Annotated in this window: 47 protein-coding genes and 1 pseudogene (2 of these 48 cut by a window edge); 20 read left to right on the forward strand and 28 right to left on the reverse strand. The window is 64.1% G+C overall.

All coding sequences use genetic code 11. The features are described from left to right. Window positions 1–306: the 3' end of a DPP IV N-terminal domain-containing protein gene (locus IPP90_10805; GenBank protein ID MBL0171201.1), read on the forward strand. 2460 nt of this gene lie to the left of the window's left edge; the window shows 306 of its 2766 coding nt (coding positions 2461–2766); the start codon falls outside the window, past its left edge; it ends in the stop codon at window positions 304–306. On the opposite strand, the gene IPP90_10810 is transcribed toward IPP90_10805, so the two are convergent. Beyond that, entirely contained in the window at window positions 287–3451 is a 3165-nt protein-coding gene (locus tag IPP90_10810) for an efflux RND transporter permease subunit (protein MBL0171202.1), read from the reverse strand. The two genes, IPP90_10805 and IPP90_10810, sit on opposite strands and share 20 nt — an antisense overlap. A 150-nt stretch (window positions 3452–3601) precedes the next feature. On the opposite strand from IPP90_10810, the gene IPP90_10815 reads away from it, so the two are divergent. Next, entirely contained in the window at window positions 3602–4270 is a 669-nt protein-coding gene (locus IPP90_10815; protein ID MBL0171203.1) for a hypothetical protein, read from the forward strand. Window positions 4271–4301: 31 nt separating this feature from the next. Here IPP90_10815 and IPP90_10820 read toward each other — a convergent pair whose 3' ends face one another. The 3 genes from IPP90_10820 to IPP90_10830 all read right to left on the reverse strand — a co-directional run bounded on the left by IPP90_10820 (window position 4302) and on the right by IPP90_10830 (window position 6191). Next, window positions 4302–4991, reverse strand: coding sequence for a hypothetical protein (locus tag IPP90_10820; protein MBL0171204.1), 690 nt, complete (start codon window positions 4989–4991; stop codon window positions 4302–4304). Window positions 4992–5076: 85 nt separating this feature from the next. Next, window positions 5077–5658, reverse strand: coding sequence for an aldehyde dehydrogenase (locus tag IPP90_10825; protein MBL0171205.1), 582 nt, complete (start codon window positions 5656–5658; stop codon window positions 5077–5079). Continuing rightward, a complete protein-coding gene (locus IPP90_10830; GenBank protein MBL0171206.1) occupies window positions 5658–6191 on the reverse strand; it encodes a phosphonopyruvate decarboxylase in 534 nt (177 codons plus the stop codon). Before IPP90_10830 ends, IPP90_10825 begins: the two co-directional genes overlap by 1 nt. Window positions 6192–6390: 199 nt before the next feature. Between IPP90_10830 and IPP90_10835 the strand changes: the two genes are divergently transcribed. Both IPP90_10835 and IPP90_10840 read left to right on the forward strand, forming a co-directional pair. Beyond that, complete coding sequence (locus IPP90_10835; protein ID MBL0171207.1) at window positions 6391–6843, forward strand: DUF1569 domain-containing protein; 453 nt, start codon at window positions 6391–6393, stop codon at window positions 6841–6843. Between the two features lie 106 nt (window positions 6844–6949). Beyond that, window positions 6950–8266 (forward strand): PrsW family intramembrane metalloprotease, encoded by a 1317-nt coding sequence (locus IPP90_10840; protein ID MBL0171208.1) that lies wholly within the window; start codon window positions 6950–6952, stop codon window positions 8264–8266. On the opposite strand, the gene IPP90_10845 is transcribed toward IPP90_10840, so the two are convergent. After that, window positions 8263–8781, reverse strand: a complete 519-nt coding sequence (locus IPP90_10845) for a hypothetical protein (GenBank protein ID MBL0171209.1) — start codon at window positions 8779–8781, stop codon at window positions 8263–8265. The genes IPP90_10840 and IPP90_10845 overlap by 4 nt on opposite strands. Window positions 8782–8931: 150 nt before the next feature. Between IPP90_10845 and IPP90_10850 the strand changes: the two genes are divergently transcribed. From IPP90_10850 to IPP90_10865, 4 genes are all read left to right on the forward strand, one after another. Continuing rightward, window positions 8932–10854 (forward strand): amidase, encoded by a 1923-nt coding sequence (locus IPP90_10850; GenBank protein MBL0171210.1) that lies wholly within the window; start codon window positions 8932–8934, stop codon window positions 10852–10854. 102 nt (window positions 10855–10956) lie between these two features. Further along, window positions 10957–12003, forward strand: coding sequence for a VOC family protein (locus IPP90_10855; GenBank protein MBL0171211.1), 1047 nt, complete (start codon window positions 10957–10959; stop codon window positions 12001–12003). Further along, on the forward strand, window positions 12000–13406 hold the full coding sequence (locus tag IPP90_10860) for a cytochrome-c peroxidase (GenBank protein ID MBL0171212.1): 1407 nt from the start codon (window positions 12000–12002) through the stop codon (window positions 13404–13406). The genes IPP90_10855 and IPP90_10860 overlap by 4 nt, the downstream gene beginning before the upstream one ends. A gap of 1 nt (window position 13407) precedes the next feature. After that, window positions 13408–13902: an asparaginase gene (locus tag IPP90_10865; GenBank protein MBL0171213.1), complete on the forward strand. Its 495-nt coding sequence runs from the start codon at window positions 13408–13410 to the stop codon at window positions 13900–13902. 9 nt (window positions 13903–13911) lie between these two features. Here IPP90_10865 and IPP90_10870 read toward each other — a convergent pair whose 3' ends face one another. Together IPP90_10870 and IPP90_10875 are read right to left on the reverse strand one after the other, a co-directional pair. Continuing rightward, window positions 13912–16224, reverse strand: coding sequence for a hypothetical protein (locus IPP90_10870; protein MBL0171214.1), 2313 nt, complete (start codon window positions 16222–16224; stop codon window positions 13912–13914). A 317-nt stretch (window positions 16225–16541) separates the two neighbouring features. Continuing rightward, window positions 16542–17624 (reverse strand): MBL fold metallo-hydrolase, encoded by a 1083-nt coding sequence (locus tag IPP90_10875; GenBank protein ID MBL0171215.1) that lies wholly within the window; start codon window positions 17622–17624, stop codon window positions 16542–16544. A 190-nt stretch (window positions 17625–17814) separates the two neighbouring features. On the opposite strand from IPP90_10875, the gene IPP90_10880 reads away from it, so the two are divergent. After that, window positions 17815–18015: a DUF542 domain-containing protein gene (locus tag IPP90_10880; protein MBL0171216.1), complete on the forward strand. Its 201-nt coding sequence runs from the start codon at window positions 17815–17817 to the stop codon at window positions 18013–18015. A gap of 31 nt (window positions 18016–18046) precedes the next feature. Then, window positions 18047–18496 (forward strand): cbb3-type cytochrome c oxidase subunit I, encoded by a 450-nt coding sequence (locus IPP90_10885; protein MBL0171217.1) that lies wholly within the window; start codon window positions 18047–18049, stop codon window positions 18494–18496. Between the two features lie 22 nt (window positions 18497–18518). Here the strand turns inward: IPP90_10885 and IPP90_10890 are convergent, their stop codons facing one another. From IPP90_10890 to IPP90_10920, 7 genes are all read right to left on the reverse strand, one after another. Next, window positions 18519–19100 (reverse strand): hypothetical protein, encoded by a 582-nt coding sequence (locus tag IPP90_10890; protein MBL0171218.1) that lies wholly within the window; start codon window positions 19098–19100, stop codon window positions 18519–18521. A gap of 21 nt (window positions 19101–19121) precedes the next feature. Then, complete coding sequence (locus IPP90_10895) at window positions 19122–19607, reverse strand: hypothetical protein (protein MBL0171219.1); 486 nt, start codon at window positions 19605–19607, stop codon at window positions 19122–19124. Between the two features lie 74 nt (window positions 19608–19681). Continuing rightward, window positions 19682–21277 (reverse strand): M20/M25/M40 family metallo-hydrolase, encoded by a 1596-nt coding sequence (locus IPP90_10900; GenBank protein MBL0171220.1) that lies wholly within the window; start codon window positions 21275–21277, stop codon window positions 19682–19684. A gap of 3 nt (window positions 21278–21280) precedes the next feature. Next, window positions 21281–22726: a M28 family peptidase gene (locus IPP90_10905; protein ID MBL0171221.1), complete on the reverse strand. Its 1446-nt coding sequence runs from the start codon at window positions 22724–22726 to the stop codon at window positions 21281–21283. A gap of 163 nt (window positions 22727–22889) precedes the next feature. After that, complete coding sequence (locus IPP90_10910) at window positions 22890–26168, reverse strand: sialidase (GenBank protein ID MBL0171222.1); 3279 nt, start codon at window positions 26166–26168, stop codon at window positions 22890–22892. Beyond that, a complete protein-coding gene (locus IPP90_10915; protein ID MBL0171223.1) occupies window positions 26165–26647 on the reverse strand; it encodes a cyanophycinase in 483 nt (160 codons plus the stop codon). Before IPP90_10915 ends, IPP90_10910 begins: the two co-directional genes overlap by 4 nt. Next, on the reverse strand, window positions 26614–27060 hold the full coding sequence (locus IPP90_10920) for a hypothetical protein (protein MBL0171224.1): 447 nt from the start codon (window positions 27058–27060) through the stop codon (window positions 26614–26616). The genes IPP90_10915 and IPP90_10920 overlap by 34 nt, the downstream gene beginning before the upstream one ends. A gap of 92 nt (window positions 27061–27152) precedes the next feature. Between IPP90_10920 and IPP90_10925 the strand changes: the two genes are divergently transcribed. Further along, window positions 27153–29945, forward strand: a complete 2793-nt coding sequence (locus tag IPP90_10925; protein ID MBL0171225.1) for a peptidase — start codon at window positions 27153–27155, stop codon at window positions 29943–29945. A 15-nt stretch (window positions 29946–29960) separates the two neighbouring features. On the opposite strand, the gene IPP90_10930 is transcribed toward IPP90_10925, so the two are convergent. From IPP90_10930 to IPP90_10950, 5 genes are all read right to left on the reverse strand, one after another. Continuing rightward, the gene (locus IPP90_10930) at window positions 29961–30959 is read right to left on the reverse strand and encodes a carboxypeptidase regulatory-like domain-containing protein (GenBank protein MBL0171226.1); all 999 of its coding nucleotides are present in this window, start codon (window positions 30957–30959) and stop codon (window positions 29961–29963) included. Beyond that, on the reverse strand, window positions 30944–31966 hold the full coding sequence (locus IPP90_10935; protein ID MBL0171227.1) for a carboxypeptidase regulatory-like domain-containing protein: 1023 nt from the start codon (window positions 31964–31966) through the stop codon (window positions 30944–30946). Before IPP90_10935 ends, IPP90_10930 begins: the two co-directional genes overlap by 16 nt. Window positions 31967–32006: 40 nt before the next feature. Beyond that, a complete protein-coding gene (locus IPP90_10940) occupies window positions 32007–33977 on the reverse strand; it encodes a von Willebrand factor type A domain-containing protein (protein MBL0171228.1) in 1971 nt (656 codons plus the stop codon). A 188-nt stretch (window positions 33978–34165) separates the two neighbouring features. Next, a complete protein-coding gene (locus IPP90_10945) occupies window positions 34166–35689 on the reverse strand; it encodes a carboxypeptidase-like regulatory domain-containing protein (protein MBL0171229.1) in 1524 nt (507 codons plus the stop codon). Then, window positions 35676–36203 (reverse strand): sigma-70 family RNA polymerase sigma factor, encoded by a 528-nt coding sequence (locus tag IPP90_10950; protein MBL0171230.1) that lies wholly within the window; start codon window positions 36201–36203, stop codon window positions 35676–35678. The genes IPP90_10945 and IPP90_10950 overlap by 14 nt, the downstream gene beginning before the upstream one ends. 180 nt (window positions 36204–36383) lie before the next feature. Between IPP90_10950 and IPP90_10955 the strand changes: the two genes are divergently transcribed. From IPP90_10955 to IPP90_10965, 3 genes are read left to right on the forward strand one after another with little or no spacing between them, the layout of a single operon-like run. Continuing rightward, a complete protein-coding gene (locus tag IPP90_10955) occupies window positions 36384–39422 on the forward strand; it encodes an exo-alpha-sialidase (protein ID MBL0171231.1) in 3039 nt (1012 codons plus the stop codon). Beyond that, window positions 39406–40392, forward strand: a complete 987-nt coding sequence (locus IPP90_10960; GenBank protein MBL0171232.1) for a histone deacetylase — start codon at window positions 39406–39408, stop codon at window positions 40390–40392. The genes IPP90_10955 and IPP90_10960 overlap by 17 nt, the downstream gene beginning before the upstream one ends. Before the next feature lie 38 nt (window positions 40393–40430). After that, window positions 40431–40853 carry a hypothetical protein gene (locus IPP90_10965; GenBank protein MBL0171233.1) on the forward strand — a complete coding sequence of 141 codons (423 nt, stop codon included), beginning with the start codon at window positions 40431–40433 and terminating at the stop codon, window positions 40851–40853. Window positions 40854–40912: 59 nt separating this feature from the next. On the opposite strand, the gene IPP90_10970 is transcribed toward IPP90_10965, so the two are convergent. Further along, complete coding sequence (locus tag IPP90_10970; protein MBL0171234.1) at window positions 40913–41209, reverse strand: hypothetical protein; 297 nt, start codon at window positions 41207–41209, stop codon at window positions 40913–40915. A gap of 383 nt (window positions 41210–41592) precedes the next feature. On the opposite strand from IPP90_10970, the gene IPP90_10975 reads away from it, so the two are divergent. Next, window positions 41593–42531 (forward strand): D-2-hydroxyacid dehydrogenase, encoded by a 939-nt coding sequence (locus IPP90_10975; protein MBL0171235.1) that lies wholly within the window; start codon window positions 41593–41595, stop codon window positions 42529–42531. A gap of 59 nt (window positions 42532–42590) precedes the next feature. On the opposite strand, the gene IPP90_10980 is transcribed toward IPP90_10975, so the two are convergent. Genes IPP90_10980 through IPP90_11005 form a run of 6 tightly spaced genes read right to left on the reverse strand, consistent with a single transcriptional unit; the run spans window position 42591 to window position 50577 of the window. Next, window positions 42591–43403: an ABC transporter permease gene (locus tag IPP90_10980; GenBank protein ID MBL0171236.1), complete on the reverse strand. Its 813-nt coding sequence runs from the start codon at window positions 43401–43403 to the stop codon at window positions 42591–42593. Between the two features lies 1 nt (window position 43404). Next, complete coding sequence (locus tag IPP90_10985; protein MBL0171237.1) at window positions 43405–44352, reverse strand: ABC transporter permease; 948 nt, start codon at window positions 44350–44352, stop codon at window positions 43405–43407. Next, window positions 44349–45980 carry a peptide ABC transporter substrate-binding protein gene (locus IPP90_10990; GenBank protein ID MBL0171238.1) on the reverse strand — a complete coding sequence of 544 codons (1632 nt, stop codon included), beginning with the start codon at window positions 45978–45980 and terminating at the stop codon, window positions 44349–44351. Before IPP90_10990 ends, IPP90_10985 begins: the two co-directional genes overlap by 4 nt. Continuing rightward, complete coding sequence (locus IPP90_10995) at window positions 45977–47644, reverse strand: DUF885 family protein (GenBank protein MBL0171239.1); 1668 nt, start codon at window positions 47642–47644, stop codon at window positions 45977–45979. The genes IPP90_10990 and IPP90_10995 overlap by 4 nt, the downstream gene beginning before the upstream one ends. Window positions 47645–47664: 20 nt before the next feature. Further along, on the reverse strand, window positions 47665–48801 hold the full coding sequence (locus IPP90_11000) for a Gfo/Idh/MocA family oxidoreductase (protein ID MBL0171240.1): 1137 nt from the start codon (window positions 48799–48801) through the stop codon (window positions 47665–47667). A gap of 12 nt (window positions 48802–48813) precedes the next feature. Further along, window positions 48814–50577 carry a DUF885 domain-containing protein gene (locus IPP90_11005; GenBank protein ID MBL0171241.1) on the reverse strand — a complete coding sequence of 588 codons (1764 nt, stop codon included), beginning with the start codon at window positions 50575–50577 and terminating at the stop codon, window positions 48814–48816. Between the two features lie 108 nt (window positions 50578–50685). On the opposite strand from IPP90_11005, the gene IPP90_11010 reads away from it, so the two are divergent. After that, a complete protein-coding gene (locus IPP90_11010) occupies window positions 50686–51846 on the forward strand; it encodes a hypothetical protein (protein ID MBL0171242.1) in 1161 nt (386 codons plus the stop codon). 72 nt (window positions 51847–51918) lie between these two features. Here IPP90_11010 and msrA read toward each other — a convergent pair whose 3' ends face one another. Beyond that, entirely contained in the window at window positions 51919–52530 is a 612-nt protein-coding gene (gene msrA / locus IPP90_11015) for a peptide-methionine (S)-S-oxide reductase MsrA (GenBank protein ID MBL0171243.1), read from the reverse strand. A gap of 162 nt (window positions 52531–52692) precedes the next feature. On the opposite strand from msrA, the gene IPP90_11020 reads away from it, so the two are divergent. After that, window positions 52693–53058 carry an MmcQ/YjbR family DNA-binding protein gene (locus IPP90_11020; protein ID MBL0171244.1) on the forward strand — a complete coding sequence of 122 codons (366 nt, stop codon included), beginning with the start codon at window positions 52693–52695 and terminating at the stop codon, window positions 53056–53058. Between the two features lie 20 nt (window positions 53059–53078). Here IPP90_11020 and IPP90_11025 read toward each other — a convergent pair whose 3' ends face one another. Then, window positions 53079–53939 (reverse strand): acyl-CoA thioesterase II, encoded by an 861-nt coding sequence (locus tag IPP90_11025; protein MBL0171245.1) that lies wholly within the window; start codon window positions 53937–53939, stop codon window positions 53079–53081. 116 nt (window positions 53940–54055) lie between these two features. On the opposite strand from IPP90_11025, the pseudogene IPP90_11030 reads away from it, so the two are divergent. The 3 genes and pseudogenes from IPP90_11030 to IPP90_11040 all read left to right on the forward strand — a co-directional run. Next, window positions 54056–56203, forward strand: a pseudogene (locus IPP90_11030) (M28 family peptidase). A gap of 80 nt (window positions 56204–56283) precedes the next feature. Further along, window positions 56284–57399 (forward strand): hypothetical protein, encoded by a 1116-nt coding sequence (locus tag IPP90_11035; GenBank protein MBL0171246.1) that lies wholly within the window; start codon window positions 56284–56286, stop codon window positions 57397–57399. After that, a protein-coding gene (locus IPP90_11040) for an SET domain-containing protein-lysine N-methyltransferase (GenBank protein ID MBL0171247.1) crosses the window boundary here: on the forward strand, window positions 57396–57671 show its start. The gene runs 1173 nt beyond the window's last position; 276 of the gene's 1449 nt are visible here — the first part of the coding sequence; it begins with the start codon at window positions 57396–57398; its stop codon lies beyond the right edge, outside the window. The genes IPP90_11035 and IPP90_11040 overlap by 4 nt, the downstream gene beginning before the upstream one ends.

Genomic DNA, 57671 nt, shown 5'->3' on the forward strand with positions numbered 1-57671 from the left:
CCCGACAGCGTGTTCTGGATTTACGTGCCCACCAACATCGACATCGCCAACAATCTCAAGGGCAAGCTCTTGCTGGAAACGGGCGATGAAGACAACAACGTGAGCCCCAGCAATACCATTCGCCTGGTCAACGCGCTGATTCAAAGCGGCAAGCGATTTGACTATATGATCTACCCCGGTCAGCCGCACGCCTACGGACCGATGGCGCCGTACGCCTACCAGTTGCAGGCCGAGTACTTCGCCGAATTCCTGCTCGGTGACCGCAGCTTCCGGATGAGTGCCGACTTCAAGAAGCACCGTCCATAGCCGGTGCGATCGGCGTTGCCGCGGCTCCCGTCGCGGCAACGCCGATCCCGAATTTCCGAAGCACCGTGCCGCGCCAGTGCTCCATGATTTCGTACACCGTCGGCACCACGACCAGGGTGAGCACCGTCGACGCAATGACGCCACCAATGACCGCCCGCCCCAGCGGCGCGCGAAAGTCGCCGCCCTCGCCAAAGCCGAGCGCCACCGGGATCATGCCGGCAATCAGGGCCAGTGTCGTCATGAGGATGGGCCGCAGTCGGATGCGCCCTGCCTCCACCAGTGCGTCGCGCACGCTCAGCCGTCCGCTGGTGTGCGCCCACTTCGCAAAATCGATGAGCAGGATGGCATTCTTGGCCACGATGCCCATTAGCATCATGACGCCAATGAGACTCATCACGTTCAGCGTGTCGCCGGTGGCCAGCAGCGCACCCACCACGCCAATGAGCGAAAGCGGCAGGGAAATCAGGATGACCAGCGGTTCGAGAAATGACCCGAACTGCACCACCAGAATCAGGTACATCAGCATGACCGCCACGCCCAGCGACGTGATGATCGATCCGAACATCTGATTTTGGCTCTCCACCTGCCCGCCCTCGGTAATGCGATAGCCGGGCGGCAGTGGCACCTGCCCCACGCGTGTCATGACGTCCTGCGCCACGTTGCCCATCGACGCGCCGACGACATTGGCACCCACCGTAACCACGCGGCGGCGTTGAAAATGGTCGATCTGCGCCGGGCCGTTCTCCGCCGTAATCACGGCCACTTGCTCCAGCGGAACGTAGGGCGTAGTGCCCCCTGTCCCCGCAGCCCCGGCCACCATGATAGGGAGACTGGCGACGTCACGCACACGCTCGCGCGCACCGGGAGCCAGTCGCACGCGCACCGCGCGCGAGATACCGGCCGGATCCACCCAGGTGCCGGTCTCGACGCCGGCAAAGGCAAATCGCAACGCCGTCGCCAACTGCGCCACGTTGACACCCATACTGGACGCGAGGCCGCGGTTCACTCGAACACGCAATTCCGGCGTCTCGCCTTTCGTCGACAGCCCGACGTCGACGGCACCTTTCACTTGTCGCACGGAGTCGGCGATTTGCAGGGCGAGGCGACCAAGGGTTGTGGCGTCAGGCCCCTGAATCTGGAGTTGCATCGCCTTCTGGTTGCCGCCAAGACTGGCCGCAGTGAAGGTATTCGTCACCGCACCAGCCACGTGCCCAATCTCTTCGCGGATCACCGCCGCCATCGCCTCCTGGCTGATATGCCGCTCACGCTTGGGCACCAGCCGCACATAGATCGCCGCCACATCGACGGCCCCGGATCCGGTGGCGCTGCCGGCCGTGGTGTAGCAGTAGGCCACCTCCGCGTGGCGGCGAATGATTCGCGCAACCTCTTCGGCCTTGCCGACCGTATACTCCAAGGTCGAGCCGGGCGGCGCTTCAACCGAGACGTTGAGTTCGCTGTTGTCCTGGATCGGCGCGAAACCGAATCCACCGAATCGCATTTGCAGTCCGATGGCGAGCAGCAGGCTGCCCACGGCGATGGCAATCATCCACCATCGATGATCGAGCGCCCAGCCAATCACGATTTTGTAGCGATCGGCCTGTCGATCAAACCAGACATTGAAGCGATCGAGCACACGCGCCAGCGCGTTGCGCCGCTGGTGTGCCTCAAGCTGCGGGTCGGGCCAGTATGCCGACAACATCGGGTCGAGCGAGAACGACACGAACAGTGACACCAGCACCGCGCTGGCAATCGTGAGTGCAAACGGCTTGAACAGCTGGCCCGCAATGCCGGGCATGAATCCCACCGGCACGAACACCGCCACAATGGCGAACGTCGTGGCGGTCACCGCCAGGCCGATTTCGTTCGTGCCCTCGTGAGAGGCGCGGACATGATCTTTCCCCATCTCGATGTGTCGCACGATGTTTTCGCGCACCACGATGGCGTCATCGATGAGAATACCGATGGCCAGCGAGAGTCCCATCAGGGACATCACATTGAGCGTGAAACCGAACGCCAGCAGCGGAGCGAACGCGGCGAGCACGGAGACCGGAAGGGCCAGTCCCGTAATCACCGTGGACCGCCACGAGTTGAGGAAGAGGAACACCACCAGCACGGTCAGGGCAGCGCCCTCCACTAGCGTCTCCTCGACGTTGCGTACGGAGTTGTCGATGCGCACGCCGCCATCACGCACCATTTCCAGGCGCGTACCAGCGGGCAGGGTGGCCTGCAACTCGGTCATGCGCGCGCGAATCGCCTCGCTCACCGCCGTGGTGCTCGCCTCCCGCGATTTGATGATGTCGAGGCCGATGGCCGGCGTGCCGTTGTACACAGCGGACGACGTCGGCTCCGCCGCACCGGCGTCGACGTCGGCCAGCTCACCCAGTCGCACCAAACCGTCCCCGCGTCTGGCAACCACAATCTGTGCAAACTCCTCCGGATGCTCGAGCCGTCCGTCCAGGCGGATGACCCGTCGCTCCAGCGCGCCATTCACGCGCCCCACGGGGGCCGCGAGGTTCTGCGATCGCACCGCGCTCACCACCTGATCGATGCCGACACCGACGGCGGCCAGCGCTCCGGGTCGCACATTGACATTGAGCTGCGCGCTGTCGCCGCCCACAATGTTCACCTGCGCCACGCCCGATATGGATCGCAATTCCCCGCCAATCAGACCATCAGCCAGCTGCGTGAGCACCGGCGTACTGAGCGTCGCCGAGGTGAGTGCCAATGACACGATGGGGCGCTGATTGGGATCGAAACGGTACACCACCGGCTCGAGCATCTCCTGCGGGAGCTGCGGACGAACCGCCGAAATCGCGTCGCGCACATCCTGCATCGCTTGGTCGAGGTCCTTCGAGAAGACAAACGTGACCACAATCTGCCCGAAGCCATCGGTCGAGGACGAGTTGAGCTTGTCGATACCGCCAATGCCCGAAAGCTTGTCCTCAAGTCGGGTGACAACTTCACGCTCGACCACGTCGGGCGCGGCGCCCGGATACCCAACACCCACGAACACCACGGGTGGCGCCAGCTCGGGGAACTCATCCGTGTCGAGTCGGAGCAGCGACGCGATGCCGAAGACCGCCAAAGCCAGCATCGACACGACGGTGATGATCGGCCGGCGTATCGCGAAATCAGAAATGAACATGGCGCAGCGTTAAGAGGGGAGCGGATCAACAGGCAGGCGTCGCCAACATCCGCTTGACGGGCACTGGAAACAATACATCTTTTCGCATCTGTTGGTCCGGTTCGCCTCGCATCCGCCCGCGTGGCCGGTCCACCTCACAGGAGGTACGCCATGACCGATTCGACCGTTGCCCGTCGCTCGTTCCTTGCCCGCCTCGCTTCCGGTGCGGCGGCGTTCACCGCCGCAATCGGCAGCGGTGCTGTTCTCCCGACCATCGCGCATGCCGCTCCCGCTCCGGACGAAATGGACAAATGGTTTGGCGGCATGACCGGCGTGAACAAGTCCCTCTACGACTGCGCGTCCATCGCCAGCGCCGCCGACGGCGTGATGTTTGCGCGAAATCTCATCAAGTTCAGCGCGGATAAGCTGGGCACGAAGGACGCCGACAACAGTGTGGTGGTGTGTTTCCGGCACATCGCGACGCCCTTCGGTTACAACGACGCGATGTGGGCGAAGTATCCGGCGTTCATCTCCATGTTGAGCATCACCGACCCCGTCACGAAGAAGGCCGCCACGCGAAACTTCCTGCTGCACGACGAAGTCGAGGGAGAACCTGGCGCGAATCTGCCCGGGATTCGTGCACACGGCGTGCAATTCGCGATTTGCGGTGCCGCGACGGCGTACTTTGCCAAGCAGCTTGCCGGGAAGTCCGGCAATGCCAAGCAGATTGAGGCGGACCTGGCCGCCAACCTCATTCCGGGAGCGCGCATGGCACCGGCAGGTGTCGTGGCCGTCCAACGCGCGCAGAAAGCCGGATTCGCCTACACGTACGCAGGCTGATCACGCACTACCCCGCCGCCCCGACGCACACTCAGGCGCCGGGGGGCTTCTTGGCTGGCGGCGGCGCAGTCTTGGTCGCGGGCGCTTTGGTCGGCGCCGCCGTCTTCGCTTTGGGTGCCGCCGTGGTGGGTTTTGCTTCCGGCTTTGGCGCGACCACTGGCGCGGGCACCGGTTCGCGAACCGGAATCGGGGCGGGGCTCACTGGCGGCGGCGGCGGGAGCAGCATGGCCTTGATCACGTCCTCCGGCACCTTGCTGGTGTTCAGACTCACCAACCCGGATGCGCTGACATCGAAGGTCGAGCGGGACATTTGAATCTTCGCCAGCACCAGTTGCTTCGGCACCTTGCCGCCCAGCATGCGCACCACAATCTCATTGGTCAACACTTCGTCGAGACCGGTGAGCGTGGAAGGGGCCGATCCACTGCGCCGCGCGTTGTCGCCCACCTGCAACATCAGTTTGATGATGTTCTGGTCGACCTTGAACCCGACAAGCCCAATGAGGCCGTCGGACGACAGGTCGAACCCGGGACGCGCCGAGTTGATCTTGCCAACAATGAGGTCTTTGGAAAGCTTGCCGGCGACCATCTGCACCACCGTGGCGTTACTCAGCACTTCGGTGTCGCCTTGTGCCAACATCGGCTGCGGCGGAATGCACGCGAGCGCGCCCAGCACGAACGCGCAGCGGCCGACGACAACACGCACAACTCGGGTGACGTGCATCAGGTCCTCCTCAGTAGGGCCGCGGAACGCCCGCAGGCCGGTGAACATGCGGCGCGCCCCCAATGCTCGCAAGGGAACCGACCGCTCACCCGACGAGCGCTGCCGTGAATCGCGCCCGCATCTCGAATCCGTCACGAGTCGGCAACACCCGTGGCAGCTCCTCGCGGGCGATACACGCACGAATCAGAATCGGCCCTCGGCCCTGGTGCACCAGCGCGCGCATCATCGGCGCGCGGTGCATGTCGGACATCGTGTGTGATTCGGCGAATCCGCAGGCCTTCGCCACGCTGGCGAGATCAACCCCTGCGCTGGTGTGACTGGCCTGCATGCCGGTTTCACCGTACCGACCGTTGTCCAGCACCACCACACTCAGGTTGTGCGGTTGCTTCACGCCAATGGTCGCGAGGCTTCCCAGCCCCATCAGCGCGTCACCGTCGCCGGTGAGCACGACGACCCGTTGCGCCGGTCTCGCCAATGCGACACCGAGGCCAATCATGGCCGTCCCGCCCATGCCACCCCACTGATACAGGTTGAGCGGGTGATCGCCCGCCGCGGCCACGTCGTACGTTGTCGAGCCCAGGCCGCTCACCACGATCAGATCGTTGCGATCCACCAGCAGGGCCCGCACGAAGTCACGCCGATTGAGCGTTCCGTTCGGCATCGACATCAGCGGGTCCACCGCTTGTGACCGATCAACTGCTGCGACAGCACGACCGCCACGGGCGCCTGCTCGTTGAACGCGATGTCGCAGGCGGTTCCCACGATGGCGTCCACCGTCTCCGGCGTCTCTACCCGGAACGTGCGGAAACCGCACTGCCTGAGCACATCCTCAGTGATCGCACCCATGGGCACCTGCCAGGAATTGAACTCGCCTGCCTCACCACGCATCGTGACGAACAGCAGACACGGCACACCAAAGCCGTGCACGATGGAAAACATGTTCACGCAATTCCCCACCCCGCTGCTTTGCATCAGCAACGCCGCACGTTGTCCGCCAAGCGCGGCGCCGACCGTCAGCGCAACCCCTTCTTCTTCCGTCGTCAGGACCACATCGGCGATGTCCGGATCGTCAATGCATCGTTCGATCAACTGCGCGTGTCCGGCATCGGGCACATAGCCCACCTGCCGCACCTGAACGCGTTGCAGGTGCGCGAAGATCGCATCGGGCCACACGGGCCGGGACGGCGTGGTGTCTGGCATATGGGTAGTCTACTGTCCGGCTTGCTGGCGCGCCGCGTCTCCTCCTTCGGGCGGCAAAGCCCCGGACATGAGTCCCGATCTGTGCCGCGCTGGCGCCTTGGTGCGGCGCGTTCTTTCTTTCGTCACCAACGGCCCCGCGAACAGACGGCAAGCGACCTCAACCGGGACCGGTTTCGTTCACGCCTTCACACAGCGCCGCATGAAGAACGTATTCGACTCGTTGGTCGTCGCCGAATTGGTCTCGCGCATCAACCGCCTGTCGCCAACAACCCCGGCAGCCTGGGGCAAGATGTCGGTCGATCAGATGCTGGCGCACTGCAACGTCTCCTACGAAATGGTCTATGAGGACAAGCACCCCAGACCCGGGCCGCTCAAGTCACTCGTGCTCAAGGCCTTGGTCAAGCGCGCCGTGGTGGGTCCCAGACCGTATCGCCGAAATACGCCGACGGCCCCGCAATTCAAGATGGTATCGCCGAAGGATTTCGAGCAGGAAAAGCAGCGTTTGATCGGGTTTCTCGAGCGCGTGCAGCGCGATGGCGAGAGGGCCTTTGAGGGAAGGTCCTCGCACTCGTTCGGACCGCTGTCAACGACCGAGTGGAGCACGATGTTCTACAAGCACCTCGACCACCATCTCACACAGTTCGGCGTCTGACTCTGGCACCGCGCGGCCGGCGCCGGTCCGTTCACGTCCCATGCCCTCTCCCATGTCCTCAGCCACCCCCCCCACCGCCCCGCGTGCGCCGGAGTCGTTCTTTCTGGTGTGTATCGCCGGGCCGGACCGCGGGAAACGCGCGCGCATCGAGCCGATCGCCATTCGCATCGGCAGTACCCCAGACTGCAACCTGCTGACCGACGATCCGGACGTGCAGGGCCCGTTTGCCAGCGTGCTGCTGGAGGGTGACCGGGTGCGCATCGAGGCACTGTCGGCGAAACAGCCGTACGTCGATGGGCACGCGGTGCCGCAGGCGGCGTTGCGCGCCTGGCAACAGGTGCGCCTGGGACGCTCGCTCTGGGAGGTGCATGCCACCGTCGGCGCATCGTCGGTGTTCGACTTCGTGCATCGCATGGGGGACCATCTCTCCAACGCCGCCGGCATCGAGCGGCCCGCGGAATGGAACGCGCGCGAGATGTTCACCGAGGTGGCCAAGAAGCATGATGACGAAGAGATCGAAGCCTACTTCACCGTGGGCACCACATTCACCACGCCGTCACTCGGCGAAATCGACACGGGATGGCCGCGTCCCTGGGTATTCCTCCGCGTGGCGGCGCTGTCGCTGGCACTCTACTGGGGATTCACCTTCGCCTGGAACACGTTCCAGAACGTCAATCTCATCCCGGGGTTGATCATGATCGGGTCCGTGGCGATTCCGTTGTCGCTGCTGATCTTCTTTTTCGAAATGAATGTCCCGCGCAACATCTCGTTGTATCAGGTTATCAAACTGCTCCTCACCGGCGGTCTGGTATCGATCATCATCAGTCTGTTCATATTCGACTACACCAGCGGGTTGTCCAATTGGCTGGGGGCAGCCAGCGCCGGCATTGTCGAGGAGACGGGCAAGGTCCTCACGCTACTGCTGGTCATTCGCAAGCCGCGCTTCCGCTGGACGCTGAACGGCTTGCTGCTTGGCGCCACCGTGGGCACCGGATTCGCCGTGTTTGAATCCGCCGGCTATGCGCTGCGCGCGGCGTTGAGTGACGGCGGCATCATGGCCATGCGTGATGTCATTTTCCAGCGCGGCATACTGAGTGTGTTCGGTGGCCACGTGCTGTGGACAGGACTGGCCGGTGCGGCGCTCTGGCGGGTGCGCGACGATCAACCGTTTCAGCGCGAAATGCTGACCGACCCGCGCTTCCTGCGTGTGCTGGGCATGTGCATGGTGATGCACATGCTCTGGAACTCCAACATCGAACTCCCGCTGGTGGGTCGGGTGGGCACATTCGTGGCGCTCGGCGCCGCCGCGTGGCTGCTGGTGCTGGGCATGATTCAAAGCGGCCTGCGACAAGTGCGCGATGCGCAGGGACGCGAAGCCATCCGTCGCACGGGCGCGAATGCCGTGCTGCGCGCGACGCCCTAGTCGTCGCCGACCACGAATTCACCGATGATGCTGTCGGGGTCGTTCACCACGCTGGCCTCCTGATCGGAAAGCTGAAGGCTGTCGATGACCTGCTGCTTGCGGGGCGCCACCACTAGCAGAAGAAGGAGCGGCACGATGGACACAGCGAGAAACAGGTAGCCCCCGGTCGTATAGAACACCGCCAGTCCCATCAGCGCCGGTGATTCAAGCAGGGCGAAACGCACCACGCTCGCGGCCTGGAAGCCGCGCAGTTTTTCCGGAAGGGTGGGCTTGACCATTGCGCTGGCAAGCAGGCGTGTGAAGACCAATTGGCTTCCCACCACGCCGGTGACCGCCACCGCGATTACGACATACAAATACGTGCCGGCCCCGACGGCGTCCGTGGTGGGCATGGTGCCCGACCAACGCGAATACAGGCTGACGCCGGCGAACACCAGGGGCCCCAGCACCAGTGCGGCATGCATCAACGACAGCGTTCGGAAGTAGAGTGCTGAGGTCAGGCGCTGTTTTTCCATGTGATGCCGGTCCGGTTGGGGAGTACGAACGTGCTACGGGGCGCGCGCCAAGACAATGCTCCCACGCGCCATCACTGGCGGTCGGCGCGACGGGGCATTCTTTTTGTTCCGGTTGAGGTTTGCGCGCGCCACTTACGGGAGACGGAAAACATGTCGCTGCACGACGAGCTGGACCTGCTGGAGCAGGCCGAGTCCGAGACCATGAACATGGCCGATGGCATGGAATTCGCCAGCGACGTCGATCGTCGCCAGTTCGTCTTTCTGTCATTGGCCGCTGCCGCCGCCACCACCTTCGGTTTTGGCGCCAAGGCCCTGGCGCAAGACGCGGCGACTCGTCCCGCCCAACCCGCCGCAGCGCCGCCGGTTCCGCTCGACAACATGGAGCCGGTCTCCTGGACATTCCAGCCATATCCCGGCGGGATCGGCACGTTGTTGGAGAAGACCTATCGGGAAAGGGGTATCGCAGCGTTTGCGCGGCAACCATTCGCCTGGAATGCCACCGCGGCGGGCGCGTTCCATCTTGCCCCGTGGGGTTCGGCGGCGTTGCCGGCCACTGACGAAGAGATTGCGTTCCTCCCCGCGCATCGGTTGGCCGCCGCCATCAAGGCCGGCAAACTCTCGTCCGTGCGACTCACGCGAATCTATCTCGATCGACTGAAAGCGCTCAATCCGACCCTGTTATGCGCGGTCACCATTCTCGAGGAGCGCGGCCTGGCCGACGCGGCGAGGATGGATGCTGAACTCAAGGCCGGCAAGTATCGCGGGCCGTTGCACGGCATACCGTGGGGCGTGAAGGATCTGTTTGCCGTGAAAGGCACGCCAACTACCTGGGGCGCGGCCGACTTCGAGAATCGGGTCATCGACCAGGATTCGGAAGTGGTGATTCGGTTGCGCGACGCCGGTGCGGTGTTGATTGCCAAGTTGTCCACCGGACAATTCGCCCAAGGCGGCAACTGGTTCCGCGGCGGCACCAAGAACCCGTGGAATCTCACCCAGAGTTCCAGCGGTTCATCTGCCGGCCCCGGCTCGGCCACCGCGGCCGGCTGTGTGGCCTTCGGCATCGGCACGGAAACCTCCGGATCCATTGTGAGTCCGGCCACGGCGTGCGGCATCAGTGCGCTGCGTCCGACATTCGGCCGCGTAAGCCGCTCCGGTGGCATGGTGCTGGCGTGGTCGATGGATCGCGTCGGTCCGCTGACGCGCACGGCAGAAGATGCGGCGATGGTGTTCAACGTGATTCACGGCGCGGACGCGAAGGACCCGGGATCCATCACGATGCCGTTCCACTTCAACGCCAACATCGATCTCGGTGCCCTGCGCATCGGGGTGCGTCGACAGAATGCCGCGACACCGGATCCGGTGTTTCTCGCGTTCGTTGATAAGCTGAAGTCACTGGGTGCCAAGCCTACGGAGCTGCCGGATCCGCCAACCGTGGCCGGCAGTCAGGGCGGCATCAACGTGGAGTCGGCCGCCGCGTTCGATTCGTATGTGCAGGCGAAGGCCAAGGAGCTTGGCATGGATATGGCCACCGTGCTCACGACCTACGGACGGCCGGCGGGCGGCGGTGGTGGCGGCGGCGGCGGCGGCGGCGGTGGTGGTGGTGGTGGTGGTGCGCCAACGCCCGCCGCGGCCAACGGTGCGACGCCAGTGCCCGCAGCGAACAGCGCACAACTCAATCGCTGGGTGCCTGGACGCACACCAACGGCAATGGACTTCATTCAGTCACAGCGGCGGCGTCAAATGCTTATTACCGCGTGGCAGGACTACCTCAAGGACATCGATCTGTACGTCGGTGCCGCGGACACCGGCGTGCATGCACAGACCGGGCATCCGGTGGTGGTGGTTCAGATGGGATTCGGCGTTCGCGCGCCAGGTGGTGGTGGTGGTCGCGGCGGTGGAGGTGGGCGCGGTGGAGATTCCACGCGGGCGGCAACGCCGCCGGCCCCGCTCAATCCACAGCCTATCTGCACGCAGATCGCGGGCAATCTGTACAACGATGACATCATTCTCTCGGTGGCCCACAAGTACCAGAGCAACACCGCGTGGCATCTTGAGCGGCCGAAACTCGGCTAACGCTCCGCAACTACGACTGGGCACGAGACATATGGTGAGCGATTCATACCAAGAGTCCACATGAGAAAACACCATCCAGCCAAACGGCGATTCGCGCTTCACATGGCGATGGTCGGGGCGATCGTAGGGTTGCCCGCGGTCGCACTTGGTCAGGGACGCTGCATCCGCGCGTACGGAACGCCCGCCTGCAACACCGATCCCATTGCGCCGGTGTTCGAACGCACGGGGTGGCGCACCACCGCCTTGAACCACATCTCGTTCCGCGTGGTGGACCCGCAGAAGGAAGCGGCATTCTACGCCGCGCTCATGGGCTGGGCGATGCGCAGCAGCAGCAACGCGCGGGTGGTGATGGACATGGGCGACTGGGGCACCGTGGTGTTCAATCGGGCGCCGGCGGAATCATTCCCGGCCACTCCCACGCGCCGCAATGCCGCCGCGGCGCCGGTGCACGCCGTCGTTGACGGATTCGGCTTCGACATCGAACCGTGGAACGCAAAGACCGTGGACGCCGAGCTGAGGAAACGCGGGCTGACTCCCATTGCCGACAATGACGGCAAAGGATTCGAGAGCTTTCACGTGAAGGATCCCGACGGCTTTGACCTGCAGATCGGCAACGGGAAGGGTTACACCAGCGCGCGCCGTATCGCGTCGAAATCGACCATGCCGGTTCCACCCCCCTTTGAAGCGACCGGATGGAAGACGGTCTGGCTGGACCATCTCTCGTTCGGGGCCACGAACTACAAGGCCAGCGTTTCGTTCTACACCAACCTGCTGGGATGGGGGCCTACCTACGACGAAGGGAGCCAGAACGAGCTCATGATCGGTGATGTCGGCGACATCATCATTCGCGGCGGCAACCCGCTCGATCCGGCGTTTGGCCAGCCCGGTGGTCGGGCCGGCGGGCGCATCGATCACATTTCGTTCGGCATTTCGCCGTGGGACACGGACGCGGTGAAGGCGGAGCTTGAGAAGCGTGGACTGACGTGGAGTATCGACACGTCCGACGGCGCGGAAATCCACGTGGCACAGTACAAGAGTTATCACACCACCACGCCCAATGGCTACAACCTGCAGATCAGCTACAATACACACGACACCCGACTGAATCTGGCCATCGCGGTCAATCCGAGACGACCCAACATCAAATGACGGTGAATCCCGTGCGTCGCACCTTTGGCTCGACGATCGCTCTGGCAGGCCTCGTTGCCTGTAGTGACGCCGCGAAGGTCGTGGTGGGAACCGAGCCGTCCGCTCCCGCGACGCCAGCCGCCGTGACCGTGCTGATGTCCGAAGACGCGCAGGCGGCCACGGTTGGTCGCCCGTTCACGTTCAATCTCGCCCAGAGCAGAATTCGTTTCAGCGATCCGCCGGGGGCCGGCCTGACCTATCGCATCACGCTCACACCGAAGGCCACCGGACTCGCGGTTTCGGGGATGGAAATCACCGGCGTCCCGAATGCGGTCTCGGTGATCACGGCGACCGTCACCGCCACCGACGTGAATCAGCAGAGCGCCGAGGCCCGCTTCCCGATTATTGCACAGCGCGCGGACCTCCCGGAACCACGGCTGCCAGCCACGCCCTATGCCTACGCCGACGAATCGGCGCCGCTACCACCTGCCATCGCCAACTCGCCGCAGGTGGTTCGCATCGACAATATGACTGCGGCCAACCGCGTGACCGATGCGGGCGCCGCGCTGGGACGCGTGTTGTTCTACGATCGCCGCTTGTCAGTCAACGATCAGGTGGCCTGCGCCTCGTGTCATCAGCAGCAGTTCTCCTTCTCAGATACGGCACGGTTCAGCATCGGCGTGTCGGGCGCGCCCACACGTCGCCACTCCATGCCACTCACCAACGTGCGATTCTACGGGCCGGCGCGTTTCTTCCGCGACGAACGCGCCGCGACACTCGAAGACCTTGCCCTGCAGCCGGTGTTTGATGCCAGCGAGATGGGACTGCCACCCGACGTGCTGGTGCCCAAGCTGCGGATGGCGCGATACTACGCACCCCTGTACGCCGCGGCGTTCGGTGACAGCGCCATCACGGCGGATCGCACGGCGCGGGCACTCGCCCAATTCGTACGGGCCCTCAAGACAACCAACAGCAAGATCGACAGTCTGCTGGCAGGAACCACCACGTTTTCGTCGCAGGAGGTGGAGGGCCAGATCCTCTTTGAGGCGACCGGCTGCCGGAGTTGTCATGAGTCGTATGCGGTGGTGAGCGACGCCGCACGCAACAATGGTCTCGATGCCACCAATCTCGACCACGGCGCGGGACAGGGTCGGCTCAAGTCTCCATCGCTTCGCAACGTCGTGCAGCGTCCGCCCTACATGCACGACGGACGGTTCCGCACGCTCGAAGCCGTTATCGATTTCTATGACGCCGGCGTCCAGGACAACCCCGATCTCGATCATCGGCTGCGTGCGCCCGATGGATCACCGCGACGGTTGCATCTCGCCTCGTCACAGAAACTGGCGCTTGTGGCGTTTCTCCACACGCTCACCGATCGCGCGTTCCTGGCCGACCCGCGCTTCAGCAACCCGTTTCCGCACTGACATGACGGTTCGCATCTTCGTCACCGGCGGCACGTTCGACAAGGAGTACGACGAGCTGCACGGCGCGCTGTATTTCCTCCACTCACACGTCGAGGAGATGCTGCGACGCGGGCGTTGTCACCTGGATGTCGCCGTGCAGGAGCTCATGATGCTGGACAGTCTCGACATGACGCCTGCAGACCGGGCGGCCGTCATCGACGCGAGCCGCGCCTGCGCCGAGTCACAGATCGTGATTACCCACGGCACGGACACCATGGTGGAGACCGCGCGCGCGCTCGCGGCCGGCGTGTCGGCCAAGACCATCGTGCTGACCGGCGCGATGGTTCCCTACGCGTTCGGCAGTTCGGACGGCCTGTTCAATCTGGGCAGTGCGCTGTCATTCGTGCAGGCGTTGGCGCCGGGGGTGTACGTGGCGATGAACGGGCGCTGCTTCGCTTGGGACAATGTGCGCAAGAACCGGGAGATTGGTGTGTTCGAGGCCATCGCCGGCGTGTAACCGCCGCGCCTACCGCAGCAGCGCGCTCCAGATCAACGGCCACGTGGCATTGCTCTGCGCCCGGTACTGTGGACGAAATCCGTATAGCACCACATGCCCCGTCCCGACTGCCGCATCGACCATGGCCGCCTTGCCGTTGAGGCGCGCGCCGCCCAGCAGCCACCCCGACAGTAATGGATCGCCCGCCGACTGGTATCGCGCCACGGCGGATGCGCGCGAACCATCAGTAATGTCGAATGCGGGACTGTCTTCAAACCAGAATGCCGGCACTGGCGCGGTGAACATGGAGGCCAGCGGGTGATTGCGGTCCACCTCGACACCCAGCAGCGAACCCGGCGCATAGAAGTCGGAGTTCTTCACACCCGCCAGCACATTCTTCACCGGCAACGCAAAGGTCTCAATGGCATACTCGCTGGCATCGTTGAAAGCGAGCAACGTGCCGCCGGCGTTTACGAACTCCTTCAGTGCCTCGGCGCCCGAATCCCCCAGTCCGCCGCGTAACGAGTCCGGATACGGCGCGCCGAATCCGCGACGCAGCTGCACCGCACTTTGTTCCGGCAGAATGATCGCATCGAACTTCGCGCGCAGCCCGCCGCCGCGAACGTCCTTATCGTGCACGGTGGTGAATGGAATGCGACTGGCGTCAAACACCCACCGCGTCCACCCTTCGTCCATGCTGGCATTGTAGCTCTGATAGATCGCGATGCGCTTGCGGTTGGTCCCGCTGAGTCCCGCCACGTTGTACACGGGTTCGGCCACCGGCGTCACCAATGTGCCCAATTGCAGTCCCGCAGTGGTGAGCGGTTGCGCGTCCACGCCAAAGAGCAACGGCAGCGTGTGCGCCGTGACGTCGTACGGGCGCTTGGGCGGCCCGCCGGGATACTCCTGCAGGTTGGGATATTTCTGGCGCTCCAACAGTGCCTTGGCGTACGAACCAAACGGCTGCGCCATCGGCACGACATAGTTGCCGTCAGGAATGCTATGGTAGACGTCCACCTGACCGTGCTGCAGCGTCCAGAGCATCCGGGTCAGGGCTGCCGGGTCGCGCTGCGCCTTGGGGATCACATACGCCGTTGGCACCGCGGTCGTGGTCCACGGATGTTCGGCCGCCATCGCACGATCACCAAGCGCCGCATAACTCTCCAGCCAGCCGATACGGTTGCGGGCCGCTTCCACCAACAGTGCCCATGTGGCGCTCACCTGATACGACACAATGTCGCCAATCCCCCACCGCCCACCGGGCCAGATGGCCGGATAGTTCCACGTCGATTCGCGGGCGTCGTACCCGCGACCGGTACCGAGTTGCGCAAACGGCATGTCCACCGGCGAGGCGAGTCGTGCGCTGGCCGTTTCGGTCAGAATGCGCGCGCCCCGATGATTCAATGAATATTGGCGGGCCGGCGACCATTGATCGTAGGCGGCGTTGGTGGCCACGCCGGTCTTGCCTTCCGCGATCATGCGCCACGACATCGCCATGCCCAGTGCATTCGTGCTAGCCGTGAGCACCGGATCGATATTGGGCTCGAGTGGATCCATGTACGGCGGGATGAAGATGCGGCCCGCCCCGCCGCCCTGCTGGTGCACGTCGTTGACGATTTGCGGATCCCACGGCGTGTAGAGCGAGTCGACCGTGTACCGCGTTTCCTTCTGGGTGAACGCATACCAGTCCCGGTTGTTGTCGTGACCGGTGTAGTAGTGATACAACGCCGGCGGGTTGCTGCCCTCGTAGGGTGTTCCGATGCTGCTGCGATACCAGTCGCCCACGATATCCACGCCATCGGGATTCTGACTGGGCACCAGCATGATGATCGTGTTGGCAAGTACCTCGCGCGCCTCGGGCGTGTCCGCACGAGCCAGGCGATCGGCCACCACCAGTGGCGTGAGGAATCCCCCCACTTCGGTGGAGTGAATGCTGGAGGTGATCAGGATGACGTTTTTGCCCTGCGCGATGAGCGAGGCGCGCGTGGCGGCGGTGCGCTGGCGCGGGTCCATCAATTGGCGTTGAATGCGCTGATATTTGGGAAGACTGGCCAACGTGGCCGGATGGCTGATGAACGCCACGATGAACGGCCGACCGAGTGTGGTCTGGCCCAGGGTACGCACCGAAACACGCGGACTGGCCTTGTCGAGGGCGGCGAAGTAGTCGGTAACTTGCTTCCACGACGGCAGCTTGCGGTCGGTGCCGGGCTCCCATCCCAGGATGCTGGCCGGCGACGGGATGGCGCCCGTGGTGCGCTTCTGCGCCTGCGCGGGCGTGCTGGCGATTGTGGCGGCGGTGAGCAGCAGCGCGACCACGGTGCGGCAATCTGGCATGACGGGCATACGGCGTCCTTCGCTCGGGATGGCGTGGGATTCGAAACGCTCGGTCCAAAATGCAGCCGCACGGGAACGTCGGCCAGTCGCTGTGGTATCGCAGAAGACGGTTGCGGCAGTCGCATTGCGCATACGCTCAGTGCGCCACGACCGGGTTCTAACGGGAGCGGGTGGAGCGATGAGGGGCTTAGGGGTGAGCAACCGAAGCGTTGAGCGCGAGAGGGGCCAGCCGGTGAGCGTAGAACCCGGTCCTGCCCTCGCCGGCCGGCCCCTCTGGCGCTCAACGCTTCCGCTGCTCACCCCTCCAGCCCCTCTGCGCTCACACCTCAGCGGTGATAGGCCTTCGTGTCGCCCGTCCGCCCATTCGTCACCGTAAATGATCCATCGGCCTTCGCGGATAGCTTGATCCACGCACTGGTGCTTTCGTCGACGTTGACAACACGCGCGTCGGGCATGTTCAACACGCCGGGCATCAGCGAGCGATGCAGCTGCCACGTGTCAATCGCCGGCAACTGATGCAGCGTGGCCATTGTCTGGGCGCTGCCGCCCTTGAGCGGACCGTTGTTGATGACGGCCACGAGCGGGTTCACCGCCTTGAACATCGCGGCATCGGCGGCATCAAGACCTCCATGATGCGCAACCAGGTAGACATCGGACTCGCCGACGAGATTGCGCGGACAGGTCAACGCGAAAAGCGGTGGGCCGGTGAGGTCGCCCACATCGAGGAACCGGAACTTCCCGAAGGCGAGACGGACGCCGGTGGAGCGCGGGTTCTCGGTGTGCTCCTGCGCCGGCAATCCGGTGCCCGCGCACGACGCGTTCACGGCGCCTGCCCCCTTGAGCGGCGACGTGAGTGTCTGTCCGGCGGCCGACACGATGATGGCGTCGATGCCCTTGAGCGGCAACCGATCACCGGGTTTGGGCTGCAGATGCGTGGCACGCGCACGCCGCGTGAGATACGCGTTGTACAGCAACTGGGTGCCGGACACGGCCGCCTCGGCCTCGGGCAGCGGCGCCTCGTGGTCGATGAAGGCGCGAATGGGCAGCAACTGCGACAACTCGACCACCCCGCCAACATGGTCACCATGAAAGTGCGTGATCATCAGGTAGTCGATGCGATTGATGCCGGCATCGTGCGCGGCCGCAAGGATGCGTTGCGGATCGCGCGCCTCGGTAGGATCGCCAGGCTTGGACGCAAAGGTCCCTTCATTGGGAAATCCCGCGTCGATCAGCAACGACTCGCCGGCCGGCGTGACGATCAGCGTCGCCTGTCCGCCCTCGACGTCGATGAAGTAGATGTCGAGCGTTCTCGAGGCGGCGTTGGCCGCGGGAGGGACCGCCGCGAACAAGGACGCAAGCAGTGCGCCGCCGAGGAGTCGCTTGGTTGCGTGGAGTGCGCGATGCGTCACGGGGTGGGCCTCTCCGAATGTGCTGGCGCCGGGGAGCCGGTCGCCAGGGGACCTGCAGGCCTCAATATGCGATGAACACGGGGCATGCGCTGCGTGCCGCGCTGCCGGAGAATCCCTGACTGCTATCTGGTATACCGCATACGAGTATCAAGTGTCGCCATTCACGGCGACCCTCCCTGGAGCATTCCCAATGCCTGCCACGACCGACACGCGCCTCACCGGCGACCTCTCGCTGAACGAGATTGCCGCCATACAGCCCCGCGCCCTGGAAGTCTTCAACCGCTATGGGCTGGACAGTTGCTGCGGTGGTGCCAAGACGCTGGCACTCGTGTGCGAGAAGCACGGGCTCGTACTCGACGACGTGCTGCGCGATATCCGCGCCCTGTCATAGCCCGATCGTCGTCACGCCATAGTCACGTCATATGGATTGGTTCTCCCGCCTGTTCCTCAAGAGCGCACTCGTGTCGCTCGGCCTGGGCATTGTCATGGGCACCTGGATGGCGCTCGTCCCGGGCGCGATCATCTACCGGCCCGCGCACGTGCACCTCAACCTGCTGGGATTCGTATCCATGGTGATCTTCGGCGTCGCCTATCACGTGATTCCGCGATTCACCGGCCATCCGCTGCATAGCCCCAGAATGGCGGGCGTGCACTGGTGGAGCGCCAACGTCGGCCTGGTGTTGCTGGTTGGCGGATTCCTGTGTGCGCCGCATGTGCCAGCGGCTTCGCGCGTCGTCCTTGGAATTGGGGCGCTGTTCGCCGCCACCGGCTCGTTCCTGTTCATTTACAATCTCTGGCGCACCATCGACGGCACCGGGCCCAAACCGCGCCAGAACAGCGGATCGGGCAGAGCGCTTCCGGTTTCCGGATAGGTCGCCGCCGGATTGGGTGTGGTTACCGACCGCGAAGCCGATCCAGCCGTTCGTCGATGTCGGACGGCAGGAACATCCCGTCACTGATGGCTGCAATCTCTTCCGCTTCGCGCCAGCGCGCTTCCAGCACGTGGAGCTCGCCCTCGAGTGCAGCGCGCTCGTCGGCTTCGTGGAGGGACATCTCCAGGGCCAACCGCTGTGCGGGGGCGATGGACTGCAGTGTGAACACTCCGCCTGTCAGCATGCGGGAATGCGCCCCTGTCACTCCAGCCACCAGCGACGCCACCGGGTCAGCAGCGCCCGACACCACAAGCTCGACGGCGTCGCGGACTTCTGCTTTGGTGGCGCCGGCCTGATTCACCGCCGGGATGATTGCGGCGAACGCTCGTCGTGCGAGATCACCAGTGAGTTCCAGACTTGTGGCATCCATGTCATCAAGGCGACCTGTCGTAAAGCTCTGCCATACTCGGCCCTTTCCGAAACGCCGCCTGTGATACACCCGGAGCGACCATGACATGAGGTCGGCATGCTGGATGAGTTCACTTCGTGCCGCATCGGCGTTCGTCAGTCGCCGTATGCGATGATCGTCTCCGCGAACAAGCACCCGGCGTTGGGCCGGAGTACCCTAACTGCGCAAGCATCCAAAAACTGTAGAGGCCCCCGCGAGTCCGACCGTCGCGGCGCTGAGCCCAAGCGCGGTTGCTCCTCCAAGGGTTGTGCCGTAGTACGCGAGTACCACGGCAACTGAGGCGCCAGTGCCGACCTGCGCTTTGATACGGCGCCTGCCAAAGACATTGCCGTAGCGCCACGCCGCAAATTCCGGCAGCATCGGCCTCCCAATGCGCACCAATTCTGTCCCTTCACGAAGCCTGGCCAGTCCCACATTGTCCGTCGCTGCACGCAACTTGGTATCGCGATAGGCGCGCTCTGCCTCCTCGATGGCCTCCCAGCGCGCGTCCAACGGCGTCAAGTTCCACCGCGAGCACCGCGGACAGACCACCCACAACCGTCCCTTCGCCGCGTCGAACGCCAATCGCCGTCCTACCGGAAAGTGCTCAATTGATTCATTGCGGCCCAAGGCGCTGTTGCAGAACAGGCAGGTGGCGTACATGGGGGGAATAGTAGCGGAAACACAGACGGGAGACGCGAGTCTCCCGTCTCCCGTCTCCAGTCTCCAGTCTCCCCTCACGGCACCGGCCGTGTCCCCCACGCCTTCCCCATCCCCGTCAACAACGCCGCATACAACTCAATACCGTCCCACAGATTCTGCACGCGCAGGTTCTCGTCGGCGGCATGCTGGTTGTCGTCGTAGTTGGCGATGGGCAACGAGATCATTGGTGCGCCCAGCACCTTCTCAAACAAGTACGTCGGACCGCTGCCACCAGTGGTTGGCGCCACCAGTGGCGATACCTTCGCACCGTCACTCAACACCCCGATGAGCGCCTTCCCGAACGGGCCGTCCATCGCCACGCGCGTGGCCGGATAGCCCCCGCCCCACTCCATGCGGGCCACACGGGCATGCGCCAACCGCATCGCGTCCGTGACGCTGTCCCTCGTCACGAAGTACCCCTGCGCACGCACGTGCGCTTCCACAATACGGCGCACGCGCGCCGGGTCCTGCGCGGGCACGAGTCGCAAATCAAACGACGCGTAGGCCTCGCTGGCGATCGTGTTGGATCCCGTTTCGCGAACGCCGCCAACGCGAATGCCGCGCACATTGAATGCGGGTGACATGATGCGCTCCGCCAGCAGCGCGTTGTTCGCTTCCGTGCGCGCGAGTCCCAACGCCACGCGCAGCGTCGAGTCATACTTTGGCAGTTGCGCAATCGCGGTGCGTTCGGCCGCTGAAATCGGTTTCACGTCGTCGTAGTAGCCGGCCACCTTGATACGCCCATCATCATCGCGCATGCTGGCAATGAGATTGGCAATCAGGGCACCGGGATTGGGCGCCCAGTTTCCGTAGTGCCCGCTGTGCATGGGACGCGTGGGCCCGAACACCGTGAGCTCCAGTCCGATCACGCCGCGCTGCCCGAACGACAGTTGCTGCCGACCGCTTTGATGCACGGGCCCATCGCAAAACAGCCATCCATCGGCCGTCAGTTGCGATTTGTAGGTGGTGAGGATCTGCTCCAGATGTTCGGAACCCGCTTCCTCTTCCCCTTCAAAGAACACCTTGAGATTCACCGACGCCGACAGCTTCGAGGCCCGCATGGCATCAATGGCCGCGAGAATGGCCATGATCGAACCCTTGTCGTCACCGGCCCCGCGTCCATAAATGCGCGCCTCGCCATTCACACGACCATTACCGGTCGGAATCGGAATCACCTTGCCACCCGACTTCACCTCGGCCGTGCGCAAGACCGGCGACCAGGGTGGCGTGCTCCACTGCTTCACGTCCACGGGCTGTCCATCGTAGTGCGCGTACAGCACCAGGGTGCGCGTGGCGCCGGGCGTTGGCAGCTCAGCGTACACCGCCGGCGGACCGCCAGGAACCGTCAACAGCCGACGATTGGTGAAGCCACGCTTGTTCAGCAGGTCCAACAGGTGATTGGCGTTGCGCCAAATGCCCACCGAGTCACTCGCCAGGTTGGGCAGCGACAGCATCTCCGCGAACTCGGTAAGAATCGCGCCCTCGTGTTGTTCCCGATACACACGTGCGGCGGAGCGCGCGGCCGCACCGGTCGGTGCGGTCGCCTGCGCATCAGCAACCGCGGCGGCCGTGGTCAACAGGAGCGCGGACGCAATCAGCAGGCGACCCGGACGTCCAAGCGCGATTTGCATGGCCTATCGCTCCAGCTTGAAGCCGGGATCGATCGCCGGTCGCTTGGGCGCATTCGCCACGAACCACCCGGTCAGATACATCCACTGCGTCATGCGCGTGAGCTTCGGATAGTCAATGGCCGACGGCTTGTCGCGTGGCGTGTGATAGTCGGGATGCAGGTTCGTGGAATACTCGATGGACGGGACGTTGAGTCTCGCATACGGCACGTGATCGCTGCGGAAGTACCAGCCTTCCGGGTGCGTGGGCCGATCCCAGATGGAATCAAGCTTGAACTTGCCCGTCAGATCGTTGGCCTTGAGCGCCATCTCCACCAGCTCACTCGAATTCCGGTGAGGCGGTTGAATACCCAGCAAGCTGGCCGAGTCAGGATGATTGCGCCCGATCATGTCACCGTTGAGCACGGCGACGATGCTGGCCAATGGCACCACCGGATGCGCGGCATGATAGCGTGAACCCAGCAGTCCGCGTTCTTCCGCGCCGTGAAACACAATCAGGATGGACCGCTTGGGCGGCTGCTTCACGAAGGCGCGCGCGGCGGCCAGTACTGCCACACTGACCGATCCGTTGTCATCGGCGCCGGCCCACACGGAGTCGCCACCGATGAAATACCGCACGCCGTCGTGATCCTGATGCGAACTGTACAGCACGTACTCGTCGCGCAACTTGGGATCGGTGCCGCGGATGATGCCCACCACATTCGTGGACGGAGTCTCGAAGCGCTCCAGACGAACATGCAGCTCGGCGTTCACCGAGGCGCCACGGAGCGTGCTCGCCATCGCGCTATGCACCAGGAACGACGGCGTCTGCGCGTTCCGTGGCGCGGCCGCCACGGCCTGCGCGGTCGGGGGCGGCGCCTGGTTGGCGAAGCGCGACGCCCCGCCAATCACGTCCTGTGTTCCGCGTTTCCGCACGATGCCCAGCGGCACCAGCGCGATATCGGCCGTGGAGTCCGCCACGATGATGATAGCTGACGCACCGCGGCGTTGCAGCCGCGCGGTCGTGGCCGTGATCGCCGCTTGCGTGTACCGCAGCTCGTAGGAATTGGTGGTGGTGCGAATTGACGCCGCGGCCGGCGCCATCATCATGGCCACCGCGATCTTTCCACGCACGTCGATGGTGCTGTCGCTGCCATCCCCAACCCACACCGTGGGCCCGGTGGCGTCGGCCATCGCCGCGCCCAGCGGCACGATGTCCTTCCACATGGTAAGCGTCTGGCCGGCAATGGTGGCCGAGCTCGACACCGTCGAGACGCGGGTGACGAGCATGTTCCACCACTGGAAGTAGCTGCCGTCCTGCCCGGCGGGCTTCACGCCAATCGTGCGCAGCTGTTCGGCCACCCACACGGAGGCCCGCATTTCGTCCACCGTGCCGGCCTCGCGGCCGCGCATGCCGTCACCGGCCATCGCGTACAGATCCCGTTTGAGATCGGCTTCGCGGATAGCAGACATGCCAACCGGTATTCCGGCGCCGGTCGACTTCGCCTTCTGTGCGCTCAGTGAGATAGGAATAAGCGCGACCGCAAGCCACGGTGCGATGCGACAACGAAGCATGTTGTGCTGATTCATGAAAACCGACTCGACGTTCAGGGAGTACAACGGGAAGCGCGACGACCTACATGCCGATGGGCTTTGGTGTCGGCGCGATGATGTTCGGAATGCTGCGGGTCTTGAGCAGGGTGTTGAGCCGCTCAAGCTCTGTCCCCAGCAAAGTATCAATGCGACGAAGTTGCTCACGCAGTTGGTCGCCGAGCAGCGTACGCACTTCCTCCTGACTATCAGTAGGACGGAAGTCGCTCGACGACACGCCGCCGCCAAGATAGCCCAGCTTGCTGATCAGCTTCGATCCAAAGCGCACACCGTCCTGGCCCTGGCCGGTCTGTCGCAGATCCACCAGGTTCATCTCGGCGTCCACCAGCTGTGCGCCCAGATCGGTGGAGGCTTTCTTGAGCGCCGCATCGTCCACCGTGCGCGCCACGGCATCAAGCTGCAAGCGTACCGACTCGATGCGGCGCACCGCGTCGGCGGCGGCATTGAGCGAGGTCCGGAGCGCCAGCAGCGCCGTAGTCTGCGCCGCAATATCGCCTTCGGTGCCACCGGTGTTGGGATCCTTGCGCACTTCCAGTTTCTGCGACTGCTCTGCCCCGCCGGCGCGCAACGTGACCGTGTACGTGCCCGGCGGCGCCAGGATACTCAACTGACTCGTTCCCGGTGCCACGCGACCTTCCGGCGGCGTCACGATGTGCGCCGCGTACATGGGACTCGTGAGCAGTCGCACCTCGGCGCTGGGCTCATACCGCAGGTCCCAGTGCACGCGATTGAGCCCCGCCGTGTTGGTGCCGGTCATCGTTCGCACCACCGTGCCCTTGGCGTCGGCAATGGTCATGGTCACGCGTCCGGCCACTGGCGCCTTGAGGTAATACGTGAGCGACGCACCATAGCGCGGATTCTGCCCGACCGTCGGATCATCGTAGGTGGACGACGGCGCCGTGATGGGACGGAACCGATACGCCGCGCGCGGTGCGAAGAAGTTCACCGGACGTGCCAGCAGCCCGGCGTTCAACTCGCGCAGCGGCGTGATGTCGTCCATGATGAAGAAGCCACGACCGTACGTGGAGATGACCAGGTCGCTGAAGTGCTCCTGCACCACAATCCCGGACACTGGCGCATGCGGCAGGTTGTTCTGCAGTGGCTGCCACGTGTCGCCATCGTCGAACGACACATAGATGGCGCTTTCCGTGCCCAGGTACAGCAGTCCACTCTTGACCGGGTCCTCCTGAATCACCTTGGCGTAACTCACCATGTTGCGCGGCAAGCCCGTGGTGATGGCGCGCCACGTGGCCCCGTAGTCGGTGGTTTTGTATACGAAGGGATCACGGTTGTTTTCCTGATGGAAGTCCACGGTGAGATACGTGGTGCCCGCCACATGACGCGACGGCACAATGCTGCGCAGCGAACCCCACGCCGGCAGATTCGGGATGTTCTTCGTGAGGTTCGTCCAGGTCACGCCGTTGTTGCGAGTCAGTTGCAACTGTCCGTCGTTGGTGCCCGCCCAGATCTCACCCTTGGTCTTCGGCGACTCGGCCAACCCGTACACCACCCCCGAGTACTCCACGCCGATATTGTCCGGCGTCAGACCGCCGGAGCTTTGCTGGCGGCTCTTGTCGTTGAGCGTGAGGTCGGGGCTGATCACCTGCCAGCTCTGCCCGCCGTCCTGCGTGCGGTGCACGAACTGACTGCCGACGTAGATGGTGTTGTGATCATGCGGCGAGATCTGCAGTGGCGCGTCCCACACAAAGCGGTACTTGTGGTCGGCGGGCACACCGTTCAACTGCTGCGGCCACACCTCCACGTTGCGGAACTGCCGGCGGTCTTCCTCGAAACGCACGACAATTCCGCCCACCATGCCGGAGCCCGACGCGGTGGACCAGATCAGCTTGGAGTTGGTGGGATCGGGCGTGGCCCACCCGCTTTCTCCGCCGCCTACCGAATGCCACATCGCCCGTGGAATGATCCCGCCGCCACCACCACCTTCCAGGCGACTGTTGCTGGGACCACGGTACGACGGCTCGTCCTGCTTGTTGCCGAGCACGTTGTACGGAATCTCGTTGTCTACGGTGACGTGATAGATCTGCGCGTTGCCGAGTCGTTGGCGAAACCAGGTCTTGCCGCGATTGGTGGAGATGGACAACCCCTGATCATGGGCGACAATCATGCGCGCGCCGTTCGTCGGATCAATCCACATGTCGTGGTGATCGCCACCCGGTGCGTCACCGCGGGTGAGGGTCGTCAGCGTGCGTCCACCGTCAATGGACTTGGCGAACGACGCGGTCAGGAAATACAGTTCGTTCTCGTTGTCCGAATTGACCACGGTGCGCGAGTAGTAGTGCGCGCGTCCCATGGCATTGCGGTCGGCGCTGATCATGGCCCAGTTCTCGCCGCCGTCATCAGAACGCCACAGCTGGCCGCTTTCCGTGGCCTCGCCGTTCCACGGCACCCCGTCGCCGGTTTCGATCATGGCATAGATGCGATCAGGATTGGACGGCGCGATAGCCAGCGCCACCTTGCCCACCGGTTTGGTCGGCAAGCCGTGTCCCGTCAGCCGCTTCCACGTGACACCACCGTCGCGCGACATGAACAGGCCGCTGCCGGGTCCACCGCTGGTGCGTCCCCAGGTATGAATCTCGATCTGCCACATGCCGGCAAACAGCACGCGCGGATTGCGCGGGTCCATCGCCAGGTCCGAGCAACCCGTCTTCTCATCGACGAACAGCGTCTTCGTCCACGTCGCACCGCCATCGGTGGAGCGGAACACCCCGCGTTCGGGCTGCGGGCCATATGCGGTCCCGAGTGCGCACGCATACACGATCTCGGGATTGGTGGGATGGATGACCATGCGTGCCACGCGGCCGGTCTTCTCCAATCCCATCAACGACCAGTTCTTCCCCGCGTCGAGGGACTTGTACACGCCCTGACCAATGGAGATGTGACTGCGGATGTGGGCCTCACCCGTTCCCGCCCACACCACGTTCGCGTCACTTCTCGCCACGGCGAGTGAGCCGATGGACTGCACGGGCTGATCGTCGAAAATCGCATCCCAGTGCACGCCGCCGTCGGTGGTCTTGTAGACGCCACCCGATGCGGACCCCACGTAGAAGGTGGAGGGATCACCGGGGATCCCCACCGCCGACGTGAAGCGATTGCCCTCGGGGCCGATGTAACGCCACGGGAGCGTGCGGTAGATGTCGGGGGCGATGACCGGCGCGGCGGCCGGGCGCGCTGCAGGGGTTGCCTGCGCCCGGGCCGTCGCGGCGTGCTGATGTGCGACCATCGTGGCAGCGGCCAGCACGAGCACCTCGAATCGCAATCGAGGAACACGAGGGATGTGAATCATCGAATCACTCTCCGTTGCTTCATGTCATAGCGATCGCCAGCGTTGAGCACGAGGTATGGCTTCTCACCGGCCGGCTGCGGATGGGACGTATCGTGAATCGCCACCTGCGCCTTGCCCATCACTTCAAACTGGTCACCGGTGACCACAATGGCCGTAGCTTCACTCAGCCCGATGCCCAGCAGATTCGGAAATTTCCCCATCACTTCCTGCAGATCGTTCCAGCGATTGCGCGTGTTGATATGCTGATCGATGGCCGACCGGCGCAGGAAGCGAAACGCCTGCTGATGCTCGGGCTCCGGCGCCATCATCAGTTGTGCGCCGGCAATGGCGCCGCGCACCAGATAGTCGCCCTGAATGGTGGCACCCGCCGAACTGCCCCCGATCACCCCGCCGCGGGCCAACACATCATGGAAGGCCTTATAGGTGCGTGTATTCGCGTATGAGTCTACAATGTTCCACTGGCGGCCCCCACAAACCACACCGCCCTTGCATCACGAAGCATCGACGCGAACTCGTCGGTGTCGGCGACTTTGGGATCGGCGGTGTGCAGCATGTGCAGATTCGTGAGACCGTACTTCTTCCACGAAGCCAAGACCGGCGCTTCCTCGTATACGATCGGTGTGCCGTCAGGCTTGCGATTGCCGCCCGCGGTGGGGACGATGATGATCTTGGCGCTCGGGCCGCCGGCCAACGCGATGAACTTCTCGATGATGCCGGAGCTGTCCAGTTGTCCGCCGCCCACGATCAGCAGGGTGCCTTTCGCCGGTCCGTACTCGGGGGCCGGCTGGGCGATCGCTCGAGAAACGAGTCCGGCGGCCATGACGAGGGTGGCCAGGGCGCAATAGAACGTCTGGTGCGTCGTCCGGCGGGTGGGTGAAAGGATTTTTGTCATGAAGGAAATTCTGGCACCTTCTCGCCTTTGGCGACAGGCATCTACAGAATTGGGAGTCCGTTCTTTCCCGTCCCCGCGCTCCGAGTTGTCCGATGCCCTCGTTCCGTCTTCTGGTACGCGCCACGCTGTTCGCGGTCCTGACCCTGACGGGTACCCGACCCGCCGTGCTGGCGGCCCAGCCGCGCATCACCACCCCCAAGGAGGCACTCGGCGCAAACTTTGGCGACGACTATTTCCTTGCCAATTACACCCAGCTGTCCGGCTACTGGCGGACGCTGGAGAAGGAATCCGACCGCCTGAAGCTGGTGGAGATCGGCAAGACCGCCGAGGGTCGTCCGCACCTGATGGCCATTGTCACGTCGCCGGACAACCACAAGCGACTGGCCCGGCTCAAGGACATCTCCTCGCGCCTCGCGCACGCCGAAGGACTCACCGACGATCAGGCGCGCGCGCTGGCGAAGGAAGGGCGCACGGTGGTGTGGATTGACGGCGGCCTGCACGCCACGGAAACGCTGGGCGCACAGCAGCTGGGTGAGATGGTATACCAGATGGTCAGTCGCACCGACGAGGAAACCCTGCGCTTCCTCGACGACTGCGTGATCCTGTTTGTGCATGCCAATCCCGATGGCAACGAGTTGGTGGCCAACTGGTACATGCGCAACAGCGTGCCCACCGAGCGCACGCTCGCCAATCTGCCGCGCTTGTATCAGAAGTATATCGGGCATGACAACAACCGCGACTTCTTTGCCAGCACGCAGGTGGAAACCGAGAACATGAATCGCGTGATGTTCCGCGACTGGTATCCACAGCTACTGTACAACCATCATCAGAGCGGGCCGGCCGGCACGGTGGTGTACTCACCGCCGCTGCGCGACCCGTACAACTTCAACCTGCATCCGGCGTTGATCCTCGGGCTGCAGTCATTGGGCGCGGCGATGCACACGCGCCTCGTGGTGGAGAACAAGCCCGGCGCGACCATGCGCTCGGGCGGTCCGTACGACGGCTGGTGGAACGGTGGATTGCGCAACACCGCGACGTTCCACAACACCATCGCCATGCTGACCGAGATGATCGGCAGCCCCACGCCCATGCGCATTCCGTTCGTCGCGGCGCGACAGGTGCCCGGTGGCGACCTGGCCATGCCCATCGCCCCGCAGGAATGGCACTTGCGTCAGTCGGTGGACTATTCCGTGTCGCTCAATCGCGCCGTGCTGGACTACGCGTCGCGTCTGCGCGAGAACACCCTGTACAACTTCTATTCAATGGGCAAAACCTCCATCGAGCGCGGCAATCGCGATACCTGGACAGCCAACCCACGAAGGATTTCCGAGGTGACGGGGCAACCCATCTTCACCTCTGGTGGCGCCGTGACCGCGGGCGGCACGGGTGCGGGCGGGCGCGGTGGGGCGGCACCGCCCAATGACGCCGATATCTGGGCAAGGATTCGCGCCCCGGAGCTGCGCGATCCCCGTGGGTTCATCATTCCGTCCAATCAGCGCGACTTCCCCACTGCCGTGAAGTTCGTCAACGCGTTGCTGGAAACCGGCATCACGGTGCAACGGGCCACGCGTGAGTTCACGGTGGCCGGCAAGAGCTATCCGGCGGGGTCCTATGTGGTGCCGACGGCACAGGCATTTCGCCCGCACGTGATCGACATGTTCGAACCGCAGCGACATCCCGATGTATTCCCGTATCCAGGATCGCCGCCAACGCCGCCGTACGACAACGCCGGATGGACATTGGCGTTTCAGATGGGCGTGGAGTTCGATCGTATTCTCGAATCATTCAGTGGGCAGTTCGAGCCGGTCACTGAATGGAATGCCAAGCCGCCCGCGGGTTCGGTAATCGCCACCAGCGGCGCGTCAGGATTCCTGATTTCGAATCGCACCATCGATACATTCCGTGCGGCCAATCAGCTGATGGCGGGTGGTGACGATGTGTCTCGATTGACGTCGTCGCTCACCGGGAACGGCCATGAGTACCCGGCGGGTTCGTTGTATATCCGGGCGCGTCCAACCACCCGTGCCAGGATCGCATCAATTGCGACAGCATTGGGCGTGAACTTTGAAGGTGTCCGGACCAGCGTGCCCAAAGATGCGCGCAAGCTGAACGCAGCGCGCGTTGGCCTGTGGGACGTGTACGGCGGCTCCATGCCGTCCGGGTGGACCCGTTGGATACTGGAGCAGTTTGATTTCCCGTTTGCCCGCGTGTTTGCCCCCGCGCTCGACGCCGGGTCGCTCAACGCCAGCTACGACCTGCTCGTGTTCCCCACGGGAGCCATTCCCGGCGAGCGCGGCGGCCGTGGCGGCGGCGGTGGCGGATTGGCCGAAGCCATGCCGGCCAATCTGCCGGCGGAGTTCGCGGGACAGCCTGGGCGTATCACGCCCGACCGCACCATCCCGAAGCTGCGCGAGTTTGTGGAGAACGGCGGAACGATCGTCGCCATTGGCTCGTCAGCGGCCAATCTGGCGGCGGCGTTCAAATTGCCCATCGAGAACAAGCTTGCGGAAAACGGCACGCCGTTGCCGCGCACCAAATTCTATGTGCCGGGTTCATTGCTTACCGCGCGCGTGGACATCAGCAATCCGTATGCACAGGGCGTGACCGAGCGCGTGGACATGTTCTTTGACGACAGTCCGGCGTTCGCGCTTGGCCCCCAGGCCGCTGCCGCCGGGGTCACGCGCATTGCCTGGTTCGATAGCAAGGCCTCGCTGCACAGCGGCTGGGCCTGGGGCCAGGAGTATCTGGAGAACGGCGCGGCCGCGGTGGAAGCGAAAATCGGCAAGGGTCGCGTGCTGTTGTTCGGGCCGGAAATCCTGCAGCGCGCGCAACCGCACGGCACGTTCAGATTTCTGTTCAACACGATTCAGTTGAGCGGGAAGTAGCCCTCGACCAGCACGCTATTTCCGCAGCCACACCGTGTGACGACAGCCTGGCCCGCTGCCCATGGCCGCGATCGTCGGGTTGTTCATGAGACTCGTTTTCGCACTGCGCGCGCGGGGCGCGTCGTAGACTTCCAGCAATTCAATATCTTCCGCCGAGATAGACCACAGCGGGGCTTGCTGGGGACCGCCGTTGATGAGCGCGCATCCGTCGGCGTCACCGTCCCGAATCGGTCTCGCCAGAAACCGCTGCGCGGCTTCACGCGCGTCGGGAATGTTCAGCCGCGCCAGGCTCTCGCGCGTGTACAACTTGGATCCCACCGGACCCCGACGAATCAGTCGCTGTTCAAGATCAAACAAATGCATCGCCTCCATCGGATTCGTTTGCTCGGAGCGGGGCGCCATCCATGCCGCAATCCGGCGACCTTCCTTCTCCGGCACCGTCACACCAATCATCTGGCGACCGAACCCGTCCCGTTCGAGACGCACCATGTAGTTCCCAGGCTTGACGGGCAGAAAGAACTCGCCGGTGGAGTCTGTAACCGTTGAACCGGCGCCACTGCCCAGCACCCGCACTGTGACTCCGGCCATCGCGCGAAAGCTCGTATCGCCAATCACGCCGCTGAGCCCTCCGCGCGAGGCGTTGGTGATCATGGACGGGAGCGCAAACGACACGCGCACCATCTCGATGATCGCCGCACCACCATCTGCGCCCACGGTAACCTTGCCCGTGCCGCTGATGTAGCCAATCGCTCGCGCCCCAACCGTGTAGGCGCCCGCCTTCACACTGTCAAAGCGAAACGCACCATTGTCACGCACAGTAACCTGGCGCTTGAGTTCGACGATGTAGACGGTGGCGGTGGGGATGGGTACGCCAGCCGAGTCAACGACCAGACCGCTGAGGGTGTTCGGACCGGCGGGCCGGGGGGCGACCACTTGTGCACTCGCCGTGGTGCTCAAGCAGCACAGGCCCAGCAGCACGATCCTGCCAGGCGCGCCCGTCAATGACGGAGCCACGCCACCACGGAAACACCGCACGCGCTTTGATCCCTTGGTGAAGTGGGTGTCATGCTGGTGCTGGTGGAAAACTTCTGCGGGTTTCCATTCAGGCTGGTCACCGTGCGACGTGCCGGGCGCGCGGTATAGAGCTCCACGAATTCCACATCCCCTGCCGACAATTGCCAGACCGGCAACGTCTTCGGACCACCATCAATAAGCACGGGGCAATCGGGATCGACCAGCTTCATGGCCGCCATGTTCACCACCTGTCGAATCTCCGATATCCCCTGTTTGGCCATGTCCTCACGCGTGTAGTACTTGGACCACACGGGACTGGCGCGCATGAGACGCTGCGACATCTCGAACACGTTGGCGCCCTCAAGGGGATTGGGCCGGCCTTGGCGTGGGATCATCCAGGCGGCAATCTTGCGGCCTTCGTGCTCTGGAATGCTTACGCCGACGCGTTGGGTGCTGAATCCATCGCGCTTGAGCTCCACCATGTAGCGTCCGGGCTTGAGCGGCAGGAAAAAGGCGCCCGCCGAATCGGTGAAGGTATGCGCCTCGTTGCCAATCACGCGAACCACCACATCGGACATGGCGCCGTACGCCGAGTCGCCAACCACTCCGCTCAGTCCCGTGCGTTCAGCGGTCGTCACCATCGACGGCAGCGAGAACCCGATGCGAATCATCCGGATATTCACGGTGCCGCCATCGTCGCCAACCACCACACGATACGATCTCGCCACGTAGCCCAGACGGCGCGCCCCCACGTCGTACGTGCCAGGCTTCAACTTTTCGAACAAGAACGATCCGTCACCATTGGTGCGCACGCGCCGCTTGAGTGACGAGATGTACACATCGGCTTCGGCGATGAAGTTGCCCAGGGAGTCCGTAACCACGCCAGACAGCGAGTTGGGGCCTGGCGCGCGGAGCGCAATGGACTGCGCCTCGACGGTTGAACACACCGACGAGGCGCAGAACATCACCAGGCCAACCATCGAGGCAACGCCCCGGTCAATTCTCATGACTGGACGGTTGCCCCGATTCTGCGGCCTGTCAAGAACGTTACCGCTCTCGCGGTGTGGGCCGAGCCGCGATGCTGCGGGAAATCTCCTGCCAGCGTCCCACCAGGCGGATGAAATCGGCGCGATAGCCCTCCGCATCGTCATCGGCAGCGCCGCGTGCCAACGACAGCACATCGGCGGCGGTCGCGGAGCCCTTGTATTCGGAATCCCGCAGCAGCATGCCAAACGCCGCCACCGAGGACGCAAAGCGCAGGTCGTCCGATGCGCGATCGCGCACGGTCGCGGCGCGCACGGCCTTGGTGATCAAGCGACTGGTGGATTCGCCGGGACGCTTGTAGCGCAGGCTCACGTGCAACAGCTCGTCGGCGTCGGCGTCCGCGCCGCGCGTCGGTTCCGTCTCCGTGGCATATCGCAGCGGATCACTCTCGCGAACCTTCACGGTGCCCCTCACACCCACCGGCACCACCTCGTACAACGCCGTCACCGAATGTCCCGCCCCCATGTCACCGGCATCCTTCTTGTCGTCACGGAAATCCTCATCGCGCAACATCCGGTCTTCATAGCCGATCAAACGATAGGCAGCCACACGGGCCGGATTGAATTCGATCTGCAGCTTCACGTCATTGGCCACGGTGAACAGCGTGCCGCCCATTTCCTTCACCAACACCTTGTTGGCCTCACCAATCTCGTCGATGTAGGCGTAGTTGCCGTTCCCGATCTTCGCGATCTTTTCCATCTTCGCGTCCTGGTAGTTCCCGGTGCCAAACCCCAGCACGGTCAGGTACGTGCCCTCGGCGCGCCGGCTTTCAATCAGACGTTCCATGGCGGCGTCGCTGCTGGGACCCACGTTGAAGTCGCCATCGGTGGCCAGAATCACGCGGTTGTTCCCGCCGCGCTCGAAGTGCTCGCGCGCTGTGCGATAGGCCAGCTCCAGTCCTGCGCCACCAGCCGTCGAGCCGCCCGCTTCGAGGCGATCGATGGCTTCCATGATGCGCGACTTCTCGTCGCCGGACGTGCTGGGAAGCACCAGGCCGGCGGAGCCGGCGTACACCACCAGCGCCACGCGATCCTGCGGTCGCAACTGCTCCACCAACAATCGCAGCGACTGCTTGACCAGCGGCAGCTTGTCCGGGCTCTGCATGGAGCCTGACACATCAATAAGGAACACCAGATTGCTGGGCGGGAGTTTATCCGTTTCGATACGACGGGCCTGCAATGCCACCCGCACCAGCTGGTGCTTTGGCTGCCACGGCGCCGGCATCGCTTCCGTGGTGATCGCCACCGGGGCATCACCCGTGGGCTGTGCCAGTCGATACGGGAAGTAGTTCACCAGCTCTTCGATGCGCACCGCGTCCGCCGGCGGCACCTGGCCCTGCGTGATGTAGCGGCGCACGTTGCCGTATGAGGCGCGATCCACGTCCACCGAAAACGTCGAGCGCGGATTGCCCCGCACACCGCGGAAGGGGTTGTCGGTGATGCGATCGTACTGTTCGCGGTTCCAGTCCACGGAACGCGACGAGTCCATCACGCTTCGCGGACGACGATCTTCGAACCGCCGATCCGATTCCTGCGCATTCATCGCGCGTTGACGCATCCCCACACCACCCACGGCCGCCGGACTTGGCATGCTTTTGGCGACGCCGCCGGCGACGCCGCGGCCGACGGACATCGCGTCGGTCATCTCTGCTGAGGCCAACGCCTGATTGGTTGCCTGTAGCGCCGCGTCAACGCGGATCGTGTCGGAGGACGCGGTCACCGTTGTCCTCCACGGCGCGTAACCCAACGTGCGCACGAGGATGGTCAACGTCGCGCCGCGAGGGACCTTGGACAGCGATACTGCATATCGACCATCCGCAGTACTCTGCGCGGACGCCCCCAAAGTACCGGCGGCCGTGACAGCAACGGACACCCCGTTGAGCCCGCGTTGGGTGGCGGCATCGCGTATCGTGCCGAGCACCACAATAGGCTGGCGTTTGGTGACGACGTCGCGAGGTCCTGCGTGCGATGTCATCGGTCGCCAGGCCGCGAGCATGGTCACACCGGCGACGATCAGACAGGTGATCCGGGCGATGCGAACCCGACGCATGTGGTGATACGGCGACCGGGGCGCGGCGTGTTGTCGACTATTCGACATGGGAGTCTCCGAGAGAGGAAGCAGCAGACAGTGGACGTGCTTACTCTCTGGAGACGCCGCTCACTTCACGGCTTGCACATCATCGCATCCGCGGGGGCAAGCCGAATGCGATGTTCACTCATCGCACCCTCGCGTACCTGGGTCGCGGTGCCTTCCCAGAACTGTCCGCGCAGGGAGAGACGCAACGTCAATCGCGCATCATTCGTTATGGCCGTCGCGGTCACCGACCCGCGCGCATCCCGTTCCCAAAGTGACAACGTGCGCTCCGTGGGCGAAGGCCATCCGACCAATGCCGCCGATACGGGCGATGACGAGAGGAAATCGTCCGACTGGATGGCTCGGGGAAACGAACCGACCGGTCGCGTCGAGCGTGAGGGGCCGTTCGCCAGCACCTCCCAGCAGATCGCTCCCGGTCGTGCCACCTCCTGCCTGACCGGAGCAGCCTCAGACGCCACGACCACAGCGCCAGGGGCTTGATTCGCTTCCCGGAGTGTCACGCGAGTACGCGTCGTGTCCATGCTTCGTGTGCTCAAGGCCAGACTCGACGTCGTGTAGCCCAACCGACGTACCTGCAGCGTCGCGGTGTCTGCGGGCGCGCGCAGATCGAACTCGCCTCGGGCATTGGTCGTAGTACCAATGGTCGTGCCTGAAATGATGACGGCGGCCCCGGCCAGCGGTGTATTCCGCGGATCCACAACGACACCTGAAACCATCCCGCCACCCAACTGATCACGCACCGCGCTCTTGGCCACGCCCCCCGCGACACCTCGCCCGCCTACGCCACCGACCGCCACTGGCGGTTGCACCGATGGCACTGCATTCGACGCCGTCGACAGTGGTGGAGATGCCGGCGCATACGCGCGTGCTGGCATCGCGGCGACCTCTGTCGCCACGTTGACGCGTCGCTCGCGCAACGCCGGATCCGTTTCCGCGGTGACCGGCTTGTCCCGCGCCCGATCGCGCAACGCCACCGGTGGCAATGAGGGCGACGCACGGTTCGCCGTCGCCGCATCCATCGCCGCTGGCGCGGCCGCTTCCACCCTGCGTTCCGTCACCACGGGCGCCGATACACCCGCCGCCTGAGGAGCGGACGAACGCATGCGCGTTGAATCAGCGACTACGGGCATCGCCACCTCGTTGCCCAGCCCTGACCATACATAGGCGCCTCCACCAACAGTGATCAGCAGCGCTGCCGCCGCGCGGAAAGCCGTTTGTCCATACCACGCGCGACGCGATCGCGCTGACACAACGTCCACCCGCGTGTGATCCGCCGCGGCCGCGACGATGCGCGACGCCGTCCGCGCCACATCCTCGCGCGACACGACATCCGCGGGCACCGCATCAAGACCACGCACCACGCGCGACGCCCCGGCGATAAACCCGCGTGCCTCGGCGACCTGACCCTGACACACGGAACAGGTGCTGACATGCGCCTCCACGGTCGCGGAGGCAGGCACATTGAACGCGCCGTCGATCCACGCATGAATGGTGCCCTCATCCACGTGCCCGTCCCCCGTGAACGTCGGCACCAGTTCGGCGGCGGCCGCGTCATCGCGCGGGGTGATCATCTCATCATCATGAGCCGACACGGGCCCCTCCGGTTTCGTGGCCATGCTGTTCCTGCTGCAGCGCCTCGTACACCTCCACCAGCCGCCGACGTGCGCGCGACAGCGTCGTGCCCACCGAACCCACGGACAATCCCAGCGCCGCCGCGATCTCGTGATAGTCCAACCCTTCCTCCTTCATCAACAGCGCCACGCGGTCCTTTTCAGCCAACGCATCCACCGCGCGCCGAGCCAGTGCCGCTTCCTGCATGCGCTCCAGCGACGTCGGCTCCGGTTCGTCTACACGATCGGCCTGTTCGGCCCGCAGCAACTCGAGATGTCGTCGCTGACGTGAGTCCCGTCGCGCTTCATCGCGCACCAGATTCGTGGCCACCGCAAACAGCCACGACCGTTCGCTGGTGACCGGGCCATGTCGCATGGCGCGCACAAACGTCTCCGACGCCAACTCCTCGGCCAGGTCACGGTCACCAAGCCGACGAGTCAGATAGCGTACCAGAGGCGCGTGATAGGTGCGGAACAGCCGATCGAGATCGTCCATCGCCGGGAATGACGTGATACGGCGCCGCCCGGAGGGGCGTGCGGTCGGTGATACGGAACCTGGTGCTCTGAGGGGAGACGCGCGAGCCTGGCGGACTTGCACATGAGACCCTTGCTGGCGGGCGGCGGGTGCCCCAACGTCCGGCGAGCCTGCGTCACCGTCCCCTTGTCCGCCCTCGCCATGACGTCCCTTACGAATCGTCGCCCCGCCGTGCCACCCCTGGGTGTGGCCCTGCTCCTGCTAGTCGCCACCGGCAGCGCCGCGCTCGCCCAGGCCGCGGGCGGTGCCTCCACCACGCTCGCCCCCGCCGATCTGGCCGGACTGCGACTGCGCAGCATTGGCCCCGCCTCCATGAGCGGCCGGGTGATCGACATGGATGTGGTCGAATCCAACCCCTACACGTGGTATGTCGGTGGGGCCACCGGCGGAGTCTGGCGCACCCGAGACAACGGTGTCACGTGGGAATCGCTGTTTGATGCGATGCCGGTGCACTCGGTCGGCGACATCGCCGTGTTCCAGCCGAATCCGAATATCGTGTGGGTTGGCACCGGTGATCGCGCCAATCGGCAAAGTGTCAGCTGGGGCGACGGCGTGTACAAATCCACCGACGCCGGCAAGACGTGGACCAACATGGGTCTGCGCACCAGCAAGCACATCGGGCGAATCGTGTTGCATCCCTCCAATCCCGATGTCGCGTACGTCGCAGCACAGGGGTCGGTGTGGGGACCCGGCGGCGACCGCGGCCTGTATCGCACACTCGATGGCGGACGCACCTGGAGCCGCACGCTGCCCGTGGACGACGAAACCGGCGCCACCGACGTGGCGATTGATGGCGCCGATCCGCGCATTCTGTATGCGGCCACGTATCAGCGGCGCCGGAGCGCCTTTGGCTTTGACGGTGGCGGTCCCGGCAGCGCCCTCTGGAAAAGCACCGATGCCGGCGGAACCTGGACCAAGCTCACCGGCAACGGATTGCCCAGCGGCGAGTATGGTCGCATCGGCATCGCCATCTATCGCAAGAACACCAGCACGGTGGTGGTGAGCATCGAACAAGGCGCGCGCTACAATGCGTCCACGGCGTACATCCAGCGCAAGGCGGGGCTCTATCGCAGCGACGACAAGGGCGCCACGTGGACCTTCCTGTCCGACTGGAACCCGCGGCCGATGTACGCCAGTCAACCCGTCATCGATCCCAACGACGACACTCGCATCTACATGCTGAATGCGTACTCGTTCAGCGACGACGGCGGCAAGACGTTCACCGCGCCGCGCACCAGCACGCATGGCGACGATCGATTTGTGTGGGTGGACCCGAAGGACGGTCGTCACGTCGTGAAGCTTGACGATGGCGGCATCGGCATCAGTTACGATCGTGGCAACAAGTTCCTGTATGTGTCGTCGTTGCCGCTGTCGCAGTTCTATCGCGTAGCGCTGGACAACGCGATGCCATTCAACGTGTACGGCGGGTTGCAGGACAACGGCTGCTGGACCGGGCCGAGTGCCAGCTGGAATACCAACGGCATCCTGAACGAGCATTGGTCGCGCTTGTGCGGCGGCGACGGTTTCTGGGCGGTACCCGATCTCAAGCGTCCGGGCGTGGTGTACTCCGGATCGCAGTTCCTTGGTCTGCAGCGCAACAACACGATGACCTGGGAGGCGCAGGACATCCGCCCCGGCGATCCACAGGGGCATATCTCGGGACGCCGCAACTGGGACACCTGGGGTAAGCCTGGTGCCTCGCAGGTGCTGGGCAATGCCATGCATCCGGCCAACTGGGATTCGCCCATTGTCGTGTCACCGCACGATACCGGCACCCTGTATGTGGGTATGCAGCACCTGTTCCGGTCGCGTGATCGCGGCATGACGTGGACGGACTTGGGCGACATGACCACTGGTGTCGACCGGTCAACGCTGCCGTTGATGGGGCGCCAACCCGGCGAGAATACGTTGTCCATCGACGACGGCGTACCCTACTTCCCGGGCATCGTGTCCCTTGCCGAATCGCCGCGACGCAAAGGCCTGCTGTTCGCGGGATCGGATGACGGGCGATTCAGCGTGTCGCGCGACGGCGGCGCCACATGGTTGAGCGTCCAATCACGATTCCCCGGGCTCCCTGCCGGTTCGTGGTTTGCCGGCGTGGAACCGTCGCATCACGCCGACGGCACGGCGTATGTGACCGTTGACAACCACCGCAGCAACGACTTCCGCAACTACGTGTTCATGACGAAAGATTTCGGGCAGTCGTGGACGTCGATCGTTGGCGACCTTCCCGACGAGCGCGTGGCGCGCACCATTCGCGAAGATCTGCGAAATCCCAACCTGCTGTACCTCGCCACGGAATTCGGCGTGTTCATTTCGCCCAATCGGGGTACGCAGTGGATTCCGCTGCGCAACAACATGCCCACGATGCCGTTCAACGACATCGCCATTCACCCGCGTGACAATGCGCTTGTGCTGGCATCGCACGCGCGCGGCATCTGGATTCTCGACCAGGCCAACGCGCTGCAGGAGCTCACACCACTGGTGATGGCCAAGCCGTCGCACCTGTTCACCATGCAGCCGGCGTATCAAATTCGCACCACCAATCTGCGACCGCACACCGGTGACATGATTTTTCGCGGGGAGAACCCCGCGACTGGCGCACTGGTGGACTTTTGGATGGCACAGCCTGAAGGCAACGCCACGCTCACCGTGCTCGACTCGACGGGCGCGGTGGTGCAGGCGCTCAAGCCAACCGTGGCGCGCGGCATCAATCGCGTGGTATGGAATCTGCGCTACGCCGACCTCCCGCTGCGCGGCGGCGGCGGCGAAGACGACGACGCGGGTCCGCGCAACAGCACACCGGGACCCTTAGTCATGCCGGGCACGTACACCCTCCGATTGGTTGCCGGCGGCGAAACCACCACGCAGCGCGTGGTCGTCCGCGACGATCCACGCGTGACCATTTCGCGCGCCGATCGCCGCGCCTGGACAGACTTCCAGCGGCAAATCGCCGCGCTCGTGACGGCGTTCGCGCCAACCGCTGATCGCGCCCGTCGCGCCACCGGTCGCGATGCGCAGACCATTGATCTCAAGCGACAGGCGCAGGAACTGATGTCCCGCATCTCGACGTTGTACGGCGCGAGCGGGCGATGGACCGGTCGCCCGACCGCCGATCAACGTACGCAGCTCGCCTACTATCGGCAGATGGCCAAGACACTCGATGCTGCCCCGTTCTGAGCCCGGCAAGCTCGACGTCTCCCGTCTCCCATCTCCCGTCTCCCGTCTGCATCCCCCCTTGCCCCTCCACTGCTGGTCGTCCGCTGCCTACGCCATCCCCCTCCCCGACGGCCATCGGTTTCCGATGGCCAAGTACGCACTCCTTCGCGAAGGGGTGCTGACCGCTGGCCTGCTTCCCCCGGAGCGATTGCATAGTCCATCCCGAGTTGTGCATGATGATCTGCTGCGGGTCCACACGGCAGCGTACATCGATCACGTCACCAACGGGACGCTGTCGCCGCTGGAACAACGCCGCATCGGATTGCCCTGGTCACCGGCGTTTGTCGAGCGCGCCTGGCGCGTGGTGCGCGGAACCGTCGAGGCGGCCGAAGCGGCGCTTGAGCATGGGGTGGCCATGAATCTTGCCGGCGGAACCCATCATGCGTTCCCGGATCGCGGCGAGGGCTTCTGCACGTTCAACGACGTGGCGGTTGCCGTTCGTCGATTGCAGCACCATGGGCGAATTCGTCGGGCGGTGATCATCGACCTCGATGTGCATCAGGGGAACGGCACCCACGCCTGCTTCGCTGGAGACCCTTCGGTGTACACGTTCAGCATGCACGGGGCGAAGAACTTCCCGTTTCACAAGGTGGCCGGCACCCTGGATGTCGACCTCGATGACGGGACGGGTGACGAGGTTTATCTCGAGACGCTGGCCACCCACCTCCCGCGCGTGCTCCACTCGGCACGGGCCGATCTGGTCGTGTACCTTGCAGGGGCCGACCCGCACGAAAACGATCGACTGGGTCGCCTCAACCTGACGTTCGACGGATTGCGTCGTCGAGACGCCATGGTGTTGCAGGCCTGCCGGGACATCGGACTTCCCGTCTGCATCACGATCGCCGGCGGGTATGGCCGTGACGTACGCGAGACGGTCGCTGTTCATCTTGGTACGGTAGCGGTCGCCACCACGTTTACTCTCGCCATTTGAGGCCCAGTGGGATGAAGCCGTTCTTCAGTCGAACTGTTGTGACCGTTGTCGCCCTGGCCGTCCTCGTGGGAGGCTGCTTCGGCAAGGGTCCTCTCGATACCGTCGGTATCGCGACACAACGGGAGTTCTGGCAATCGCAGAACGCCAAGAATTACACGTACGTCAGCAGTCATTCCTGCGAGTGTACGCCAAACTTTGCCGCGGCACTGCGCGCGACCGTCCGCAACAATGTCATGACCGCGCTGGTCGTGGAATCGTCCGGCCAGGCGGTTCCACTCAATTATCGCCCAACCATCGAGGGATTGTTCGACTTCATCGACACCGAGCAGCGCACGCGCTCGTCGTTGCTCGAAGTGACCTACCATCCCACGCTGGGCTATCCGACACGAATCAAGTACGGCACGCCGGCCACCGATGGCGGCGGCATCATTACCGTGACGTCGTTGTCCATCACGCCCTGAATGCCAAACGGGGCCCACGCGATTGCGTGAGCCCCGCCGCCATGCGTAACCGCTTCCGGCTACTTCTTGGAGCCGAGCGGAATGGTGACACCGACCTGAATGGGTACGAAGGCCGTGGTCTCGTCATCAATATTGGCCATCAGATACCGCACCACCGCGTAGAGATTCATGTTGCCGCGCGGTATCGAGAACGCGGCTCCGCCGCCGTAGGCAAGACCGGACTGCGAATCATCGTAGCTCGGGAACTTGTCCGATGAATACTTGTGCTGCAACATGCCGATGTTGCCGATCAGGGAGACGCCCGGCTTGGTCGCGTCACCAAGTCTATAGGAGACTGTCCCAAGCAATCCGAGCAACGTGGTCTTGTCGCCGTCGACATCGGAGTGTGAGTTGCCGCCATAAAGTCCCTGACCACAACCGTAACCCCGCCCCGGAACCCCCGGGCGCCCCCCCGCTAACCCAGCAGAACGCGACCAGCAACCGTCAACGCCGCCTGTCCCTGCGCGATTTGTGCCGAGCTGCCCAGTGCGACTACTGCCGCGAGTGCGGCCAGTCCACGTCGAAGGAACATGAAGCCTCCAAAAATTGTGAAGACCGGGATCACCTGCACGAATGAGCAGGTCGATTCGCCGGAGGTACTCAAGTGTTTCTGCATCTACGAATATTCGTCAAGCGGGCTGATCAATAAACAAACTTGGCGTGGCGTGACTTGCCCTGTGTGACTCCCAACAGCCAAGCTGTGTCAGTGCCTCAACGCATCGTCATTGGCGCAAACGCGCACGCAGAACTGACCGCGCTCCTCCGCGCGGCCAGACCCGACCTGGACATCCGCGGCAACCGCTATACCGAACTCACGGCGGACGATCTGGCCTGGGGCGACAGTTACGTCGGCTTTCGGCGTCCCCCATTGCCGTCGATGGGAAACATCACATGGGTGCACTGCACCGGTGCCGGGGTGGACTCCTGGCTGTACCCCGACGAGCTCCCGCGCGAGATCCTGCTCACGCGTACCTCCGAGTCGTTCGGACCGCGGATTGCCGAATGGGCGTTGGCTCGCGCCCTGGCATTTTCCCAGCAGATCGTCAGTCTGCACACCGCTCAGCAGCTGCATCAGTGGTCACCGCGCGAAACCGCCATGCTGCACGGATCACGCGTGCTGGTGGTCGGGACCGGAGACATCGGGACGCAGGTCGCACGGTTGTTCGGGGCGCTGGGTTGTCATGTCACGGGTGTCTCCCGCAGCGGGCGCGGTCATGACGCCGTGTTCGCCCAACTCGCCGCCACCGGCGCCCTGTCGGCCCTGGTGACAGAGGCCGAGTGGATCGTGCTTACGGTGCCACTGACCGCGGCGTCGCGCGGACTGTTCTCGCGCGCACTACTCGCCAGATGCAACGGCGCCGTGTTGATCAACGCCGGTCGGGGTGCGGTCGTGGAAGAGTCCGCACTACCGGATGCACTGGCCCACGGCTGGTTGCGCGGCGCCGCGCTGGACGTGTTCGATGTGGAGCCGCTGCCCGCAACGTCGCCGCTGTGGGACGATGCCCGCGTCATGATCTCGCCGCACATCTCCGGCCTCACCACCAACGAGGGTGCCGTGGTGGGATTTCTCGAATGCCTGGCCGCGATCGAGCGCGGTGAGACGCCGGCGTGGGTGGTCGATCGGGAGCGGGGATACTAGGTACGCAGTACTAAGTACCAAGTACCAAGTACTAAGTACTAAGTACTTGGTACCAAGTACTACGTACCAATCGCATCGCCCACCGCGTTGCACGCCAGCACGGTCACGAAAATCATGGCGCCTGGAAAGACCGCCAGCCACGGTTCACTGGTCATCGTGGTCTGGGCCTGATACAGCATGTTGCCCCAACTGGCTGTGGGTGGTTGCACGCCCACACCGAAAAAACTGAGCGCGCTTTCCAGGAGAATTCCGCGACCCACCGCCAGCGTGGTCGCCACCGCCAGCACCGGAACCACGCCCGGCAACACGTGTCGTACCACAACACGCCATGGGGCCACGCCCATCGCGCGCGCCGCCGTCACGTAGTCACGGGAGGCCAGCGACTGTACGGACGCCCGCACCACCCGAGCGGTCTCCATCCAGCCCACCACCCCCACCAGGACCACCAACACCAGAACGCTCGGCCGCGCAAAGGCGGCAGTGATCATCAACAGCGGCAGTCGGGGAATGCACAGCATCGCATCGGTGGCGCGCATGAGTACTTCATCCACCCATCGACCGGCGTAACCGGCCGTTGCGCCGATCGCCGCACCGATGGCGACACTGACCGCCGCGGAAATCAAGCCAATGGCCAACGAGACCCGCGCGCCGAACAGCACACGCGTGAGCAGATCACGCCCCAGCTCGTCCGTCCCGAACCAGTGTACGCCCGACGGCGCGGCGCGGCGATGCGCCAGGTCGAGCGCATCAACGGCGAATGGCGCCAGTCGCGGTGCCAACAGCGCGGCGAGCACCAGCAACGCGATGGCGAGGGCCGCTACGAGCGCGGCGTGGTCGCGCCGGCGGTGCGCGAATCGATTCGGGATACGCATCTCAGCTCCCCTGCCGCGCCCGCGGATCGAGCCACACGACCAACACATCCGCCAGCAGGTTCAGCAGCAACACCGCCACCGAGCCAATCATGAGGAACGCCATCAGCACCGCGTAGTCGCGCTTCGCCAGCGACTCCGTGAACAGGCTTCCGATGCCCGGCCACGCAAAGATGCTCTCGGTGACCACCGCACCGGACGCCAGCATGGCAGCGTCCAGCAATACCACGGTGACGAACGTCGGGAGCGCCAGCGGCAACGCATGTCGCCACAGTAGGCGCGACTCGGAGAGACCGCGCGCGCGCGCGACTTCAATGAACGGCATGCCCAGCGATTCGCGCACGGCGCGTCGCAGGTACCGTGACCACGCGGCCGCCAACACCACCGCCAGCACGGTCGCCGGCAACACCAGATGCGACAGGCGATCAATCAGGTCGCCACCATCGAAGGATCGGCGCCCGGACGACGGCAGCCACCCCAGTGCACTGGCAAACACCAGCTGGAGCAACAGTCCGAACCAGAACACCGGGAGCGAAATGCCCGCCACCGCCACACCATTGGTGATGAGGTCCACGCGGCGACGCGCGGCCGCCAGGACGCCCGCCGGCACGGCGGCCAACAACGCCATCAGCGCGGCAACCCCAATCAACTCCAGCGTAGCCGGAATCCGCTCCACCACGCGATCGAGCACCGGTCGTCCATCCGCGTAGCTGTATCCCCAATCGCCGCGCACAAACGCCAGCAGCCAGGTGACGTACTGCACGGACACGGGTCGATCAAGCCCCATCGCGCGGCGAAGGCGTTCAATGTCTTCCGGTCGGACATTGGGATTCTCCAGATACATGGAGAGTGGTCCGCCGGGCGCGAGGTGCAAGAGCCCGAAGAGCAGGAGCGAGATCAGCAGCAGCAACGGCACGGACTGCGCGACGCGACGACCGACCACTCGCATCACGGCGGCGCCATCTCCCAGCGGTACACATTCCAGAACGGGCCCGCGTTGGTCGGGTTACCCGTGAATCCCTGCAGACGCGCCGGGACCGCATCGATCTTTGCCGTATTGTACAGCGGGATTTCCGGCGCGAGTTCCGCCAGTCGGCGCTGCGCCTCCTTCAACAGCCCGCTGCGCTCCACTTCGTTCACCGTGCGATCGGAACGATACAGCAGCTTGGTCAGCGCATCATCCTTCATGTAGTTGATATTGCGGCCGGCCGGCGGCGTACGGTCGGACGCGAAGAACAGCGTGATCTCGGGATCGGCGCCCTGCTGCCACCAATGCAGCATCGCATCAAAGTCGCCATTGAACCACAGGCTGCTGATGGCCGTACCGTCGACCAGCTGCACCTTGACCTCAACGCCAATCTCGCGGAACTGCTGCTGCAGCGCCTGCGCGACATTTTCACGGATGGCAAAACCCGCCTGCGTGATAAGCGTGAACGACAGCCGCGTTCCCCCCTTGGCGCGAATACCGTCGGCACCAGGCTGCCACCCGCCGCCATCAAGCAACCGACGGGCCGCCGCAGGATCATAGTTGTAGGCGCGCACCGCGGGCTCGTACGCCGACGACAGCGGCTGAATGGGTCCATTCACCACCTGCACGAGCGTGTCCAGCAGGGTGTTCACAATCAGCGTACGGTCCACGGCATGGGCCAGCGCCTGTCGCACGGCCACCTCGCGAAACGGCGCGAAGCGCTGCTCGTTGAGCGACACGTGTTCGTACCCGTTTCCCATCACCTGATTCAATCGGAGCGCCGGCAGGGGGCGGAGCTCACGCACCTTGTCCCACGGCACGAGCGCCACCAGGTGCACCTCACCCGACTTGAGTTGATTGATGCGCGTGGTGGTATTGGTCAGGAACTTGAACAAGAGACGCTGGATTTTCGGGTACTCCGCGCCCTGCCAATAGTTGGCCACGCGCTCCAACAGGATGTACTCCCCGGTCTTCCACTCCGCCACGCGATACGGTCCCGTGCCCAGCGGCGCGCGATTGTAGTCGGTGGCCGCATTGAGATCGCGTCCCGCCAGCACATGCCTGGGCAAGGTCCCGCGCACAAACTGCAGGCGATACGGCGCGTACACTTCCCGGTAATGGACCACGGCGGTCAACGAGTCCGGGGTATCCACCGCCGTGATGCGATCGAATCCGTCGACGCTCTCCGGCTTCCAGTCGCCCTTGTTGATGGCATCGACCGTGAACTTCACGTCGGCCGACGTGTGCGCCACGCCATCATGCCACTTCACGCCTGGTCGCAGCGTCCACGTCACATCCATGCCGCCATCGGGCCGCAGCACCACGCCGCCGTTCTCCAGTGTCGGCACCTTGGCCGCCAGCAACGGCACAATGTTCATACGTTCGTCGTTCACCACCAGCCCTTCCACCACACACGACTCGATGTCCTCGAGAATGTGCGTCGCATACCGATTCATGGTGTCGGGCTCGCGATCGTAGCCCACAATGAGCAAGTCGTTCGACGGTCCGCGGCGATTGGTGTCGCCACGACCGCACGCGCCGACCGCGCCGAGCAGCCCGACCATTGCCAGCAGTGACGCCGACCGCCGGATAGGCCCAACCAAGCCGATCATGATCCCGGCTCCATCATTTGCGACACCAGCAGCACGGGAATTGCACCGCGTCCCAGAAGTTCATCGTGAAATGCCCGGAGCGAGAAGTCCGTACCCTGCACCAGACGGTGTCGTGCGCGCAGTTCGAGTATGCCGTCCGTGCCCAGCCAGTACATCAGCGCCGTTGCCGGAAACATGCTGTTCTTCGTCGTCTCGGCGGTCGCCACCTCGCGCGACATCCCCACGGTGGACTCGTAGTATCGCACGCATTCGTCGAACGACCAATCACCCAGATGCAAACGGAGATCGACGATGGCCCGCGCCAGCAACCGGACCCCGGTGTGACGCTCCGACACCACCTCCAACGGTGAGAGGAGCCCCAACTCTTCGGCGAGGCCCGTGGCATAGCAGGCCCACCCTTCAGCCATGGAGCCGCCCAGGAACATGCCAATACGACTTGCCGCATCGACGGCGGCCACGGTACCCACCCGCGAGGTCGACCGATGGATCGCGTGCCAGTTCTGGACGTGATGGCCCATGCCACCGTGGTGCACCACGTGATTGAGTGTGATCACGCTGTGGTTCCAGGCCGACAAGCGGGCCGTTTGCAGTTCGGGTGGCATTGAGGCGTCGACAGGCGTAACCACATAGTCGTACTCGGTATACCCATCGAACGGCGCCGGCGAGCGATAGAACAGCCAATACAACTGCGGCGCAACCGCCCGGGCCCACGCGGGAATCGGCACATACCGAATGGGCCAGTCGGGCCACGTGACGGCGTCGCGAACTAATACGCCCTCGCGAATCTCAATCCACCGACGGGCAAATGCGCCATAGTACTCGGCAACGCCTGGCCGATCAGCCACCATCGCGGCCTGCGCCGCTGCCCACGAACCGCTGAACGATTCGAGCGCCACGTCAAGTTGCGCCGACGCCTCAACCATCGCCTCGGTGGCCCGCGCCAGCAGTGTGCGCGGTTCTTTCCTGCAAAAATGACCACGCCGCAACAAAGTGCCCAGGAGCGCTTCCCCGCACGCGTAGGCAGTGGCGTCTGCGTCGCCAAGCGCTTCGAGCCACGCCGCCGCCTCTGAAAACGCGTCGCGGGCCTTGGCGACCTCAGCGTCCCCTGCGGTCAATCCAACAGCGCCCGTCGCGACAATCCACTCGGCCAGACCTGCCCCCAACAAGTCCTGCGCCGCCGCACATTCCCGCTGCGCCTTCTGCCGCCACAACACCGGAACCGGTTCTACCACCGCACGGCGCATCTCCGCCAGAAACCCGGGGATTCCCGCCACGCGCGCTCGCAGCGCCAACACCCGCTCGGCCACCGGAGCGAAGTCACGGATCATCAACGAGACGCACCCGAAGATCGCCTCACCCGTCCAAAGTGCCGGATTCCGATCGTGAAGGAATCCGCTTTCAATCTCGGCGATGCGCACCTCGAGATTGGCTCGCGCCAGTTCGGCATCCAAAGCGTCCGCGTCGTGGTGCAACGACGCAAAACCGCCGACCGGAAACGGAAACTCCGCCGCCAGCCGTGCATGCAGCGCCCGCATCTCGCTTACGTCCGCCTGCCGCGCCGCCGTCGACCAGTCGGGGAGCCGGCGATCATGGGCGTGGACGCCCGTGAATGTGGCCGTGACCGGATGTCTTGCGTAGTACTGTGCAAAGAACGCGTCCAGCACCCCGGACCCAGTGGCGGCGCTCAGGAGTCGGTTCCCACAGCCAACGGGATCGACACCCAGCGCCGTTCCCGGAACGACTGTTCCACCGCGTTGATCAATTCCTGCACGTGCGCACCGTCCTCGAAATTGCCCTCATTCTCCACGCCATCACTCAGGATCTCGGAGATGAACGAGTGCACCAGATTCGCGTAGAACAACGAACGCCACGATTCCGCTTTGGAACCGCCGGGTGGATAGAATCGTGCCGGCACCTCAAGCTCACGGAACTCCACCTGATCGCCGGTCGCGGCCTTGAGCGACTCGCACACGCCGTTCTCTTCCACCAGGCGGCAGATCAGCGCGCCCTTGCTGCCATACACGCGCGCTTCAAGTCCCGGATAATTTCCCACCGTGACGAAGCTGGTCTGGATGGAGCCGATTGCGCCGCTGTCGAACTCACCAATGAATATGTCGCCATCGTCAATGTTCATGCGCATCATGGTGCCCGTGGCACGCACCATGCGCTCGGGGATGAAGTTTTTCATCGTCCCCACTACGGCCTTGAAGCGACTGCCCATGAACAGGTGTCCCAGATCCATGATTGGCGCGCCATAGCCTTCCAGTGACGAAACCTGAATGACGGACGGATCGGCTTCGTGATCCACCTGGCGCAGTGGATTCTGCGGATCCAGCCACTGCGAATTCTGCTCGTAGCCGTTGAAGATGAACGTCGTGCCCACGAAACCGTCGTCGATGAGTTCCTTCATGTACTGCATGGCCGGACTGTAGCGAAACGTGAACCCCAGCTTGGTCTTGAGCCCTTTCGCGCGGGCCAGCGCGGCGGCGCGGCGCGTTTCCTGAAAGTCATAGGCCACCGGCTTTTCACACAGCACGTGCTTTCCGGCGTGCAAGGCCGCCATGGCCAGTTCAAAGTGTGTGGCGCTGGGCGTGCACACATCAATGAGATGAAGGTCGTCGCGCGCGATCAGTGCCTCGTGCGAGTCGTACACATGGGGAATGCCAAACTCCGTGGCAAACTCCCGGGCCCGCTCAACCACCGGATCGGCAATGGCCACCAACTCGCAGCGGGGGTCGCGCACGTATCCCGGCAGGTGCGCGAAGCGCGCCCACGCGCCGGCACCCAGCACGCCAACTCGAACCTTCTCCGGACGACTCATCGCTGGCGGTTCCTATTGAATGACGGGTGCCGTGTTGCCAGGCAGCAGGAGCTGTCGATGCGCCCAGATAGGCGCAATCCCGTTGGTGAGAATGCGCTCGTGAAACGCGCGCAGATTGAAAGCGGCGCCCTGGGCCGCTTGCACATCACGGCGCAACGTCAGCAGTCCGCGCTTGCCCAGAAAGTAGCCGCCGTACGTGGGATCGTAGGTGGCGCGTTCGGCTTCACGCCGAGCCGCGGGTGTCGCCACATAGGCCTCACGCTCGAAACATGCCTGCGCCTGATCCAGCGTCCACTCGCGCCGATGCACCTTGATGCCCGAGAGCAATCGGCAAATCCGCGTGAGCGCGTCGCTCACCTGCGCGAGTTGATAGCGTGGATCGCCATTGGCATACCCCTGCTCCACCACCAACTGTTCGGCGTAGTGCGCCCAGCCATCCTGCCCGGACGACGGTTGCGGGAACGGGTTCAGTCCGATCCAGATGCGCCGCACCTTACCCGGTGTCTTGCGCATGAACTGCGAATGCAGCCAGTGCCCCGGCATCGCTTCGTGGGCCGCGGTGTTGGTGAGCGACGCATAGTTGAAGCGCTCCAACCACGCTTCCTGCTGTGCCACTGGCTGGTCGGCGTTCGCATCGGTGATATAGAAGAAACTCTGCACCGGCGTGCGCTCCAACGGCGGTGAGGCGTGCATCGACGCAAAGCCAAGGTCAAACGGCTGTGCTGCCGCCACGACGACGCGCTCTCCGGTTGGCACCGTCACCAGGCCTTTGGCGCGCACAAACGTGGTGAGCGAATCGACAATCGCCTGCGCGGCGATGGTGACCTGACCACGCTTGGGATGATCGCGGCGCACCGCCTGCCACACCGCTTGCGCGTCGCGCCCGGGCGCCATGCGCGCGGCCGCCGCGCGAAAGTCCGCTTGCCCCTTGGCCAACTCGCGTTCACCGATGCGCACCAGCGTATCCAACGGGACATCGATCAACTCCTCGGCCCGATAGCGGCGCGCGACGGCATCGCCGCCAATCACAAAATCGCCGCTGGCCTTCGGAATCACCTCGCGCTCCATCCATGCGACATAGGCATCGAGCGGCGGTCGAGCCGCCGCCAGCGCGCGCTGCAGCGAGTCCATCAGCGGGGTGTCACGTTGCGACGCAAACGCCAGTACCACATCGTTGGCCAGCATGCCCGACGCACCCTTCATCATTGCGGCGCCGCGTTCGGCGAACAGCCGTGGCGGATTGGTGATGTTGGCCCGCGCCGCCGCGAGGAATCCGGGCAGACCCGCGAGCTTCGAGATGATCCGCCGGATGCGCACTGGGGCCGGCGCATTCTCCATGGTCATCAGGTTGTGCACGCCATCACTCAACGCCGACGCGTACACCATCGGATTCCGTCGCCAGTTCTGCAGGGTCTCCTGTTCCAGCAGCCAGCCATCAATTACGCCGTCCAGGATCTTCTGGTCCACACGCTCGTCGGCCGTAAGCTGCGCCGCAGAAAAGGCGCGCAGTGCTAGGCGTTCCCGCTTCAGCTCCGCGATCTCACGCTGAATGGCCGCAGCCGAAAAGTCATCGAGTGCGCCATCGAAATCGTGAATGCCGTTCCCGGCGGCAATCGACGGATGTCGACGGGCAAAGTCGAGCAGGTACTGATCGACAAAAGCGGCAAACGCCGGTGTCGCCACCAGCGTTGCCGGCGCCTCGCGCGGCCAGGTCACCGCAGAAAGCGCCAGCAGCGTGCAACTGCCGACGACAAGGGACCGTATGGATGAGATCATGACGGTGGAAGCTGCGCTCCCCTCGCATTCCCGGCAACCACCTCGTAGCGTCTCGTAGCCTGTCCTCACCCCACATTGTTTCCGCGCTCAATATCAATCCCCGTTCCCATGATCCGTCGAATCGGTCTTCTCCTTCGCGTGCTTCGCGTCCTTTGCGGTTCATCCATCGGTCTCGCCTTCGCCAATGCGCACGCCGTCCAACCCACGCCGCCCCGCTGGAAAGGCACTGTCGACCTGACCATCGGCGGAACGAACGCGGCCGACGGAGCGGACTTCGGGCGCATCACCGGACTTACCGTCGACGCTGCCGGTCGAATTTTCGTGTCTGACTGGGATGACGATCAGATTCGCGCCTTCTCGCCATCGGGCGCTCTGGCCTCACGGATCGGCCGAAAAGGGTCGGGGCCCATCGAATTCAAGGGGCTCGCCACCATCACCATTGGCCCTGACGGTATGCTCTGGGTTCGCGACGAAGGAAACGCGCGAATGCAGGTCATCAATGTGCGCTCGAACCCCGCATCCAGCGTCGCGACTTTTCCCCTCAAGCAATTCACCGGCGGAAGTCGCCTTCCCATTGTCTTCACGGTTGATGGCTCGCTGGTCGACGAAACGATCTCGTTCGATCAAGCCAGCGGAGGCTTTCGCCCGTTGAGCGTTCGGCGCTCCAAGACCGGTGATGTTCTGCGCGTCGACACACTGAAGATTCCGGAGGGTGCCAATGCGGGCGTGCACAAGGTTACCGAAGTGCAGAAGGACGCGGCGGGCAAGCAGATTGGCGTCTCGCAGCGCTATTTCCGGCAGCCGTTCGGCCCCGCGTGGCTGCGCGCGTATGGCCCGGGTGGCGTCCGCGCCGAAGCGGTGGGTTCGAAGTACGATGTGACCGTCTTCGGCGCCGACGGTCGTGTGGTGCGGACACTCAAACGCACGATACCCCCGGTGACGCTGTCCGCCGCAGAACGTCGCCGAGCCGACAGCACCATCAACGCACAAAAGACCGATCTGCCCTTCGGAGTTCCCTCGGCCAAGCCGCCCGTCGTCGGTTTGGCGTGGACGCTGGGCGGCGAGTTGTGGGTTGAACGTTCCCACCTGGACGGCCGCCCGCGCGAAGCGGATGTGTACAACAAAGACGGCGCGCTGATCGCCATCGCCGAATGGCCCGCAGACATTGATCTGCTCAACGGCTTCCCGTCGATCAACGGCACCACCGTAGTGGCAGTGCACAGCGGAGACGAGGGGCTCGAGAGTATTGTCCGTCTCCGCTTCCGCTGATCGAGAATCAGTACTTAGTACCTAGTACCTGATACCTAGTACTTGGTACTTGGTACTTGGTACTTGGCCCCATTACTTCCCCCTCGTCTTCTCCCACAGCGTCGGATACTGCTTCTTCAGCGCCTCGATCTTCGGCAGATCGTTGTACACGATGTACGGTTGCGTCGTGTGGCTGTACAGGTAGTTCTGATGATACGCTTCAGCGTCATAGAACTTGTCCAGCGCCGCCACCTGCGTGACAATCGGGCTCCGATAGGTCTTGGCGGCCGTCATCCGTGCGATGACATCGGTGACGGTCTTCTGTTGGTCCGCGCCGGTAAAGAACACGGCTGATCGGTACTGCGTCCCCACATCGGGGCCCTGACGGTTGAGCTCCGTGGGATCGTGCGCGACCGTGAAGAACACCTTGAGCAATGTCTCGTACGACACCACCGATGGATCAAACGTGACCTTGACGGCCTCAGCATGTCCCGTGCGACCGCTGCTCACGGTCTCGTAGTCGGGGTTCACCACTTTGCCACCAGCATAGCCTGACACCACCGACTTCACACCCTTCAGGTGCTCGAAGACGGCCTCAACCCCCCAGAAGCAGCCGCCGGCAAACACCGCGGTTTGCATCACCGCCGTCGCCGCGGGCTTCATCGTGGATTGCGCGGGCAGACTGGCCCATGCCATGGACACCATCACCACACCCGCACCCAGAACGCTCGCTGCACGACGCACGTGATGTCTCCAAAAGAGAATGAACTGCCGCCCCTGCCCGACTACATATCCGGGTACGCCGCGCGAAGTTCCCGTACGCGAGAGCCTTGGACGAGGTGTTGACCGCCACGGTACATTCGCCCAATGCCGCCAAGTCCGCTCACCCGCCTGCGGAAGCTCTGCCTGTCCTTCCCCGAAGCCCACGAGCAGGAGGCGTGGAGCGAACCGACCTTTCGCGTGCGCAACAAGTTGTTTGCCATGTACGCGAGTGCCGCCAACCATCACGGCGGCGGACGACCCGCCGTGTGGATCAAGGCGGCGAGAGAGAACCAGCAGCTCATGGTACGCTCGGCGCCTGACCGGTTCTTTGTGCCTCCCTACGTCGGACCCAGTGGGTGGATCGGCGTCTGGCTCGACCACACACCCGACTGGAGCGCGATCCGCGAGCTGCTGGACGACGGGTATCGACGCACCGCCCCCAAGGGCATCCTGAAACGGCTCGACGCCTAGGACACCAACGCGCGGTAGCCTCAGCGCGGTTCGCGCAGTCGGATCAGCCCTTCCTGTGCCACGGACGCAACCAATACGCCCGCCTGCGTGAAGATCTGCCCCCGCACAAAACCGCGAGCACCCGCCGCTGACGGGCTATCCATCACGTACAGCAGCCACTCGTCGGCGCGGAACGACCGATGCATCCACAGGGAATGATCGAGCGAGGCCATTTGCAGGCGCGGATCGCGATACTCTACGCGATGCGGCGTCAGGCTCGTGGGCAGGAAGCCATAGTCGGAGGCGTAGGCAAGGATGGCCTGATGCACAATGATGTCGGGCGGGAGGTCCGCCACCACGCGAAACCACGCGGCACGCGCCGGCGCGCCATGGCGCCAGTCATCATCGGCCAACGGCACCATGCGGAAGTCGATGGGCCGATCCTGCGTCAGCACCGCGCGAAGTGAGGCCGGGAGGTGTTCCGCCTTCTCCCGCAACACGTCAAGCTCGTTGCGCAGGCTCTCCGGCGGTGGAACGTCCGGCATGCCTCCCTGATGATCCAGCCCCGACTCCGCGACATGAAATGACGCCGAGAGATGAAAGATCGCCTCGCCATGCTGGATGGCCGTGACGCGACGGCTGGTGAAGCTGCCGCCGTCGCGGGGGCGGTCGACAAAGAAGACGATGGGTGCCTTGAGATCGCCGGCGCGCAGAAAGTACCCATGCACCGAGTGGGCCTCGCGCGGCTCATCGACCGTGCGCCGTGCCGCGACCAGCGCCTGGGCAAACACCTGACCGCCAAACACCCGTCCGGTGCCCAAGTCGCGATTCTGCCCGCGATAGATGTTCACCTCAAGCGCTTCCAGCTCGAGCAGTGAGACGAGGTCAGTGACGATGGGCATGGTGGGAGACTGGAGACGGGAGACGGGAGACGGGAGACGAGCCACGCGGAGACCCTCTCCCGTCTCCCCTCTCCCGTCTCCCGTCTTATAATACTGCACCTCCAACCCACCCCGAAATGCGCCCCGAAATGCGTGCCCTCTCCCTCGCGGCATTCTCGCTCATCGCCGCCGCGTCCCTCTCCGCGCAGGAGCGCGAAGACCGCACGCTCCTGACGCAGGAGCAGATGACGGCCATCATCAACGAGGTAAGCGGTGAGCGTGCCATGCACCATGTGCTGGAACTGGTGCCCTACCAGCGCGTGCGACCAGCGTAGGAGTACAGCGGGCCCTTTCGCGAAAGCCGGGTCATCGAGCAGTTCGCCAGAGAGTACGGGTACAGCAACGTGAAGACCGTGGTGTACCAGCAGGGCGCCATGGCGTGGCAGCCCGAACAAGGCGAACTGTGGATGACCACGCCCAAGAACACCAAGCTGTTCGACGTGCACGACCTGGTGCTGTCGCTGGCGTCGCTCAATGCCAACGGCGACATCAGCGGTGAGTTGGTGGACGTCGGCGCGGGGCGCAATCAGGATTTTGAAGGCAAGGATGTCAAAGGCAAGTTCGTGCTCTCCTGGGGGGCGCCGGGATCGGTGTATGCGCTCGCCATGCTGCGCGGCGCTATCGGTGCGTTGGGCGTGAGCGCCATCGGCTACCAGCGTTTCTCCGACTATCCCAATCAGATTGTCAGTTCGACCGTGCAGGCCCAGCCGGGCACCGTGGCCTGGTCGATCACCCCCGAAGTGCAGCACAATCTTTCCGCGTTACTGGCGCGCGGCGAGAAGATCACCCTGCGATCCATTGTGAAAAGCGTGCAGGTGCCGTCCAAGTCGGAATACGTCACGGCACAGATCCTGGGCGATGGCAGTACGACGCAGGAAGTCGCCATCAGCGGCCATCTGTACGAAGGGGTCATCAAGCAGGGCGCCAATGACGACAACTCGGGGTGTGCCCTCATCCTCGAGATCGGACGCGCCTACATCAAGTTGATCAAGGAGGGCAAGCTCCCGCGCCCCAAGCGCACGATCAACTTCATGTTCGTGCCCGAGATCGCCGGCACCAACGCGTACTTCCAGGCCAATCCCGAAAAGAAGAAGACCATCATCGGCACGCTCAACTTCGATATGGAAGGCATTCGGGTCGCCATGAGCCGCAGTTTCTGGGTGCTGCAGCGCACGCCCGACACCTTCCCGTCGTACCTGAACGACATCGCGCAAAGCATGATGGAGTACATCGCCGACATTTCGCGCGAACGGGTGCGCTTCCGGCGTTCACTCTCGGGCTATGCGCCGACGCAGCCCGTGGAGTCGCCGCGCGGCAGCAAGGACGCCTTCTACATCAAGATCGACAAGCACTACGGCTCCAGCGATCACGTGGCCTACATGGCGAATGGGGTGCCGGCAGTCATGTTCATCACCTGGCCGGACATGTGGTACCACTCGTCGGAGGACACGCCCGACAAGCAGGACGCCACCCAATACAAGCGGGCCGCCGCCGTGGGGCTGGGGTCACTGTCGGCGTTGTCGGTCGGAACCGACGAGATGGCGGCTCGCATCGTGCAGGAGAACATCGGACGCGGGCTGTCCCGCATGGGCGAGTCGCATGTCAAGGGCTTGGGGTACATGGCCGACGCCAGGGACGCGACGGCGCTCACCACGGCGTACAAGGAAGCGAAGAACGCCATTCGGCATCAGGCCGAGATTGAAAAGGCCGTGGTAAGGACGGCCAGCGTGCTCTGGACCAACGTGGCCGACGGGGAGAAGAAGACGGCCGCGTTCCAGCCGCTCATCGACCAGCGCGCGGCCTCACTCATGAATGAGATCAAGGCAGCGTACCAGTTGCAGGCGCTGCAGCGAGGCGTGAGCGCCTCCGAGCCGGTGATGAGCGCCGACGAGAAGGAGGCGTCAACACTGATGGTGGAGTTGCCATCGGCCACCAACGCACCGGCGGCTGCACCGCCAGCAGGAGGTCGCGGTGCGGGTGCGCCGCCAGCCGGTGGCGGTGGCGGCGGTCGGGGCGTGGGGGGCGCGGGTGGACCACAACTTCCCGACGAGTTCTCGGCGGAACTCGGACTGCTGCTGCGGAAACCCGGACTGACGGCCCTGCAAGTGCGCGACTTTCTGTCCGGTGAATTCACTCCGCTCCCGATGAGCGAAGTGATGGCCGTGCTCAAGTCACGCGAAGCGTCAGGGCAGATTCGGTTGGTGCCCAGAGCGGTCAAGAAGTAAGGGACGCGGGCCTGTTGTGCGTTGGCCATTTGCGATCTACCATAGGGCATGCTGACCCGACCTCAGAATCGACTCGCGTCGTGACGGTGCCATCGGCCGTCTGGGTCCTCGTGCCGACCATGCCGTCGGCCGACGATCACCTCCAGTACTATGGTGACTTCGAACAAGGGCGCGCGGAATTTGCGCGCGCCTTTGCCGCGCTGGGCGTCGACTGGCACTGGCAGCCCGTCACACTCACCACCGTCGAGTCCACGGTCCAACGCATGCAGCGCGAGGGCGTGGCCTGCGTGGTCAACCTCTGCGACGGCGACGAGTTGCAGGGCGTCCCGGGACTCTCAGTCATCGATGCGCTCGAACGCGCCGAGATTCCCTACACGGGCTCCAATCGCTTCTTCTACGATCTGACCACCTCCAAGATCGACATGAAGCGGGCCTTCGAGACCGCGGGCGTGCCGACATCGCCGTGGTCGGTGGTCGAACCGATGCAGCGTGACTGGCACGCCCCGTTTCAGCGTCCCGGCCGCCCGCTCATCGTAAAGCCGGCCGTGTCGGCCGGCAGTCTGGGCATCGGCGTCGAGAACGTGGTCCACACGCCCGACGAGCTGGCGGTGCGGGTGCAGGCGCTTGCCGATGGATATCGCGGATGGGACCTGATGTCCGGCGGCTTGATTGCCGAGGAGTTTGTCGCGGGTCGCGAGTTTACCACGTTCATTGTCGGCGATCACAATGACCTGCGCAACCGACGGGTCTATGCGCCGGTGGAACGGGTGTTCAACGCGGCATTGCCGCCCACCCAACAGTTCCTCTCGTTCGACCGTCTGTGGGAGTTTCACGACAACGAGTCGCCGCTCCCCGAAGGCGAGAACCTCTGGGAGTACGCGCGAATTGCCGCGTCCAAGGCGGCCGCCATCAAGGCCGTGAGCTGGGATGCCTATGTGGCGGTGGGCGGCGTGGGCTACGGCCGCGTCGATCTGCGGGAAGACGCCGAAACGGGTGAGCTGTTCGTCCTGGAAGTGAATGCGCAGTGCGGATTGTCCGAAGACGAGAACTTCACGTCTATCGGCGCCATCCTGCGCTTTGCCGGCGTACCGTACCACGCGTTGGTTGAGCAACTGCTGCGACACGCGGAACGTCGTCATCGCCGCCAGCAGCGCGCACGAAAGGTGGAACTCAGCGTGGCCCGTCGCGTCGCATGAGCGCTGGGCTCAAGGTGTGCGTGCTGCAGCCCGACTACAGCGCATCGAACGTCGACTATCGCCACTACGACCCCCCGCGCGACCTGGCACCGCTGCTGCCGCACGCCACCGTCCATCATGTGTTTCTCGACAAGCGCACGGTGTTTCGGCAACTGCAGGAAAGCACGCGCGAGAAGTATGACATCTACGTGAATCTCTGTGAGGGGTACCTCGATTGGGATGTCCCGTCCATTGATGTCATCCATGCCCTGGAACAGCTGCGCCTTCCTTAC

The organism is Gemmatimonadaceae bacterium (assembly GCA_016720905.1).
In the GTDB taxonomy this organism is placed as follows: domain Bacteria; phylum Gemmatimonadota; class Gemmatimonadetes; order Gemmatimonadales; family Gemmatimonadaceae; genus Gemmatimonas.

Coding starts and splice junctions, on each gene's coding strand:
- IPP90_10880 (MBL0171216.1), top strand. CDS start 17,815: ATGCCTGCCACGACCGACACGCGCCTCACCGGCGACCTCTCGCTGAAC.
- IPP90_11005 (MBL0171241.1), bottom strand. CDS start 50,577: ATGATCTCATCCATACGGTCCCTTGTCGTCGGCAGTTGCACGCTGCTG.
- IPP90_10920 (MBL0171224.1), bottom strand. CDS start 27,060: ATGACAAAAATCCTTTCACCCACCCGCCGGACGACGCACCAGACGTTC.
- IPP90_11010 (MBL0171242.1), top strand. CDS start 50,686: ATGATCCGTCGAATCGGTCTTCTCCTTCGCGTGCTTCGCGTCCTTTGC.
- IPP90_10900 (MBL0171220.1), bottom strand. CDS start 21,277: ATGCAAATCGCGCTTGGACGTCCGGGTCGCCTGCTGATTGCGTCCGCG.
- IPP90_10885 (MBL0171217.1), top strand. CDS start 18,047: ATGGATTGGTTCTCCCGCCTGTTCCTCAAGAGCGCACTCGTGTCGCTC.
- IPP90_10990 (MBL0171238.1), bottom strand. CDS start 45,980: ATGATCGGCTTGGTTGGGCCTATCCGGCGGTCGGCGTCACTGCTGGCA.
- IPP90_10855 (MBL0171211.1), top strand. CDS start 10,957: ATGGCGATGGTCGGGGCGATCGTAGGGTTGCCCGCGGTCGCACTTGGT.
- IPP90_10960 (MBL0171232.1), top strand. CDS start 39,406: ATGCTGCCCCGTTCTGAGCCCGGCAAGCTCGACGTCTCCCGTCTCCCA.
- IPP90_10870 (MBL0171214.1), bottom strand. CDS start 16,224: ATGCCCGTCATGCCAGATTGCCGCACCGTGGTCGCGCTGCTGCTCACC.
- IPP90_10980 (MBL0171236.1), bottom strand. CDS start 43,403: ATGCGTATCCCGAATCGATTCGCGCACCGCCGGCGCGACCACGCCGCG.
- IPP90_10940 (MBL0171228.1), bottom strand. CDS start 33,977: ATGACATCGCACGCAGGACCTCGCGACGTCGTCACCAAACGCCAGCCT.
- IPP90_10865 (MBL0171213.1), top strand. CDS start 13,408: ATGACGGTTCGCATCTTCGTCACCGGCGGCACGTTCGACAAGGAGTAC.
- IPP90_10850 (MBL0171210.1), top strand. CDS start 8,932: ATGTCGCTGCACGACGAGCTGGACCTGCTGGAGCAGGCCGAGTCCGAG.
- IPP90_10910 (MBL0171222.1), bottom strand. CDS start 26,168: ATGATTCACATCCCTCGTGTTCCTCGATTGCGATTCGAGGTGCTCGTG.
- IPP90_10810 (MBL0171202.1), bottom strand. CDS start 3,451: ATGTTCATTTCTGATTTCGCGATACGCCGGCCGATCATCACCGTCGTG.
- IPP90_10895 (MBL0171219.1), bottom strand. CDS start 19,607: ATGTACGCCACCTGCCTGTTCTGCAACAGCGCCTTGGGCCGCAATGAA.
- IPP90_10950 (MBL0171230.1), bottom strand. CDS start 36,203: ATGGACGATCTCGATCGGCTGTTCCGCACCTATCACGCGCCTCTGGTA.
- IPP90_10825 (MBL0171205.1), bottom strand. CDS start 5,658: ATGTCGATGCCGAACGGAACGCTCAATCGGCGTGACTTCGTGCGGGCC.
- IPP90_10845 (MBL0171209.1), bottom strand. CDS start 8,781: ATGGAAAAACAGCGCCTGACCTCAGCACTCTACTTCCGAACGCTGTCG.
- IPP90_10955 (MBL0171231.1), top strand. CDS start 36,384: ATGACGTCCCTTACGAATCGTCGCCCCGCCGTGCCACCCCTGGGTGTG.
- IPP90_10835 (MBL0171207.1), top strand. CDS start 6,391: ATGAAGAACGTATTCGACTCGTTGGTCGTCGCCGAATTGGTCTCGCGC.
- IPP90_10905 (MBL0171221.1), bottom strand. CDS start 22,726: ATGTCTGCTATCCGCGAAGCCGATCTCAAACGGGATCTGTACGCGATG.
- IPP90_10830 (MBL0171206.1), bottom strand. CDS start 6,191: ATGCCAGACACCACGCCGTCCCGGCCCGTGTGGCCCGATGCGATCTTC.
- msrA (MBL0171243.1), bottom strand. CDS start 52,530: ATGGTGTCCATGGCATGGGCCAGTCTGCCCGCGCAATCCACGATGAAG.
- IPP90_10815 (MBL0171203.1), top strand. CDS start 3,602: ATGACCGATTCGACCGTTGCCCGTCGCTCGTTCCTTGCCCGCCTCGCT.
- IPP90_10820 (MBL0171204.1), bottom strand. CDS start 4,991: ATGCACGTCACCCGAGTTGTGCGTGTTGTCGTCGGCCGCTGCGCGTTC.
- IPP90_11020 (MBL0171244.1), top strand. CDS start 52,693: ATGCCGCCAAGTCCGCTCACCCGCCTGCGGAAGCTCTGCCTGTCCTTC.
- IPP90_10925 (MBL0171225.1), top strand. CDS start 27,153: ATGCCCTCGTTCCGTCTTCTGGTACGCGCCACGCTGTTCGCGGTCCTG.
- IPP90_11025 (MBL0171245.1), bottom strand. CDS start 53,939: ATGCCCATCGTCACTGACCTCGTCTCACTGCTCGAGCTGGAAGCGCTT.
- IPP90_11000 (MBL0171240.1), bottom strand. CDS start 48,801: ATGAGTCGTCCGGAGAAGGTTCGAGTTGGCGTGCTGGGTGCCGGCGCG.
- IPP90_10860 (MBL0171212.1), top strand. CDS start 12,000: ATGACGGTGAATCCCGTGCGTCGCACCTTTGGCTCGACGATCGCTCTG.
- IPP90_10935 (MBL0171227.1), bottom strand. CDS start 31,966: ATGAGAATTGACCGGGGCGTTGCCTCGATGGTTGGCCTGGTGATGTTC.